Origin of the sequence: Nonomuraea sp. NPDC050404 (assembly GCF_040655495.1) — a bacterium.
GTDB lineage: Bacteria > Actinomycetota > Actinomycetes > Streptosporangiales > Streptosporangiaceae > Nonomuraea.
Map to the genome: position 1 here is coordinate 284,490 of NZ_JBFAKB010000001.1, position 57,089 is coordinate 341,578.

General features: G+C 70.9%; 48 protein-coding genes and 1 pseudogene (2 of these 49 cut by a window edge). 26 read left to right on the forward strand and 23 right to left on the reverse strand.

Annotated features, from left to right (window positions below):
• The 3 genes in view from AB0I81_RS01325 to AB0I81_RS01335 are tightly spaced (at most 31 nt apart) and all read left to right on the forward strand, a layout consistent with a single transcriptional unit that may run on beyond the window.
• On the forward strand, window positions 1–404 hold the 3' portion of the coding sequence (locus AB0I81_RS01325) for an L-threonylcarbamoyladenylate synthase (protein WP_360647924.1). 217 nt of this gene lie to the left of the window's left edge; the window shows 404 of its 621 coding nt (coding positions 218–621); its start codon lies off the left edge, out of view; its stop codon occupies window positions 402–404.
• Between the two features lie 21 nt (window positions 405–425).
• Entirely contained in the window at window positions 426–1,442 is a 1,017-nt protein-coding gene (locus AB0I81_RS01330) for a proline racemase family protein (RefSeq protein WP_360647927.1), read from the forward strand.
• Window positions 1,443–1,473: 31 nt separating this feature from the next.
• Window positions 1,474–3,120 (forward strand): gamma-glutamyltransferase family protein, encoded by a 1,647-nt coding sequence (locus tag AB0I81_RS01335; RefSeq protein WP_360647930.1) that lies wholly within the window; start codon window positions 1,474–1,476, stop codon window positions 3,118–3,120.
• Between the two features lie 6 nt (window positions 3,121–3,126).
• On the opposite strand, the gene AB0I81_RS01340 is transcribed toward AB0I81_RS01335, so the two are convergent.
• Window positions 3,127–4,449: a DUF5685 family protein gene (locus AB0I81_RS01340; protein ID WP_360647933.1), complete on the reverse strand. Its 1,323-nt coding sequence runs from the start codon at window positions 4,447–4,449 to the stop codon at window positions 3,127–3,129.
• Between the two features lie 94 nt (window positions 4,450–4,543).
• Between AB0I81_RS01340 and AB0I81_RS01345 the strand changes: the two genes are divergently transcribed.
• A complete protein-coding gene (locus AB0I81_RS01345; RefSeq protein WP_360647936.1) occupies window positions 4,544–4,840 on the forward strand; it encodes a hypothetical protein in 297 nt (98 codons plus the stop codon).
• Here AB0I81_RS01345 and AB0I81_RS01350 read toward each other — a convergent pair whose 3' ends face one another.
• Entirely contained in the window at window positions 4,841–5,101 is a 261-nt protein-coding gene (locus AB0I81_RS01350) for a hypothetical protein (protein ID WP_360647939.1), read from the reverse strand.
• A gap of 351 nt (window positions 5,102–5,452) precedes the next feature.
• Here AB0I81_RS01350 and AB0I81_RS01355 point away from each other — a divergent pair, with 351 nt between their 5' ends.
• Entirely contained in the window at window positions 5,453–6,670 is a 1,218-nt protein-coding gene (locus AB0I81_RS01355) for a Cmx/CmrA family chloramphenicol efflux MFS transporter (protein ID WP_360647942.1), read from the forward strand.
• 209 nt (window positions 6,671–6,879) lie between these two features.
• Here AB0I81_RS01355 and AB0I81_RS01360 read toward each other — a convergent pair whose 3' ends face one another.
• Window positions 6,880–7,929, reverse strand: a complete 1,050-nt coding sequence (locus tag AB0I81_RS01360) for a TerC family protein (RefSeq protein WP_360647945.1) — start codon at window positions 7,927–7,929, stop codon at window positions 6,880–6,882.
• Between the two features lie 461 nt (window positions 7,930–8,390).
• On the opposite strand from AB0I81_RS01360, the gene AB0I81_RS01365 reads away from it, so the two are divergent.
• The 3 genes from AB0I81_RS01365 (at window position 8,391) to AB0I81_RS01375 (ending at window position 11,103) form a co-directional block, all read left to right on the forward strand.
• Complete coding sequence (locus AB0I81_RS01365) at window positions 8,391–8,972, forward strand: hypothetical protein (RefSeq protein WP_360647949.1); 582 nt, start codon at window positions 8,391–8,393, stop codon at window positions 8,970–8,972.
• Between the two features lie 208 nt (window positions 8,973–9,180).
• Entirely contained in the window at window positions 9,181–9,612 is a 432-nt protein-coding gene (locus tag AB0I81_RS01370) for a DUF5980 family protein (protein WP_360647952.1), read from the forward strand.
• 201 nt (window positions 9,613–9,813) lie between these two features.
• Complete coding sequence (locus tag AB0I81_RS01375; RefSeq protein ID WP_360647955.1) at window positions 9,814–11,103, forward strand: MFS transporter; 1,290 nt, start codon at window positions 9,814–9,816, stop codon at window positions 11,101–11,103.
• Here the strand turns inward: AB0I81_RS01375 and AB0I81_RS01380 are convergent.
• Window positions 11,079–12,458, reverse strand: a complete 1,380-nt coding sequence (locus AB0I81_RS01380; RefSeq protein WP_360647958.1) for a prolyl oligopeptidase family serine peptidase — start codon at window positions 12,456–12,458, stop codon at window positions 11,079–11,081. The two genes, AB0I81_RS01375 and AB0I81_RS01380, sit on opposite strands and share 25 nt — an antisense overlap.
• A gap of 121 nt (window positions 12,459–12,579) precedes the next feature.
• On the opposite strand from AB0I81_RS01380, the gene AB0I81_RS01385 reads away from it, so the two are divergent.
• Complete coding sequence (locus tag AB0I81_RS01385) at window positions 12,580–13,143, forward strand: helix-turn-helix domain-containing protein (RefSeq protein WP_360647961.1); 564 nt, start codon at window positions 12,580–12,582, stop codon at window positions 13,141–13,143.
• Window positions 13,144–13,157: 14 nt separating this feature from the next.
• On the opposite strand, the gene AB0I81_RS01390 is transcribed toward AB0I81_RS01385, so the two are convergent.
• Window positions 13,158–13,361, reverse strand: coding sequence for a hypothetical protein (locus AB0I81_RS01390; RefSeq protein ID WP_360647964.1), 204 nt, complete (start codon window positions 13,359–13,361; stop codon window positions 13,158–13,160).
• Between AB0I81_RS01390 and AB0I81_RS01395 the strand changes: the two genes are divergently transcribed.
• The 4 genes from AB0I81_RS01395 (at window position 13,360) to AB0I81_RS01410 (ending at window position 16,789) form a co-directional block, all read left to right on the forward strand.
• A complete protein-coding gene (locus AB0I81_RS01395) occupies window positions 13,360–14,553 on the forward strand; it encodes a sensor histidine kinase (RefSeq protein ID WP_360647967.1) in 1,194 nt (397 codons plus the stop codon). The two genes, AB0I81_RS01390 and AB0I81_RS01395, sit on opposite strands and share 2 nt — an antisense overlap.
• A 25-nt stretch (window positions 14,554–14,578) precedes the next feature.
• Window positions 14,579–15,253, forward strand: a complete 675-nt coding sequence (locus AB0I81_RS01400) for a response regulator transcription factor (protein WP_360647970.1) — start codon at window positions 14,579–14,581, stop codon at window positions 15,251–15,253.
• Between the two features lie 171 nt (window positions 15,254–15,424).
• Entirely contained in the window at window positions 15,425–16,237 is an 813-nt protein-coding gene (locus AB0I81_RS01405) for an SAM-dependent methyltransferase (protein WP_360647973.1), read from the forward strand.
• Window positions 16,238–16,342: 105 nt separating this feature from the next.
• Window positions 16,343–16,789, forward strand: a complete 447-nt coding sequence (locus AB0I81_RS01410) for a DUF2690 domain-containing protein (RefSeq protein WP_360647976.1) — start codon at window positions 16,343–16,345, stop codon at window positions 16,787–16,789.
• Between the two features lie 4 nt (window positions 16,790–16,793).
• Here the strand turns inward: AB0I81_RS01410 and AB0I81_RS01415 are convergent, their stop codons facing one another.
• The 4 genes from AB0I81_RS01415 to AB0I81_RS01430 form a co-directional block, all read right to left on the reverse strand.
• Window positions 16,794–17,759, reverse strand: a complete 966-nt coding sequence (locus AB0I81_RS01415) for a helix-turn-helix transcriptional regulator (protein ID WP_360647979.1) — start codon at window positions 17,757–17,759, stop codon at window positions 16,794–16,796.
• Between the two features lie 168 nt (window positions 17,760–17,927).
• On the reverse strand, window positions 17,928–19,568 hold the full coding sequence (locus tag AB0I81_RS01420) for an extracellular solute-binding protein (protein WP_360647982.1): 1,641 nt from the start codon (window positions 19,566–19,568) through the stop codon (window positions 17,928–17,930).
• 20 nt (window positions 19,569–19,588) lie between these two features.
• Complete coding sequence (locus tag AB0I81_RS01425; protein WP_360647985.1) at window positions 19,589–20,476, reverse strand: carbohydrate ABC transporter permease; 888 nt, start codon at window positions 20,474–20,476, stop codon at window positions 19,589–19,591.
• Complete coding sequence (locus AB0I81_RS01430; RefSeq protein ID WP_360650150.1) at window positions 20,473–21,444, reverse strand: ABC transporter permease subunit; 972 nt, start codon at window positions 21,442–21,444, stop codon at window positions 20,473–20,475. The genes AB0I81_RS01425 and AB0I81_RS01430 overlap by 4 nt, the downstream gene beginning before the upstream one ends.
• A gap of 231 nt (window positions 21,445–21,675) precedes the next feature.
• Here AB0I81_RS01430 and AB0I81_RS01435 point away from each other — a divergent pair, with 231 nt between their 5' ends.
• A complete protein-coding gene (locus AB0I81_RS01435; RefSeq protein ID WP_360647988.1) occupies window positions 21,676–22,680 on the forward strand; it encodes a hydroxyacid dehydrogenase in 1,005 nt (334 codons plus the stop codon).
• Window positions 22,681–22,693: 13 nt separating this feature from the next.
• On the opposite strand, the gene AB0I81_RS01440 is transcribed toward AB0I81_RS01435, so the two are convergent.
• Window positions 22,694–23,110, reverse strand: a complete 417-nt coding sequence (locus AB0I81_RS01440; protein WP_360647991.1) for an HIT family protein — start codon at window positions 23,108–23,110, stop codon at window positions 22,694–22,696.
• A gap of 98 nt (window positions 23,111–23,208) precedes the next feature.
• On the opposite strand from AB0I81_RS01440, the gene AB0I81_RS01445 reads away from it, so the two are divergent.
• A complete protein-coding gene (locus AB0I81_RS01445) occupies window positions 23,209–30,012 on the forward strand; it encodes a DUF2341 domain-containing protein (RefSeq protein ID WP_360647994.1) in 6,804 nt (2,267 codons plus the stop codon).
• Between the two features lie 49 nt (window positions 30,013–30,061).
• Here the strand turns inward: AB0I81_RS01445 and AB0I81_RS01450 are convergent, their stop codons facing one another.
• On the reverse strand, window positions 30,062–30,889 hold the full coding sequence (locus AB0I81_RS01450; protein ID WP_360647997.1) for a helix-turn-helix transcriptional regulator: 828 nt from the start codon (window positions 30,887–30,889) through the stop codon (window positions 30,062–30,064).
• Window positions 30,890–31,011: 122 nt separating this feature from the next.
• On the opposite strand from AB0I81_RS01450, the gene AB0I81_RS01455 reads away from it, so the two are divergent.
• Window positions 31,012–32,079: an aldo/keto reductase gene (locus AB0I81_RS01455; RefSeq protein WP_360648000.1), complete on the forward strand. Its 1,068-nt coding sequence runs from the start codon at window positions 31,012–31,014 to the stop codon at window positions 32,077–32,079.
• Here AB0I81_RS01455 and AB0I81_RS01460 read toward each other — a convergent pair.
• Window positions 32,066–33,931, reverse strand: coding sequence for a hypothetical protein (locus tag AB0I81_RS01460; protein ID WP_360648003.1), 1,866 nt, complete (start codon window positions 33,929–33,931; stop codon window positions 32,066–32,068). The two genes, AB0I81_RS01455 and AB0I81_RS01460, sit on opposite strands and share 14 nt — an antisense overlap.
• Before the next feature lie 155 nt (window positions 33,932–34,086).
• Window positions 34,087–34,710 carry a GTP cyclohydrolase I FolE gene (gene folE, locus AB0I81_RS01465; protein ID WP_360650153.1) on the reverse strand — a complete coding sequence of 208 codons (624 nt, stop codon included), beginning with the start codon at window positions 34,708–34,710 and terminating at the stop codon, window positions 34,087–34,089.
• 125 nt (window positions 34,711–34,835) lie between these two features.
• On the opposite strand from folE, the gene AB0I81_RS01470 reads away from it, so the two are divergent.
• Entirely contained in the window at window positions 34,836–35,621 is a 786-nt protein-coding gene (locus tag AB0I81_RS01470) for a transcriptional regulator (protein WP_360648007.1), read from the forward strand.
• Between the two features lie 49 nt (window positions 35,622–35,670).
• Window positions 35,671–36,906, forward strand: coding sequence for an FAD-dependent oxidoreductase (locus AB0I81_RS01475; RefSeq protein ID WP_360648010.1), 1,236 nt, complete (start codon window positions 35,671–35,673; stop codon window positions 36,904–36,906).
• Between the two features lie 19 nt (window positions 36,907–36,925).
• On the opposite strand, the gene AB0I81_RS01480 is transcribed toward AB0I81_RS01475, so the two are convergent.
• Complete coding sequence (locus AB0I81_RS01480; protein ID WP_360648013.1) at window positions 36,926–38,344, reverse strand: FAD-dependent oxidoreductase; 1,419 nt, start codon at window positions 38,342–38,344, stop codon at window positions 36,926–36,928.
• A gap of 56 nt (window positions 38,345–38,400) precedes the next feature.
• Window positions 38,401–38,865 carry an SAM-dependent methyltransferase gene (locus AB0I81_RS01485; RefSeq protein WP_360648016.1) on the reverse strand — a complete coding sequence of 155 codons (465 nt, stop codon included), beginning with the start codon at window positions 38,863–38,865 and terminating at the stop codon, window positions 38,401–38,403.
• A 127-nt stretch (window positions 38,866–38,992) separates the two neighbouring features.
• On the opposite strand from AB0I81_RS01485, the gene AB0I81_RS01490 reads away from it, so the two are divergent.
• The gene (locus tag AB0I81_RS01490; protein ID WP_360648019.1) at window positions 38,993–41,878 is read left to right on the forward strand and encodes an AAA family ATPase; all 2,886 of its coding nucleotides are present in this window, start codon (window positions 38,993–38,995) and stop codon (window positions 41,876–41,878) included.
• Between the two features lie 33 nt (window positions 41,879–41,911).
• Here AB0I81_RS01490 and AB0I81_RS01495 read toward each other — a convergent pair whose 3' ends face one another.
• The 7 genes from AB0I81_RS01495 to AB0I81_RS01525 form a co-directional block, all read right to left on the reverse strand.
• On the reverse strand, window positions 41,912–44,134 hold the full coding sequence (locus AB0I81_RS01495) for a heavy metal translocating P-type ATPase (RefSeq protein WP_360648022.1): 2,223 nt from the start codon (window positions 44,132–44,134) through the stop codon (window positions 41,912–41,914).
• A 21-nt stretch (window positions 44,135–44,155) separates the two neighbouring features.
• A complete protein-coding gene (locus AB0I81_RS01500) occupies window positions 44,156–45,109 on the reverse strand; it encodes a hypothetical protein (protein ID WP_360648025.1) in 954 nt (317 codons plus the stop codon).
• Window positions 45,106–45,309, reverse strand: coding sequence for a cation transporter (locus AB0I81_RS01505; protein WP_360648028.1), 204 nt, complete (start codon window positions 45,307–45,309; stop codon window positions 45,106–45,108). The genes AB0I81_RS01500 and AB0I81_RS01505 overlap by 4 nt, the downstream gene beginning before the upstream one ends.
• Window positions 45,310–45,334: 25 nt before the next feature.
• Complete coding sequence (locus AB0I81_RS01510) at window positions 45,335–45,616, reverse strand: metal-sensitive transcriptional regulator (RefSeq protein ID WP_360648031.1); 282 nt, start codon at window positions 45,614–45,616, stop codon at window positions 45,335–45,337.
• Between the two features lie 180 nt (window positions 45,617–45,796).
• Window positions 45,797–47,350 (reverse strand): M4 family metallopeptidase, encoded by a 1,554-nt coding sequence (locus tag AB0I81_RS01515; protein WP_360648034.1) that lies wholly within the window; start codon window positions 47,348–47,350, stop codon window positions 45,797–45,799.
• 170 nt (window positions 47,351–47,520) lie between these two features.
• Window positions 47,521–48,696: an NAD-dependent formate dehydrogenase gene (locus tag AB0I81_RS01520; RefSeq protein WP_360648037.1), complete on the reverse strand. Its 1,176-nt coding sequence runs from the start codon at window positions 48,694–48,696 to the stop codon at window positions 47,521–47,523.
• Window positions 48,697–49,040: 344 nt separating this feature from the next.
• Window positions 49,041–49,457: a DUF4189 domain-containing protein gene (locus AB0I81_RS01525; protein WP_360648040.1), complete on the reverse strand. Its 417-nt coding sequence runs from the start codon at window positions 49,455–49,457 to the stop codon at window positions 49,041–49,043.
• 524 nt (window positions 49,458–49,981) lie between these two features.
• Between AB0I81_RS01525 and AB0I81_RS01530 the strand changes: the two are divergent.
• Window positions 49,982–50,146: pseudogene (locus AB0I81_RS01530) on the forward strand (DM13 domain-containing protein); the annotation flags it as partial.
• A gap of 6 nt (window positions 50,147–50,152) precedes the next feature.
• Here the strand turns inward: AB0I81_RS01530 and AB0I81_RS01535 are convergent.
• Window positions 50,153–51,112: an oxidoreductase gene (locus AB0I81_RS01535; protein ID WP_360648043.1), complete on the reverse strand. Its 960-nt coding sequence runs from the start codon at window positions 51,110–51,112 to the stop codon at window positions 50,153–50,155.
• A gap of 103 nt (window positions 51,113–51,215) precedes the next feature.
• On the opposite strand from AB0I81_RS01535, the gene AB0I81_RS01540 reads away from it, so the two are divergent.
• From AB0I81_RS01540 to AB0I81_RS01565, 6 genes are all read left to right on the forward strand, one after another.
• Window positions 51,216–51,824, forward strand: a complete 609-nt coding sequence (locus AB0I81_RS01540; protein ID WP_360648046.1) for a TetR/AcrR family transcriptional regulator — start codon at window positions 51,216–51,218, stop codon at window positions 51,822–51,824.
• Between the two features lie 98 nt (window positions 51,825–51,922).
• Window positions 51,923–52,306, forward strand: a complete 384-nt coding sequence (locus AB0I81_RS01545) for an HTH domain-containing protein (protein WP_360648048.1) — start codon at window positions 51,923–51,925, stop codon at window positions 52,304–52,306.
• Window positions 52,291–53,283, forward strand: a complete 993-nt coding sequence (locus tag AB0I81_RS01550; RefSeq protein WP_360648051.1) for an ATP-binding cassette domain-containing protein — start codon at window positions 52,291–52,293, stop codon at window positions 53,281–53,283. Before AB0I81_RS01545 ends, AB0I81_RS01550 begins: the two co-directional genes overlap by 16 nt.
• Entirely contained in the window at window positions 53,280–54,071 is a 792-nt protein-coding gene (locus AB0I81_RS01555) for an ABC transporter permease (RefSeq protein WP_360648054.1), read from the forward strand. The genes AB0I81_RS01550 and AB0I81_RS01555 overlap by 4 nt, the downstream gene beginning before the upstream one ends.
• A gap of 102 nt (window positions 54,072–54,173) precedes the next feature.
• Entirely contained in the window at window positions 54,174–55,931 is a 1,758-nt protein-coding gene (locus AB0I81_RS01560; RefSeq protein ID WP_360648057.1) for an ABC transporter ATP-binding protein, read from the forward strand.
• Between the two features lie 94 nt (window positions 55,932–56,025).
• Window positions 56,026–57,089: the 5' portion of an ABC transporter ATP-binding protein gene (locus AB0I81_RS01565; RefSeq protein WP_360648060.1), read on the forward strand. Its footprint extends 679 nt past the window's final position; the window shows 1,064 of its 1,743 coding nt (coding positions 1–1,064); its start codon is at window positions 56,026–56,028; its stop codon lies beyond the right edge, outside the window.

The following is a 57,089-nucleotide window of genomic DNA, read 5'->3' on the forward strand; positions in this document are numbered from 1 at the left end:
CCCAGTTCGGCCAGCTCGTCCATCTGAGCAATGCGCTGTTCCGGCAGGTCAAGGCGGCGACTCCGGGCGGTTACACGTTCATCCTGCCCGCGACCAAGGAGGTGCCGCGACGGTTGCTGCACCCCAGGAAGAAGACGGTCGGCGTGCGGATCCCCGATCACGTCGTGACCCAGGCGCTGCTGGCCGAGCTCGGCGAGCCGCTCCTGTCCACGACCCTGCTGCTGCCCGGTGAGAGCGAACCCCCGACGCAGGGCTGGGAGATCAAGGAGCGGCTCGACCACGTGGTGGACGCCGTCATCGACTCGGGCGAGTGCGGCGCCACGCCGACGACCGTGGTGGACTTCTCGCAGGACGAGCCCGAGATCCTCCGCCGGGGGACGGGCGACCCCTCCCTCTTCGAGTAGGCGTGCGGGATCGGAACCACCATGAGCACTCCTGAGATCGCCACCGTCGATTACCACGCGGGTGGCGAGCCGTTCCGCATCGTCACCGACGTACCCGAGATCGGTGGCGACACCGTCGCCGACAAGCGCGTCACCGCGATCAGCGACCCGCGGGCGGACGGGTTGCGCCGGTTGTTGTGCTGGGAGCCGCGCGGGCACGCCGACATGTACGGCGGCTTCGTCGTCGCCCCCGACGACGAGGACGCCCACTTCGGCGTGCTGTTCTGGCACAAGGACGGCTTCTCCACGGCCTGCGGGCACGGCACGGTGGCCCTGGGGACGTGGGCCGTGCAGACCGGCCTGGTCCCCGCCGATCCCTCCGGGGTCACGGACGTCGTGATCGACGTGCCTTCCGGCCGGGTGACCGCCCGGGTCTCGACCTCCGGGGAACGGGTCACCGCCGTCGAGTTCGTCAGCGTCGCCAGCTACCTGCTGCACGACGAGGTCGCTGTGCCGACCTCGCGCGGGCAGGCCCGCTGTGTGATCGGCTTCGGCGGGGCGATCTATGCCCAGGTGCCCGCCTCGGCGTTCGGCCTCGCCGTGGACGTGCCCTCACTGCCCGCCCTCATCGAGCTCAGCCGCGAGATCAAGGGCTGGCTCAACCCGCGCCCGTACGCCGCGCACCCGCTGGACCCCCGGCTCAGCGGCATCTACGGCGTCATCTTCTTCGACGACCTCGGCCCGGATGAGCAGGGCAACCCGCACCAGCGCAACGTCACCGTCTTCGCCGACGGCCAGGTGGACCGTTCCCCCTGCGGTTCCGGCACCGCCGCGCGGGTCGCGGCGCTGCACGCGACCGGCGGGCTCGGGCCGGGCCGGGTGCTGCGGCACACGTCGATCTCCGGGGCGCGGTGGACGGCCCGGGTCGCGGCGACCGTACGGGCCGCCGGCCGCGACGCGGTGATGCCGGTGGTGACCGGACGTGCCTTCCGTACGGGAGAGCACCGGTTCGTGGTCGATCCCGATGACGACATGACGCCTGGATTCGTGCTGCGTTGACAGCGAAACCGACGGACAAGGATGTACAAGCATGAAGAAGCCCGAGCGTCGCCTTCCCGAACACACCGGCATGGTGGTGGCGCCGCAGCCCGAAGCGGTCGAGGCGGGAGCCGAAGTGTTGCGCCGCGGGGGGAACGCGGTGGATGCCGCCATCTGCACCGCGCTGGTGCAGGGCGTCGTCGATCCGCTCATGTGCGGCATCGGCGGTTTCGGCATCATGCAGGTGCACGATCCCGTGACGGGGAGCCCCGTGGTCTTCGAGGGGATGGGCACCTGTCCCTCGGCGGCGCACGAGGCGATGTGGCGGGACAAGATCCTGGGTGAGACCACTGACGGGTTCGGATTCATCGTGGAGGATTTCGCCAACGAGGCCGGTGCGCTGTCGGTGCAGACTCCGGGGACGCTGCGCATTCTCATCGACAGCCATCGGAGATTCGGCACGCTCCCCTGGGCCGAACTCTTCGCACCCGCCATTGAGATCGCGCGGTCGGGGTGGCTCGTACGGCCGCACACGTACACGGTCTTCATTCAGGACGAGCGCAAGTACGGGCGGATGAACTATGGCGACAAGCTCGGCCTGACGCCGGACGGCAGGCGCATATATCTGCACGACGACGGCTCGTACAAGAGAATCGGCGAGTGGATCCGCAATCCGGATCTGGCGAACACGCTGGAGAGCCTCGCAGACGATGGCGGTGAGGGTTTCTACACCGGCGCGCTGGCCGCCCGGATCGCCGATGACATTCAGCGGAACGGGGGCATTCTGAGCCCGGATGATCTGCGGGACTTCGCGGGCCGGAGCACCACGCCGCTGCGGGCGGAATACCGGGGAATCTGCGTTTCCGCGCCCGCCGCGCCCGGTGGGGGCACGCTCGTCGCGCAGATCCTGTCCATTCTCGAGCATTTCGACATCGCGGAGCTTCAGCACAACTCCGCCGCGCACATCGCCGTTCTGGCGGAGGCCATGAAGGTGGCCCTGCGCGACAAGGAGAACCTGGTCGGCGACCCCGACTTCACCGCGGACGTGAGCGGCGAACTGCTCAGCCCCGACTACGCCCGGCGGACCGCTGCCGCGATCCAGTCGGGTCAGCGGGTGGCCATCGATCGCATCGGCGCCCATGAGTCCCCGCACACCACCCATGTCTCGACCGTGGATCCGCAGGGCGTGATGGTGTCGTTCACCCACACGCTGGGAAATCCTTCCGGCTTCATTCCGGCGGGAACGGGATTCATGATGAACGGCGGAATGAGCACCTTCGACCCGCGGCCCGGAAAGCCGAACTCGATCGCGCCGGGAAAGCGGCGGTACTCCTCGATGAGCCCCACGCTGCTGATGTCACAGGGACAGCCGTTCGCCACTCTGGGCGCGCCGGGAGCCTCGTGGATCGGTCCCGCGGTCGCACAGGTGATCTCGAACATCATCGACTGGGGAATGGAGGCGCAGGAAGCGGTCAGCGCCCCCCGGATCGTGGCCACGAGCAACGCCATCGACGTGTCGAACCGGGTTCCGCGCAGCGTCCAGCGGGAGCTCGAAAAGGACGGCTACGAGGTGCGGCGCTCCCCCTTGAGTTACGCCTTCGCCGGTGTGCACGCCATCACCGGTTTCGACGGTGAACTGCGGGGCGGCGCGGATCCGCAGCGGGACGGAATGGCCCAAGGCGTGACCCCCGGCCGGTAGGCGCGCTCAGCAGTTGCAACCGCAGTCGCAGCCCTCGCAGCAGCAACCGTCCTCGCATGAGCAGCAGTTGCAGCAGTTGCCGCAGTTGCCGCAGTTGCCGCAGCCCTCGTAGCCGGAGCAGTCGAAGCGCTGGCAGCAGGAGCTCTCGTGGTCCTCGTCCCAGGCGGGCCGGTACAGGCCGCACGTGCAGCAGGACAGCGCGGCGCACGCCATCGACAGCAGCCCGCCTGGGTCCCGCTTCGGCGGCCGTTGTCCCGGCGGCGGCGGCGCGCTGGGACCGCCGGGCGGATGACCGGGCGCGTGGCCAGGAGGATGGCCGGGCGGGTAGCCGGGCGAGTGGCCGGTGTCGTGGTGCGTTCCGGCAGAGGCTCGGGAGGCTGTGCTCAGGGAGGCGGTGGCGAAGGCTCGGGAGATGGCGTTGCCGGTCTCGCGTACCAGCAGGGCGCGGGTCAGGGCGGGGCGGGCCAGGTCCAGTTCGCCCACGGCGGCGCGCAGGTCGGCGTGGGCGGCGTCGCAGTGGCGGCGCGCCTCCTCCAGGCCGGTGCCGGTGGCCGCCAGCGGGTTGTACGCCCCGGACGCCCGGTCATCGGCCAGGTCCTCCACCGCGTCGATCAGGTGCGCCAGCCTCCCGAACCCACGACCGGCCACCTCCAGCGCCTCCCGGTTGTGCGGCCTGCCCGCGAGCACCGCCGTGTGCCCGAACGCGGCGGCCACGGCGTCCTCGGCAGGCCCCGTCAGCTCCCGTAGCGTCGGGCCGCTCATCAGGGGCGCGGGATCGCGTTCCAGAAGGGCCTGGCCGACGCGTTCCGGGGTGGCCTGGCCGCCGCCGCGTTCCAGGCCCGCCTGGCGGCTGGCGCGTTCCAGGACTGCCTGGCGGCCGGCCGCCGCCGTCAGCGGGGCCGGGTCGAATGCCAGCGTGCCGGCCATCGCCGTGCCCGCCGAGGACCAGCGGCCCGCCAGGCGGGTGGCGCCGGCGGCCACCGGGCGGCGGGCGTACACGCCGTCCCCGTCCGCCACGTGGTCGTTGATCTTGCCGGCCGCCAGGAGCAGCGACACCGACGCCGCCAGCCGCACCCCCTCGGACTCCACCACGTCGGCGCCCTTGAAGCCGCGCAGCGCGCACGGACCGGCCCTCCGGCGCGACGTGCGCGCGGTCGTCTGGGCCTCGGTGAGCACGGACACGAGCAGGCCGTCATAGTTGGTCACGAGACGGGACAGGTGCCCGTGCTCGTCGCGGAGCGCCAGGCAGAGCCCGCACAGGTGGCCCATCCAGTCCGCGTAGAGCCCTTTGCACAGGACGTGCTGACACGGGCGGACAATGCCGAACATACGTCCCCTTATGTGCTTATAGGAGAGCTAACCGTAGCACCAGGCTGGCCACCGCCTTGGCGATATGGGTCACACATACTGATACAAATGCGGCATGAACGAATCCGTCGGCTATCCCCCGCAGCCGAACGTGCACCCGGCCGGGCGCGCCCACAGCCGGACCTACCGCGTGTGGGCCCGCGTGCTCCTGTGGACGCCGATCGTGCTCACGGTGGCCGGGGTCGCCCTCGGCCTGGGGTTGTTCGCGGCCGCCGACGCCGACCCGACGTACAGTTCGTCCGCACTGGGCTATCTCGGCCTCTTCGCGTGGGGCGCCCTGGCGGTCCTGTCACCGCTCCTGCTCGGGTCGTTCATCGCCGGACTGGTCATGTGGAACCGCTCGCGCCGCTGATCACCCCATCGGCACCGACGACGATTGGCACGTCAAGCGGGTCACGGTCACCATCACCACCAACCACAGCAAGGTCGTCTGCTCCGCGCTGTCCGGCGACCCCGACAGCTGGCTCAGCAGGAGCAGCGGCCTCGTCCTGCACCTTGAGCGGTGAACGTCTGGGATGTCGTGGTCGTCGGCGCCGGCCCGGCGGGGAGCCTCGGCGGCCCGCGTGGCGGCGGAGGCGGGCTGCCAGGTGCCGTGTCTGGAACGTTCCAGCATTCCCCGCCACAAGACCTGCGGAGGCGCGCAGGCGATGTTGCCGGCGGTCGGGGCGCGTAATGGAATGGACGGGTGCCGGCGGGCTCGCTAGGGTGTGGGGCTATGTCCAGCCCTGAGGCGTCAAGACGCTAGCCACCGGTCGCCCGGTGGCTACTCGTGGTGTCGCGCGGCAGCGTTCTCGCTGAGGCCGCGCCTTCTGGGCACCCCTGCCGCCGGTCCGCCGTCGTACGGACACATTCTTCCCGGTCAACCCGGATTCCCCTGCACACGGTGAGCTTCCGTGCGGCCTCGCCATGCGAGCCGTGAACGGTGCGCCGTGTTCTTCGCGCGCTCTTACGGAGTCAACTGCTCATGCCCTTTGCCATTTACATCCTCGGACTGGCGGTGTTCGCCCAGGGAACGTCCGAGTTCATGCTGTCCGGGCTGCTCCCGGACATCGCCCAGGAACTCGGCGTGTCGGTCTCGGCCGCCGGCGCGCTGACGTCGGCCTTCGCCGTGGGAATGATCGTCGGAGCCCCGCTGATGGCGATCGCCGGCATGCGCCGGCGACGCCGCCCTGCACTGCTCGTCTTCCTGGTGGCGTTCGTGCTCGTGCACGTCGTCGGCGCGCTCACCCCCAGCTTCTCCGTGCTCCTGGCGACCCGGGTGCTCGGGGCGCTGGCCACCGCCGGGTTCCTCGCCGTGGGAATCGCCACGGCGACCGCCATGGTCGCGCCGGACGCCAAGGGTCGGGCCACCTCGATCCTGCTGGGCGGCATCACGCTCGCGTGCGTCGCCGGGGTGCCCGCCGGCGCCGTGCTCGGGCAGGCGCTCGGCTGGCGCGCGGCGTTCTGGGCAGTCGCCCTGATCTCGCTGCCGGCCGTCTTCGCCGTCCTGTACCTCGTCCCCGAGCCAGCGCGGCCGGAGGGTGACGGGACCCTGCCCAGCGCCCGGCGTGAGTTGCGGGCGCTGCGCCGGCCGCGCCTGCTGGTGGCGCTGCTGCTGGGCGCGCTGGTGAACGGCGCCACGTTCTGCGCCTTCACCTACCTGGCGCCGCTGGCCGTCGGCGTCAGCGGGTTCGCCGAGGGCTGGGTGCCGGTGCTGCTGGCGCTGTTCGGCCTCGGATCGTTCGCCGGTGTGACGATCAGCGGCCGGCTGTCCGACTCGCGGCCGATGTGGGTGCTGGTCCCGGGCGGGATCGCCCTGCTCGCCGGGTGGGCGCTCTTCGCGGTGACGGCCCAGAGCCCGGCGGCCGCGCTGGTGCTCGCCTTCGTCCAGGGGACGCTCTCGTTCGCCGTCGGCTCGACGCTGATCACCCGGGTGCTGTACGCGGCGGCGCAGGCGCCCTCGCTGGGCGGCTCCTACGCGACCGTGGCGTTCAACGTGGGGGCGGCCGTCGGCCCCGCCATCGGCGGGCTCACGATCGCCGCCGGGTTCGGCTACCGCTCGCCGCTGTGGGTCAGCGCCTCGCTGGTGGCGGCGGCATTCGTCGCGGCCGGCCTCGCTCAGGTCGTGCGCCGCCTGCGGCGCACTGCGCCTCTCGCGCCCGCTCGGTCCGAAACGGCCGTGAACACCACCGAACGGCCGTGAACACCACCGAACGGCTGTGAACACCACCGCCCGCTCGCTCCGAATGGCCGTGAACACCGCCGAAGGGGCGTGAGCACCGCCTGAGGGCCGTAGCACCGCCGCCCGGCCTGGACCGAAGATCGGTCCGGGCCGGGCGCGCGGCCCGCCGCGCAGGGCGGGTCAGGGGCGGGCCCAGCGTCGTTGGTGAGCCCGCCCCTCGATCAGTTGCGTCAGTTGCGCGCCTGGTCGGCGGGCTCGGACAGGGGTTCGGGCGCGGGCGGCACGGCGGCCGCCCGCCGTTCGTCGCGCCTGGACTTGAGCAGGCTCGCCACCGTCGTGACGGCGAGCACGGAGACGATGATGGCCAGCGAGACCCAGTTGTTGATCTCGGGGACCCAGGTGACGTGCTCGCCGCCGTTGATGAACGGCAACTCGTTCTCGTGCAGGGCGTGCAGCACGAGTTTCACGCCGATGAAGCCGAGGATGACCGCCAGGCCGTAGGAGAGGTAGACGAGTTTGTCCACCAGCCCGCCGAGCAGGAAGTACAGCTGTCTCAGACCCATCAGCGCGAACGCGTTGGCCGCGAAGACCAGATAGGCGTCCTGGGTGATGCCGAAGATCGCGGGGATGGAGTCGACCGCGAAGACCAGGTCCGCGCCGCCGATGGCGATGATGACGATGAACATCGGCGTCAGCATGCGACGGCCGTCCTGCTTGATGGTCAGCCGTGCGTCGTGGTAGCCGTCGGTGACCGGGAACAGCTTGCGGACCAGCCGTACGACGCCGCCGTTGGGGTCGTACTCGTCGTCGTCGTTGTTGTTGAAGGCGAACTTCCACGCGGTGTAGATGAGGATGCCGCCGAAGATCCAGAAGATCCAGCTGAACCGTTGTACGGCCTGCGCGCCCACGCCGATGAAGATCCCGCGCATGACCAGCGCCATCATGATCCCGATGAGCAGCACGCGGTGCTGGTGAATCGCGGGAACGGCGAAGTTCGCCATGATGAGCATGAAGATGAACAGGTTGTCCACGCTCAGCGTGTACTCGGTGATGTATCCCGTGATGTAGGAGGCCGCCTCGTCGGGGCCGCCGAAGATCCACACTCCCGCGCCGAAAGCGACGGCGCAGCCGATGTAGACGGCGATCCATCGCGCCGACTCGGCGACCGTGACCTTGTGAGGCCGCCTGTTGACGACGATCAGATCGACGAGGATGAGTCCGAGCAGGGCGGCGATGGTGACCGCCCACAGCCAGGCGGGCACAGACAAGGGTGGGGGCATGATGCTCCTCCGACTTGGCGTAGAGACGTCTGTCGGAGGTCTTCTCCGCCCGCACTCACGCGGACCGACCGCGCCGGGCCCCGGGGGCGGGTCCGTGATGACGACGCGGCCGCGAAGGAGTACTCCCCTCCACTTCGCCTGCGATCATACATACCTAACGCAGTTACCCAATATCCCCATGCGAGTTCCTTGCCCGGAACATGCGGTCAAAGCGGGCTTTGACCGCTCAAAACTGACTTTACGGGGACATTGCCGGACAGCCGCCGTATCTGCCCAGCTCATGCCCGGCCGAGGGCCCATCAGCGGCCGGTGAGCCGGGGCGCGTCCCGGCACATGGCACTTCGGAGCGGGTTCCTTGGCCAAGTGATGGGTGATCGGCCGCCCGTTGCGCAATCCTGAGAAAGAGGCAGCTCACCGGACCGGCTGCCTTCGGATGCATGAACGAGTGCGATGGCGGATCCGTGGAACAGCTGGAATACCGAAAGCTCATCAAGGTGCTGGAGCAGGTGGCCTCGGCCCGGCAGGGGGCGCTCTACCCGGTCCTGGCCGAGTCGCTGGCCGTCCATCTCGGATGGATCGGCGCCTTCGTGGCCGAGAACCCCGCATATCTGACACCGGGGAACGAGGGCGAGGAGCGCTACCTCACCACGTTCCGGCCGGACTTCGTGGAGGAGTACGCCGAGCGCTGGCGCTCGCGCGATCCGTTCGCCTCGCGCGACGGGGTCGCCCGCCTGACCCGCCACGGTGTGGCGACCCTCGGGCAACTCTGCCGGCGGGCGACCGGCCCCGAGCGGGACTTCGCCGACATATTCCTGCGCCGCAACGGCATCCACGACATGTTGAAGATCGTCGTCAGGTCACAGAGCACGGGCGATGTCAGCACGGTGGGGGTGCCGTTCTACGGCACGCGGCGCGTGATCCAACCGGGTGATCAGCTGATGGCGTCCACGCTGGGTCCGTTGCTGGGCCCGTACATGAATCATGAGAATTCGATTAACAAAAGCACCCGGACATACGGCCATAAAGCCGACACATCCCGCTGAAATCCAGCGAAGCCGTGACTGCGGGCAACATGCCGAGATCGTTCTGTTATATCACCTGCGGACAATTCGACCGGTTTTGCCGAAACTGCGCCGTTTGTGCTCTCGAAAGTGAAAGTTTCATCAGAGCGCCGAAACTTTACATAGATCGTTTAATCCTCAATGATTGCCGTGTAAGCAAACGTCCGCGTACAAGCATCATGGAGGGCGCGTGAAAACGATCAACCGTGCCGCCAGGCTGGCACTCGGCACGACAGCCGCTCTGGCGCTCGCACTGTCCGGCACCACAACGGCCTCGGCGGCGACCTGGGAACTGCTCCACTCCCACCAGCAGATCTGCAGCTCGACGGCCGGGCACCCCGGCTCGTACTTCATCGCCGCGGTCGTCGGAAAGTGGACGACAACCGTGCAGATCGCGCTGCGGAACCTGCCCCCCGGCGCGACCAGCATGGGTGGCACGCCGATTCCGCCCGGCTCCAACTACACCAATCCCGACACCGGCGCGACAACGATAAACGGCTTCGTGCACATACAGCTGGCACCACTTCCGACGGGGGTCTACCACGCGCAACTGACGGCTTCGGACGGCACGGAGACCCAGTCCAATCCCATCACTATCAACGTGAACACAGGCAACTGCTAAAGGCAGCGCCTGCATGAATCAGCCGCTTTCGCAGAGCTCGGTGCCCCTGATCCGGGGGGCACCGGGCAGGTCGTCGAAAAGACAGCACCGCGGCGAACAATCGGTCATACGTCTTCGTGATCTCAATGTCGCCGCCGACGGCGGTCACCCGCTCCGGAAATCGCTTGATGGATCGCGCACGCGCTGGCAGTGTCGCCCCTTGTGCCCGAAACAGATGCGCCGGAACCGGCGATGCCGGGGTCCGGCACCAGCCGCGCGTCCGGGCAGCCGCTCCGCTCCCCCGCCTTCCGGTGGTTCTTCGCCGGCTGGTCGATCTCGATGGCCGGCAGTTCCATGGCGCCCGTCGCGCTGGCCTTCGGCGTACTGGAGCTGACCGACAGCGCCGTCTGGTTGTCCGCGGTCATCACCGCCGCGATGGTCTCCATGGTCGCGACGATGATCCTCGGCGGGGGCATCGCCGATCGTTACCGCCGCGACACCGTGTTGCGCCTGGCCGGTCTGGGCGCCGCCATCAGCCAGGCCGGCGTGGCGATCCTCCTGCTCACCCACCAGCACCCCGCGCTGCTGCTGCCGCTCGCCGTCCTGAACGGCATCTTCCAGGCGCTGACCAAGCCGGCGATGCGCGGCATCGTCCCGCAGCTGGCGAGCGGGCGCGGCATCCAGCACGCCAACTCCCTGCTGGCCTCCGCCAGGAACATCACCCTGATGGCCGGCCCGACCGTGGCCGGCCTGCTGACCGTCTCCGCCGGCGGCGGCTGGGCGATCGCCGCCGACGCCGTGTCCTTCCTCCTGGCGGCCCTCTGCTTCGCCCGGGTCTCGCTCCCCGATCCGCCGCCCCGCGCCAAGGGTGGCCCGACGATGCTCGGCGAGTTGCGGCAGGGCTGGGGCTACTTCAGCTCCCACCCATGGATCTGGTCGGTGACGCTGGCCTTCGCCGTCTTCAACGCCGTCCACATGGGCGTCTGGCAGATCCTCGGTCCGGTGATCGCCCGTGACACGATCGGCGCCGAGGGCTGGGGCCTGGTGCTGAGCGCTCGCGGCGTCGGGGCCCTGCTGGCCACCGTGGTGATGGTGAAGCTGACGTTGCGGCGGCCGATGGTGCCCGCCCTGTCCTCGATGACCGTGGCCGCCGTCCCGCTGATCCTGCTCGGCACCGGCGCGAACGCCGTCTGGCTGGCCGCGGCCGCGTTCGCCGCCGGGGCCGCCGCCGAGTGCTTCACCGTCGTGTGGTCGACGGTCTGGAACATCCACGTCCCCGAACGGCTGAGCTCCCGGGTCGGCGCCTACGACGAGTTCGGCTCGTTCGCGTCGATCCCCGTCGGCCAGCTGTCCGCCCCGGCCCTCGCCGCGGCGTTCGGCACCGCGGCGGTGACGATCACCGGCGGCGCCCTGCTGGCGACCGCCATGCTGCTGCCGCTGCTCCTGCCGTCGTTGCGGCGGATCGAGGTGTACGCGGGCGGCCGGCATCAGACAAGGAGCAGTCCCCAGTAGAGCGCCCACGGCACGAACACCGCGCCACCCGCGACCACGAGCCCGAGCCGTACCTTCTCGCCGCGGGCCACGACCCGCCGCCACCGGCCCGCCGTGACGGCCAGGACGACGGTGGCCACGACGGTGGCGATCGCGACGAGCTGGAGCGCCAGCCAGACGACCGGGCGGCCCGCCAGCAGGGGACCGGGCGTGGCCAGCTTCGCGCCCGTCATGACCACGTAGAACAGGTACGCGAATCCGCCCAGCAACACCGTGAGACCACCGGCGCTGACCAGCCGGGCGGCCTTCACCGGCGCCACCTCGGCCCTGGTGCGCCTGACCCGCCGGACCAGGGCCACCACGGGATACCCGCCGAACGCCACCAGGAACAACACCAGCGCCACGAGCTGCGCCACGGCCGACTCCCACCACTCGGTGGGCGGCACTCCCACGGAGTCGTCGGCCTGCACCGGCGCGGGCCCCGAGACCTGGGCCGTGGGGGCGCGCCCGGAGAGCGCCTGGCCCACCCATTCGCCGACCAGTTCCCCGTAGCCGGGAGCGAGCTCGGGCAGCCGGGTGACCCCGCCGTCCGGCGTCCGGTGGGCGGCGTGGTCGGCGTCGGCGAAGTAGCGGAAGGTGTAGCGGCGGTTCCCGCCCGCCTCCAGGGCCTCGGCGAAGATCGGCGGCGTCTCCCTGGGCGGGGTGAGCAGGTCGTGGTCGCCCCAGATGCCGAGCACGGGCTGCTTCACCCGGGCCAGGACCGGCGCCGGGTCGAAGTAGGGCTCGGCGAGCATCCCGCCGTCCGCGATCACCCGGTACAGGGTGGGCTCGGCGCGGTCCACCAGCGACCCGCGCACGCCTGCCTTGCGCAGCCCGGCCGCCACCGCCCACGTCTGCTGCCGCAGCGGGTGCAGGGCGTTGGCGCCGACGACGATGACGAAGGAGATGCCGGTGGTCCGGGAGGCGGCGATCGGCGCCACCCACCCTCCCTCGCTGAGGCCCCAGATGCCGACCTTGCCGGGATCGACCCCTGGCTGGCGCCGGAGCGTCTCGACGGCTCCCAGCGCGTCGTCGGCGAGCTGGGCGTACGATCGGTTGAACAGGGAATATCCCTCCGACCGCTTGTCGTAGATCAGCACGGACATACCCTGCCTGGCGAAGGCCACGGCCTCGGGGAGCAACTTCTCGCGCGGCGTTCCGGTGCCCGCGCCGTGCACCAGAACGACGCCCGCCCGCCCGGCCTTGGCTCCGGCGGGGCTGATCACGCTGCCATGCATCTCCAGGTTCCCGTTGCCACGGAAGCTCACCTCCGTGGCGGTCAGGTCGCCCGGCAGGGCGGGCGGGGCGGTTGGGGTGGCTGCGGCCGGTCCCGCCACCAGGATTAATACGGCCGTGATGGCCGTCAGGATTCTCACCATATTGCCGAGATTAGTCTGCAGAGATCTCTCGGCAAAGGTTTGTCTGCAGATATCGTTCTGGAGGACTAGCCTGATCGTCATGAAGGATGAGAGGCCGCTGGTGCTCGACGACCCCGACCGGCTCAAGGCACTGGCCCACCCGATGCGCCGCCGTATGCTGACCCACCTCAACGTGCACGGCCCCGCGACCTCCACCACCCTCGGCGAACTGCTCGGCGCCAAAACCGGCACGACCAGCTACCACCTGCGCCAGCTGGAGAAGTACGGCTTCATCGAGGAGATCCCCGAGCGATCCTCGGGCCGCGAACGCTGGTGGCGCCGCGCCGAGATCCCCCGGGACATCCGGCTGCCCACCCCCGACCAGGTGGCTCCCGAGGACCGGGCGGTGCTGGAGGAGTTCCACCGGGTCGGGTACGAGGAGGACCGCGTGTTGTTCGAGCGCTTCCCCGCCGCCTACCGGGCCGACCCCGGCTGGGCGAAGGGCTCGCGCGGGCTGGCCCGGATGACCAAGGAGGACCTCGGCTCCTTCTACGACGAGTACATCGCCCTGCTCCTGCGCTACAGCCGCCGGGCCGAGGAGGCCCCGCCCGACGCCCGTCCCGTCTACGTCCGCCTTTTCACCCTGCCGGCGGACGAGGGCTGAGCCCCGGGGGCCGGTCAGCTGGTGGGTACGGGGATCGGCAGCTGGGCGCCCTCGTCGCGGGGCATCGTGCCCAGGGCGTCGGGCCGGTGCCGCGCGAGCAGGTCCAGGCCATGGTCACTACGGGCGGGTCGAGGGGCGGGGTAGGCAAAAGTCCACCAGGAAGACTCCGGGGGCCCGCAGTGCCAGATGATCACGCGGTGCGTAGCGTCTTCGGACATGTACCACTCTGCGGCATTGACCGCGCTGCGCGACTCCCCCGTCCGGTTCTGGTTCACGCGCTGGCCCTGGATGTCCCTGGCGTACCTCGCGATCGGCGGCCTGCTCTGGGTTCCCACGTTGCTGGCCTTCGCGCTCATCGGCACCATCCCCTACTGGGCGCACGCGCTCGCCATCGCCGAGCGCCGCCTGGTGCGGCTGGCCGGATACCGGCCGATCCCCGGCCGCCGCCGGGGGCTGCCCGGTCTGCAGGAGCCGATGTTGTGGCGGGAGATCGCGTTCGCGCTGGCGCACATGTTGATCGGTCTCTTCTCCTTCGTCCTCCTGGTCGTGGCCTCCGCCCTGGTCGTGGCGGGGTTCATGGCGGTGTTCCTGATGGCGGGCGTGGATGCGCCGCTGGGGCGCAACCACGCGGACCCGGCGTTGCTGGTCCTGTCGGGAGCGGTGATCCTGATTGCCGCGCCCTACGTGGGGACGCTGCTGGCGTACGTGAAGGGGGCGCTGGCCACGGTGCTGCTCTCGCCCCGGGTGGAGGAGTTGCAGACGCAGGTGACCTCGCTGGCCAGGGCGAAGATCGCCGAGCTGGACCGGTTCGAGGGTGAGCGGCAGCGGATCGAGCGCGACCTGCACGACGGCACCCAGCAGCACCTGGCCACCTCCGCGATGCGCCTGGGCATGCTCGAACTGGAGGTGCGCGAGTCGTTCCCGCCCGGTCCCGCGCAGGACTCGGCGCTGGAGTCGCTGGAGGCGGTCAGGCGGGAGAACGAGCTGGCGCTGGACACGCTGCGCGACGTCGTGCATGGGCTGCGGCCACGCACGCTGATCGACGACGGCCTCGGCGCCGCCCTGCGTGAGCTGGCCCGGCGCGTGCCCATCCTGGCCACGGTCGACGTCGAGGGCGCCGGGCGGCTGCCCCTGCCGGTGGAGTCGTCGTTGTACTACATCGCCAGCGAGGCGGTCACCAACGCGATCAAGCACGCGACGCCGGACCACCTGCACATCGAGCTGGCGCAGACGGCCACCAGGATCATGCTGACGGTGTCCGACGACGGCCTCGGCGGCGCGAACTCGGCGCGCGGCACCGGGATGGTCGGCATGTACGAGCGGGCCGCCCTGCTGTCGGGCGAGCTGATCGTCGACAGCCCGCCGGGTGGGCCCACCAGGATCGTCGCCGACATCCCGCGCCCGCGTTGATCGCCATATGTCGCACAATGGCACCATGCGTGTAGTGATCGCCGAGGACGCCGCCCTGATGCGGGAAGGGCTGGCCGCCCTGCTGCAACGCTTCGGCCACCAGGTCGTACACGCGGCAGAGGACGCCGACGAACTGCTGGAGGCCGTCGCCGAGCACCGCCCCGACGTCGTGATCACCGATGTGCGGATGCCGCCGCGCAACCTCGACGACGGCCTGCGGGCCGCACTCGCGATCCGCGCCGGCCACCCGGACATCGGCATCCTGGTGCTGTCGCAGTACCTCGGTGACGCCTACGCGGCCAAGCTGATCGCCGAACCCGCGAACGGGCCGCGCGGCGGCGGCGCCGGCTACCTGCTCAAGGACCGCGTCGGCCGGGTCACCGACTTCATGCACTCCCTCGACGTCATCGCCGGCGGCGGCATCGTCATCGACCCCAAGGTCGTCGGGCATCTCATGTCCTCCGGCCGCCCGCACGCGCTCGACACCCTCAGCGAACGCGAACGCGAGGTCCTGGGCCGGATGGCGGCCGGCGAGAGCAACGCCCACATCGCCGCCGGACTGCACGTCACCGAGGGCGCGGTCGTCAAGCACATCGGCAACATCTTCGCCAAGCTCGGCCTCCAGGCCCAGGACGGCAACCGGCGCGTCCTGGCGGTGCTCACCTACCTCCAGGCGGCCCGGCCGGAAATTTCCCGATGATGATGAAGTGTCCCCAACCGGCCGCTTCGCATGATCTTTCGCGATATCCTTGCCCGAAATGCAGCCACGCATTGGTCAGGTGACGTTGGTGCCTTGAATTGCACGCGCCGCGACCTGCCGCCCACTCGCGCCCACCGGCGAAACCCTTGTGCGTCATTTGATGAAGGACTGATGATGGCCGACGAATCCGCCGTTCCGGACAAGATCCGTCCGCAGATTCCGCACACGGCGCGGGTCTGGAACTACTGGCTGGGCGGTAAGGACAATTTCGCCGCCGACCGGGAGGTCGGAGACCGGGTGAAGGAGATTTTCCCGGTCGTCATCGAATTGGCGCGGGCCGACCGGCTGTTCCTGGGACGGGCCGTGCGATATCTGGCCGCCGAGGCCGGGATCCGGCAGTTCCTCGACATCGGCACCGGGTTGCCGACCCAGGACAACACCCATGAGGTGGCGCAGCAGGTGGCGCCCGAGTCGCGGATCGTGTACGTCGACAACGATCCCCTGGTCCTGGTGCACGCCCGCGCCCTGCTGACCAGTGCCCCGGAGGGCGCCACCGCCTACATCGAGGCCGACCTGCGCGACCCGGAGTCCATCCTGCGCGAGGCGGCCAAGACGCTGGACTTCTCCCGGCCCGTGGCGATCATGTTGCTCGGCATCATGCACTTCATCGGTGACGACGACGAGTTGCAGCACATCATCGACCGGTTGATGGCCGCCGTGCCGGCGGGCAGCCACGTCGCGGTGGCCAACACCACCACCGCGATCAACGGCGAGACCACCGCCGAGGCGGTACGCGTGTGGAACCTCGACGCCCAGCCGAAGCTGAAGCTGCGCAGCCCCGAGCGGATCGCCGCATTCTTCGACGGCTACGAGGTGGTGGAGCCGGGCTGGGTCTCGTGCTCGCGGTGGCGTGCCGAGCCCGAGTACGACGGCTCCCTGCCCATCGAGGTCGACCAGTGGTGCGGGATCGTCCGCAAGCTGTAGCGGCGGATGTTCGATTGTCCACGGTTGTTCACACGGCCTTCCTGACGGGCTGCGTACAGGGAAATCCTCGAGGTGACATCCCCCGCACCTCCAGGAGGAAGCAGCATGTACCGAGCCCTCGCCGCCGTCACGATGGCCGCCGGCCTTCTGCTGACCGCGACCACGGCGTACGCGCAGACCGACCCCGGGCCGTCCCGCGGGCCCGGGCAGGACATCGGCTCGGCCGCCAAGGGTACGAAACGAGCATGCACCGGCAAGCGGTGCAACGGACTGGACCCGGTCGTACAGGGGTGCGCCGGAGACGCCCGCACCACCTACTGGCTCTCCACCAGGAGCGGACTGCTGGAGCGCCGCTACAGCCGCTCGTGCGACGCCTCGTGGGCGCGGATCACCGGCAGTTCGCCGGGAACCGGGTTCTACGTGCAGACCTGCCGCAGCAACTACGTCAGCACCTTCCAGGTGCCGCGCGGATACGACAACGCCTACACCGACATGGTGCCCGGAGCCTGGAATGTCCGGGTGGGCAACGTCGATGACCACGGCCCCTGCTGACGTCCTAGGCGCAGCGGGTGCGGGCGATGGGGCCGTCGCCCTGCGGGGTGCGTACGAACGCCTCGGCGTACACGCAGCCTGAAGTGGTCGTGAGCATGTTGCCGTAACTGCTCGAATCCTGCCCGCCGAAGGAGCTGGGCGCGAACACCTGGTCGGCGGCGCGGTAGACGGCGACGTGCACGGCCCGGTCGGGGCCGTGCGGACCCAGGACCTGCGCCCAGCTCGCCCGGCAGGCCGGCTGGTGACGGAGGCGCAGCCGGCCGAAGTCGGTGCCCTGCGGCAGCCGGACGGGCACGTCGTCCAGAGTGATCACAGTCGCGGCGACCGCGGGGGAACCGCACTCGGCGCGGATCGGATCCATGCCGTCGCCGGGGCGGTCCGGGTCCGGGGGCAGCACCTCCGCCAGTTCCCGCCACTCCCCCGTCCTGGCCGGCAGGGGAGAGCCGGAGGAGGCGGGCGGCTCGTCGGGGATCAGCACCGGGATCAGGACGCCGACGAGCCCGGCGATGACCAGCCCCGCGCCGATGATCACGTACAGCCGCAGGCGGCTCGCGGGCGCAGGTGCGGGTGCGGGTGCGGGTGCGGCCGGCGGATCTTGTACGCGGGCGGCGTCGCTACCGGCAGCGGAGGCGGCGGGGACGGAGGAAGCGGCGTCGGCGGAGGCATCGGAGGCGGTACCGGGATCGGAAGCGGTACCGGGATCGGAGGCGGCCGTGGCGGCGGAGGCGGCGAGCCAGTCCGGTCGCCAGGGGGCGGGGTCCTCGCCGCACGCCTGGACGAACGCCTCGGTCACCTCCCAGGAGGGCAGCTGATCGCCCGACTCGGCCTTGGACAGGGTGCTTGGCGCGTATCCCGCCTTGTCGGCCAGTCGCCGGATCGTGAAGCCCCGCCCGGCCCGCAGCTCACGTAACCGCAACGCGAACCGCTCGGCTTCGGTCGAGCCACCAAGGGGCTTCTGCCGTCGGCCCATGCCGTCCCTCCCCTGCCGGTGTCTCCGATCTTCCTCGAACGGCGGGCACATGCAAACCCCCGCCGGCCATCGGATGGGCAGGGACGGCGCCACCTCCGCGACGGCCGGGCCGAGGTCGCACAGGCGTGGCGGATCATGAGCTGGCGAGAGGAAGCCGCTCCCGGGTGGTCACTGGTTGGCCGCGTGCTCCTTGGCGAGTTCGTCGGCGACCTGGTCGCCGCCCGCCTGCCTCCACTGGGCCACGATGTCCTTCCACGCCGACAGCGGCTTGCGGCCGAAGGTGATCGCCGCGATGCCGTCCCCGACGATCTGGCCCATCTGGGCGCCCTTGCTCACCGCGGTCGCCGAGCGCAGGCCGTCGGCGGGGCTGGCGACGCTGTTGGGCAGGATCGCCTTCTCCCAGTCGTGCACGGCCTTGGCCACGTCGGGGTAGCCGGGCAGGTGGATGACCGTGGGGGCCTGGCCGAGGTAGCGGGTCGGCAGGGTGGAGTTGTTCTCCTGGGCGTACAGGTCGGTGGTCTTGATGCCGTCGGCGTCCTTGGTGAAGTGCTCGCCCTCGACGCCGTAGTTGGCCAGCTCGTACTCCTTGGTGCCGAACGGGGCGCTGAGGTAGTCGCTGATGCGCAGCAGCAGCCTGATCCGGTCGGCGGGGGCCTTCTTGAAGGTGACGTAGCCGAAGATGCCGGCGCTCTGCCAGGGCGTGGCCCGCGGCCCGTACGGCCGGCCGAGGTCGAGCTCGAACCTGCCGTTGATCTTGGTAAGGGTGGTCAGGTTGGTCGACCCGAAGCCGTCGTGGATCGAGGCGACCGTGCCGTTGTGGAAGTAGCTCTGCATGTCGCTGGAGCTGACCGAGAGGCTGTCGGGATAGTACGCCTTGGCCTCCACCAGCTTGCGCATCATCTCCAGGCCCTGCTCGAACTGCGGCGTGGCGATGGTGGAGGTGAACTGGCCGCCCGCGGCCGACCAGGTGTTGGGCGCCCCGTACGAGCCGGCGTGGAAGGCCGCGGCGCTCAGCCCGCCGAACAACGTCTTGAACCAGCCCACTCCCCACTTGCGCCCGCCGGTCAGCTCCTTCATCGCCGCCAGGTACTGCTCCGCCGTCCAGTCTTTCGGGATGCCGGCCTCCTGAAGGGCGGTGCGGTTGACGAACAGGCTGTTGCCCGGCTTGGGGCGCTCCAGCGGGATGCCGTAGATCTTGCCGCCGATCCGGCCCATGCCCTTCCAGGCGTGGGTGGGGAGGTTGGCCAGGTTCGGGTACTGCTTGATCGCGTCGCCGCCGACGAACTCCGACAGGTCGGCGCAGCGCGCCTGGACGAACTCGGCCGCGTGCGGCAGCGCGAGGTTCGTGAACATGATGATGTCCGGCAGGTCGCTGCCCGAGGCCATGAGCGTGGTCATCTTCTGGCCGTACTCGGGGTCGGGCACCACGGTCACCTGGAGGTCGACGTTCAGCGCCTTGTTGATGGCCTGCCAGTACCGGTTCTCCCCCACGGGCTTCGGCGGCGCGGCGAAGGACACCACCAGGGCCTTGACCACGGAACCGTCTCCAACGGCGTTGTTCACCGACTGCACGAGCGTCTCGGGATACTTCAGGTAAAGCGGTTGCACCCCTGACGCGTCGCCGGGCACGTCCGGTTTGGGGCCGTCGAAGGGCACGTACGCCGGCCACGGGGTCAGGCTCCTGCCCGCGTTGGAGACGCCGCCCCCTCCCGACGAGCTCCCGCCGCCCCCGCAGGCGGTGAGCAGCGACGCGGCGGCCACGCCGAGAGCGCCCTTGACGAGGGCACGGCGATCGATGGTGTGGTCCATGACGAGACTTCCTTCGGGGGTCAGGCCTTGAGCGCGCCGGTGAGCACACCCTTGGCGAAGTAGCGCTGCAGGAACGGGTAGACGACCACGATCGGCAGGGTGGCCAGGATGACCACGGCCATCTGCACCGACTGCGGCGAGGCGGCGGCCGCCTCGCCGCCGGCCTCGGAGATGGACGCGCCGCCGGTGACGTACTGGCGCAGCACGGTGCCGATCGGCCACATCGTCTGGTCGTTGAGGTAGATGATCGCCTCGAAGAAGCGGTTCCAGTACGAGACCGCGTAGAACAGGCCGATCACCGCGATGACCGCCTTCGACAGCGGCAGCACGACCTTGCGCAGGATGGCCAGTTCGCCGGCCCCGTCCATGCGGGCGGCGTCGATCAGCTCCTGCGGGATCGACTGGAAGAAGCCCCGCATCACGACCAGGTTGAACACGTTGACCAGGAACGGCAGGATCAGCGCCGCGTAGTTGTCGACCAGGCCCGCGCTCTGCACGACCAGGAACAGCGGCACCATGCCGGGCGGGAACAGGAAGGTGAACAACACCAGCAGCAACATCGGCTTGCCGCCGTACACCTTGGGCCGGCTCAGCGTGTACGCCAGCGCGATCGTGCAGGTCAGGCTGAGCGCCGTGCCGATCAGCGTGATCGCGCCGCTGACCAGCAGGGCACGCGTGATGATGCCGCCGGCCAGGATGTCGCCGTAGGCGTCGAAGGAGAAGTCCGACGGCCAGATCACCCAGCCGCCGTTGTCGATGACCTCCTGCGGGCCGGCCAGGCTGGTGGCCAGCACCGTCCACAGCGGGAACAACACCAGCAGCACGACGACGGTCAGTGCAACCGCTTTCAGCGCGCGGACGGCGGGGCTGGGCCGGCCCATCCAGGCCGGCGCTTGGGTGACGCTCATGCCTTGTAAACCCCCTGCTCGCCGAGCCGGTGCGCGACCTTGTTGGCGGTGTAGATGAGCACGATGCCGATCACGCCCTTGAACAGGCCGACCGCGGCGGCGTACCCGAAGTCGCCGCCGGCGAAGGCGGTGAAGTAGACGAACGTCTCCAGCACCTCACCGGCCTCGGGGCCGACGGACTGGCGTTGCAGGAAGAACTGCTCGAAGCCGATCGACAGGAACTCGCCCAGGCGCAGCACCAGCAGCAGCACGATCACCGGCCTGATCGCGGGCAGGGTCACGTGCCAGAGCCGGCGGCCCCAGTTCGCGCCGTCGATGGCGGCGGCCTCGTACTGCTGCTCGTCCACCTGCGACAGCGCGGCCAGGAAGATGATCGTCGCCCAGCCGCACTCCTTCCAGACGAGTTGCGCCACCACCAGCGGCCCGTACGCGTCGGGGTTGCCGACGATCGAGACGCCGCCCACGCCCAGGTCCGACAGCCAGCCGTTGACCACGCCCGCCCCGCCGAGCATCTGCTGGAACAGCGCCAGCACGATCACCCAGGACAGGAAGTGCGGCAGGTAGACCACGCTCTGCACGAACTTCCTGACCGTGTCGCCCACGATGCTGTGCAGCAGCAGGGCCAGGGCCAGCGGCGCGGGGAAGAAGAAGACGAGTTGCAGCACCGCGATGAACAGCGTGTTGCCGACCGCGTTCCAGAACTCCGGGTCGGCGAACATGCGCTCGAAGTGCGCCAGGCCCACCCACTCGCTGCCGCCGATCCCGAGGAACGGGACGTAGTTCATGAACGCCAGCACGTTGCCGAACAGCGCGCCGTAGTGGAAGACGAGGAAGTACACCAGGCCCGGCACCGCGATGGCCAGCAGCACCCGGTCGGCCCTGATGCGCCGCAGGACGCCCGCGCGAACCGGTGGTCTCGCCACCGGAGGCGGACTGGTGGCTCCGGCGCCGCCACGAACGCGCGTCATGCTCACGATCAACACCCTTCTCGCGGCGCGGAGCCGAAACGAAGTTTTCACGAAGATAAAACGGTTACATAACCTCGTCAAGAGTCATTTATGACAGGCGGCGGCCGTTATAGCTGATGCACTGCGCCTTTGAGGTGGCCAACCATTGCGAGCCCGGAGGCCACCCCCTAGGGTGAGCACCGAATCTAGGAAGCGGTTACATCCGCAGTGGACTGATAGGAGCACCCCTCCGTGTCACGGCGACCCGTCGCGGTCTTCGCCCTCGCCCCCTGGGCGTTCGGCGGCGTCTTCCCCGCCGATCTCCTCACCCGGCTGCGGCAACTGGTCGACATCGACACGACCACCACCTTCACCTCGCTGGACGGCCCGGCCGCCGCCGCGGCCCTGGCCGAGGCGGACATCCTGCTCACCGGCTGGGGCTGCCCGCGGCTCGACGACACCGTGCTGGCCGCCGCGCCCAGGCTGCGCGCCGTCATCCACGCCGCCGGCACCGTCAAGCGCACCGTGCACACCGCGGTGTTCGACAGCGGGATCGTCGTCTCCTCCGCGGCGCAGGCCAACGCGGTGCCCGTCGCCGACTACACCATGGCCATGCTCGTCCTGGGCGCGAAACATGTATTCACCCGGGCCCGCCACCACGCCGCCGGCGCGGCCCGCGAATGGCCGGCGATCCGGGACACCGGGCTGCACCACTGCACGGTCGGCGTCGTCGGCGCCTCCCGCATCGGCCGTCTCGTCCTCGATCGGCTGCGTCAGTTCGACGTCGAGGTCCTGCTGCACGACCCGTACGTCACCACCGCCGAAGCGGCCGCACTCGGCGCGGAACCGGTGGGCATGGACGACCTGTGCCGCCGCAGCCACCTCCTCACCGTGCACGCCCCCGCCCTGCCCGAGACCCGGCACCTGCTCGACGACCGCCGGCTCGCCCTGCTGCCGGACGGCGCGGTCGTCATCAACACCGCGCGGGGCTCGCTGATCGACACCGGGGCGCTGGCCGCCGCGTGCGCCACCGGCCGGATCTCCGCCGTCCTCGACGTCACCGACCCCGAGCCGCTGCCGCCGGGCCACCCGCTCTTCGCCCTGCCGAACGTCCTGATCACCCCGCACCTGGCCGGCGCTCAGGGCCGCGAGTTGCGCCGCCTCGGAGAGTTCGCCGTCGCGGAGGTGGGCCGGTTGCTCAACGGCCAGCCGCTGCTCGGCCGCGTCGAGCGGCGGCAACTCCCCTTCATCGCCTGAGGGCCCGGCGGGTTCAGTCTCCGGCGGCCCTGATGCGATCGGCCAGCGGCGTCAGCGACGACAGCGGCAGCTCCCGATGCGTCCACGCCTGCCTGAGCTCCCCGGTGTCGTAGCGGGGAAGCAGGTGGAGGTGGAAGTGGAACACGCTCTGCCAGGCGGTGGCGCCGGTGGCGTGCCAGATGTTCATCCCCTCCGGTTCCAGCGCGCGCCGCAGCAGGGCGGCGGTGTGCACGGCGCCCCGCATCAGCAGGCCCGCGCGGTCCGGGCCGATGTCGGTCAGGTCGCGGCAGTGCTCGCGGGGGACGACCAGGGTGTGACCGCGGGTCGCCTGCGAGATGTCGAGGAAGGCGACCACGTGCTCGTCGTCGTAGACGATCTCCGCGGGGATCTCGCCGGCGATGATGCCGCAGAACGTACATGTACCGGTCATGGCCATCTTTCCTCACTTGATCGACCCGGGCTGCGATGTTCATCCCGGCTTCACCGGCTGACCGGAACGCATTCAACCATGATCGATGAACTCACCGCATGCCTTCTCATGTGCTGTCACGCACCCGCGCCCTCGCGCGCATCACCGCCGCGCTCGGCGCCATCCTCATTCTCGGAACGGGTCTGCCCGCCGCCCGGGCGGCCGTCCCGTTGCCCGGGATCGACGGCGACGGCACACCTCGCGACCCGTACCAGATCGACTCGCCCGACGACCTGCGCGCCATCGCCGGTGCCATCAACGGGGACCCGAACGCCTACGGCGGCGCGGCCTACCGGATGACCGCCGACGTCGACTTCGGCGGAGGCACGTTCGGCGGCATCAACACCTTCACGGGCACGTTCGAGGGCGCCGGTCACAAGATCAGCGGCCTTCAGTTAGTCAGGGAGCCGTCGGCGGGCGGCGAGGCCGACCGGCTGGGGCTGGTCCGCCGCCTGAACGGTGGCACGGTCCGTAACCTCACCCTCGACGGTGTGCGGGCCGACGCCGGGACGAGCACCGGCGGCTGGATCGGCGCCGTCGCGGTCGTGGCCACCGACGCCACCCTGACCGGCAACGCCGTGACCGGCGCGAAGCTCACGGCCAACAGCGCCGAGAAGGTCGGCGGCATCGTCGCCGAACTGCACAACGGCACCATTGAGGACAGCCTCGTGACCGGCTCCCTGGACGCGGCCGAGATGCCCGGCGGCATCGCCGCCTACGTCAACCAGGACTCCCGGATCAGGAACAACCTGGTGGCGGCCGACCTGACGATGGCCGTCCCCGGCGGGGACGGCGGCACGCGCGGCAACGACGCGGGGCTCATCGCCGGCTACCCGGGCTCGCCCAACGGGTCCACCTTCACCGGGAACGTCGCGCTGTCCGGCTCGATCGCCTACACGGGCAAGGTCGACGGGTTCGTCGGCCGCATCATCGGATACACCGGCTACGACGGCTGGACGGCCGAGAACAACCTGGCCAACGCCGCGATCACGATCGGCGGCAACCCGGTCGCCGGGCCCGGCACCAAGAACCAGCACGGCACGGACGCCACGGCCGAGCAGCTCGCGCAGCGGGCCACGTACGAGAGTCTGGGCTGGGACTTCACCAACGCCTGGCGCTGGGACGACGCGCTGGGCCACCCGATGCCGCAGTACACCCCGACGCTGTTCGGCGGCGGCACCGCGGAGCAGCCGTACGAGATCGCCTCCGCCGAAGACCTGGAGATGCTCGCCGCGCAGCTCAACGCGGGCAACGCGCGCTACACCGGCGACAAGCACTTCGTCCTGGCCGCCGACCTCGACTTCGCCGGGCGTGAGCCGTTCGGCGGCATCAACCGCTTCGAGGGCGTGCTGGACGGCGCGGGACACAAGATCAGCGGCCTGGTCTACGCGCCGCAGCCGAGCGCCGGCGGCGAGGCCGACCGGCTCGGCCTGGTACGGCAGCTCGACGGCGGCACCATCCGCGGCCTCACCCTGGCGGGCGTCACGGCCGACGGCGGCACGCGCGCCGGGTTCGTGGCCGGCCTCGCCGTCGTCGCCACGAACGCGACCCTGACGGGCAACGCGGTGCTCGACGCCGACCTCAAGGCCCCCGCCGCCGAGAAGGTCGCGGGCCTGGTCGCCGAGCTGCGCGGCGGCTCCGTCACCGACAACTGGGTACGCGGCACGATCAGCGCGCACAAGATGCCCGCCGGCCTGGTGTCGTACTCGAACAACGGCGTGACGGTGCGCCACAACCTCGTGGACACGGACCTCACCGCGGCGGCCACCGGCGGCGACGGCGGCACCCGCGGCATCGACGCCGCGAACGTCGTGGCCTACCCGGGCAACCCGAGCTCGGGCAGCTCGTTCACCGGCAACGTCGCGCTGCCCGGCACGATCGCCTACACGGGCAAGATCGACGGTTTCGCGGGCCGCGTCGTCGGCTACACCGGGTACGACGGCTGGACCGCGCAGGACAACCTCGCCAGCGGCGAGATCACCATCGGCGGGCAGCCGGTCACCGGCCCCGGCACCAAGAACCAGCACGGCACCGACGCGACCGCCGACCAGCTCGCGCGGCAGGCCACCTACGCCGCACTCGGCTGGGACTTCGCCGGGAAGTGGAGCTGGGACGGCACGCTCGGACATCCCGTGCCGAAGTACGTCTCCTCGGCCGAGGCGCCGAACCGGATCACCACCACCTTCCACGGCGACCCCGGCACCCAGCGCGCCTTCACCTGGTACTCCACGCTGGAGGCGGGCGACGCCGTCGCCGTGCTGAGCACCGACCGCGAGTTCCCCGAAGGTTCGGCCACGGTGACCGTCAAGGCGCAGCGCGAGGAGAGCGAGGACGGCGAGACCTTCTACCGCGCCATCGCCCGCGACCTGCGGCCCGGCACCACGTACTACTACCGCGTGGGCAACGCGACCGAGCAGGTGTGGAGCGTCACCGGCAGGTTCGTCACGGCGGCCGGCGGCGATGAGGACTTCACGTTCATCGACCTGACCGACACGCAGTCGCAGAACCTGGCCGAGGCGGAGCTCTCGGCGCAGACCATCGCCAAGGCGCTCAAGCACGTGCCGGACGCGGAGTTCGTCATGCACAACGGCGACGTCGTCGAGGCCGGTGACCGGGAGCAGGACTGGACGGACCTGCTCGACGCCGCCCGCCCGAGCCTGCTGAACACCACGCTCGCGCCCGCGTCGGGCAACCACGACGCGGCGGCGAACGCGTTCGCCGACCACTTCACCCTGGAGGGCCCGCAGGACCAGGACCGCTCCAGCGGCGTGTACTACTCCTACACCTACAACCGCGCGCACTTCATGGTGCTCAACACCAACGAGGGCGGCGCCGAGGGAGTCTCCAGGAAGCAGATCGACTGGCTGCGGGCCGACGCCGGGGCCGCGCGCGCCGCCGGCGCCAAGTGGCTCGTCCTGTCCATGCACAAGGGCACCTACACCACGGCGAACCACCTGGACGACGAGGACGTCATGGCGATGCGCCGCACCCTCGTCCCGGTGATCGACGAGCTGGACATCGACCTGGTGCTGCAGGGCCACGACCACGTCATGAGCCGGTCCAAGGTGCTGGCCGCCGACCCCGGCGGGGTCGAGGGCGCCCGCCCCGTCGAGACCACCAAGATCACCGAGATCAGGAACGGCAAGCGCGTCGAGTACGCGGTGGACCCCAAGGGCACCATCTACTTCCTGCCGAACACCGCCGGCGCGAAGCACTACACGCAGGCCACCAGCGCGCAGGGCGTGGACCTGGAGCCGTACCTGCGGCTGTTCGACCGCACCGGCGAGCAGCCTGGCGAGAACTTCACGGCGGTCAACGTCACGGCCGACCGCCTCACGGTGAACGTCTACGACATCCGCGAGCGCGGCGTGCCCCGCCTGTTCGACGGCTTCGGCATCGACCGTGCGATCTCCCCCGTCGCCGCCGTGGTCGGGAAGCTGCCCGCCGCCGACGACGTCACGCTGAAGGACGCCGAGGCGGTGGCCGCGGCCCGCGCCGCCGTCAACGGCCTCACCGAGGCGCAGCGCGGCGCACTGACCGGGCTGCCGCGCCTGGAGGCCGCCGAGCGGCGGCTGCGCGAGCTGGGCGGCCTGGTCTCCACCGACGGCAAGACCGTGGCCTGGGCAGACCCCGGCGCGACCGCCCGCCAGGTGGTCACCGTCCGCAACGACACGGCGTCGGACTTCACGGGCACGCCGGTGCAGCTCCGCATCCCGTCGGCGCCCGACGTCGCGCGGGACAAGCTGGCCTTCTTCGCCGCCGACGGCGCTCCCCTGCCGTTCGAGGTGGAGACCTGGCAGCCGGGCGGCACCTCGACGGTGTGGGTCCGGGTGCCGCGCCTGCCCGCCAAGTCGGCGCAGCAGGTGTGGGCCTACTTCGGCGGCGGGGCGCCCGGCAACGACCCCACGGCCGTGTGGGGCGAGGCGTACTCGCTGGTCGAGCACTTCGGCGGCGACGCCGCGAGCGGCGAGCGCCGCACCGACTCGACGGGCCGGCAGACCGGCCTCGTGGTGGGTGCGAACCTGACCACCGGCGCCTCGGAGCGGGGCACCGGCCAGGCGCGGTTCGAGGGTTCGCGCCTGCAGTACCCCGGCGACGTCGGCGGCGGTCACGACCGCATCGCGATCAGCGGCGTGTACTCGCTCACCGAGGAGGACCTGGCCGCGCTCGGCTCGGCCTCCCCCGTGATCGCGAAGGAGAGCGCGACCGGTGACGGGCAGCTCACCTTCTGGCAGGGGGTACGGCCGGACGACCGGCAGGTCGGCACCCGCCTGGCGGGCAACAGCTGGGAGTTCGGCAACGTCGACCTGAGCCACCGGTTCGGCTTCCCCGCCGACGGCAAGCCACACCTGGTCACCCAGACCTACGACGGCATGACGTACTCGGTGTTCGTGGACGGCCGCGAGGTGCACAGCCAGATGGTCGAGTACCGCAGCACGTTCTCCGACCCGGCCGTGCAGACGACGATCGGCGGCTACTACAGCAACGACGGCACCATCAGGTCGCCGTTCCGCGGCCTGGTGGACGAGGTGCAGATCGCGGGCGTGGCGTTCACGCCCGACTTCGAGTCCTTCCGGTACGCGAACCTGTTCGGCGACGCCGTGAGCTTCGGCGCGCGGGCCGAGCGGGCCGACGAGCGGCTGACGCTGGTGGTCGGCACCCCGCGCGCGGGCAGTTCGCTGGAGGCGGGACTGGCCGAGGTGACCGGCACGGTCAGCCGCCGCACGGTGCTCACCGCGCACGTGGCCGGCGAGCAGGTGTTCGGCGGGCAGGTCGACGCCGGGCCGTTCACGATCCGGGTGCCCGTGAACAAGACCGGCAAGCAGACGCTCACCGTGGGCGCGGACGGCGGGTCCTCGCCGATCGAGGTGCCGGTCGAGGTCAAGGACACCGTCGCGCCCGCCGCGCCGAAGGTGAGCGACGACGCCGCGTCCGCCTCCGGGCGCGTCACACTCAGCGCGACGCCGCAGACCGAGGACCGCGAGCCGGTCGAGGCCAGGTTCTACGCGGGCCCGACCATCCCGATCGACGGCTCCAACGTCGTGGTACGCGGCGGGACCACCCCTGACCGGGTGCCCGACGCGCTGAAGCCCGGCAGCGGAACCGTCAGCGACAAGCTGCTGCCGACGACCGTGGGCAAGAACGAGAACCCGTATCAGATCTACGAGATCTCGCTGACCGCCGAGCAGGCCGGGCAGCAGGAGTTCCACCTGACCTGGACGGGCACGGGCGACGACCGCACCGTCTCCGCCCACGTGTACGACCACGCGGCCGGCCGCTGGATCCTCAAGGACGCCGGGTCGGACAAGTCCGGCGCGGCGGTCGAGCTGGACGTGACCGCCCGCGCCGATGAGAACGTGGTGGCAGGCGGGAAGCTGCACCTGCTGGTCTGGCGCGGCCTGACCGCGCTGCCGGGGCAGGAGGGCGACAAGATCGAGTCGATGCCCACCGCCGACCGCTACGACTGGGCCTTCGACCACGTGCCGGACTCCCAGCTCTACGCGCAGGCGACGCCCGACCTCATGACGCACCAGTTCGAGTACATCGCCGGCGTCGCGAAGGAGCGCAAGACCAAGCTGGTGGTGCAGTCGGGCGACTGGGTCAACCGCGAGTACCTGTCGCAGGAGTACCAGTGGGTCAACGCCGAGCCGTCGGCGCGGGCGCTGGAGGACGCGGGCCTGCCGTACATGATCTCGTGGGGCAACCATGACTACTCCGACGCGCGCAACGGCCGGATCATGTTGCCGAAGTACTTCCCGATGGAGCGGTTCGAGAAGAGTCTCAAGGGCAGCCCCTGGAAGTTCGGGGGCAGCGACAACATCGACAACTACTACTACACGGCCGAGATCGACGGGGCGAAGCTGCTGCTGCTCACCGTCGGCTTCTTCTCCGCCGACAACGCCGGCGACGCCGGGCTGGCCTGGGCCAAGAAGGTCATCGAGGCTCACCGGGACCACTCGGTGATCATCGCGAACCACAACTCGGTGAACCAGGGCGTCAACGGCTGGTCGAACGACAACGTCACCAGGGCGCTGGTCGATCCGTACCCGAACGTCAAGCTGGTGCTCGGCGGCCACATCGCCGGCACGGGCGTCGCCTCGCGGGCGACGGCGGGCGGCAACCGGGCCTACGGCGTACTGACCGACTACCAGTCGCGCGTCTACGGCGGGCAGGAGTACCTCAAGCACATCAGCGTCGACGCCGAGAACGACCTGATGTACTTCAACACCTGGTCTCCCCTGCTGGGCAAGGCGACGTCCGACGGGAACTGGCACCACAAGGTGCCCGAGGGCGCGATCCCCGGTTTCCACGGCGCGGACTCGGAGAACTTCGCGCTGGAGATCGACCTCGGCGGCAGCACGACGCGGACCCTCGCGGCCGAGTCGCTCACCGTCGCGGCCGGGGCTCGGCAGCAGGTCGGGGACGTGCGGCCGGCGGTCGGCGCCGAGCAGGTCTCGGTGGTGCTGGACGGCCTCAAGGGCGGCTCCTACGAGTGGTACGCCGAGCTGCGCGACGGGGCGGGGCACGTGACCCGCAGTGCCGTCAGCACCTTCACCGTGGACGAGACGCCGTCGTTGCCCGCGTGGGACGCCGGCACCGTGTACACGGCGGGCCAGGAGGTGACCCACCGGGACGCCGTCTGGCGGGCGTCGTGGTGGACCCGGAACCAGGAGCCGGGCGACCCGAACGGGCCGTGGCAGGAGATCGCCACGACCGGCGACGGCACCGCGGTCTGGACGCCGACCCGCATCTTCGTGGCCGGTGACGTGGTGGAACACCGCGGTCAGCGGTACCGGGCCGCTTGGTGGACCCGCAACCAGGAGCCCGGCAACCCGCACGGGCCCTGGCGGCCACTGAGCTGATACCGGGCTGACCCCGGCGGGCGTGATCATCGCGACTACGGCGCGGTGATCACGCCCGCAACCGGTTCAGGGCCGACCGGCTCTCGTCGTCCGCGGCGCGGTAGATGACCAGTTGCTGGTCCGGGTCCTGCAGCGGCATGAGCGTCTCGAACCGCACCGCGATCTCGCCGGCGTCCGGGTGCCGGATCACCTTGTGCCCGCGGCCGTTGACCTTGACGTCCCGCTCGGCCCACAACCGCGCGAACTCCTCGTCGTGCGCGGTGAACTCGGCGATGCGGCCGGCCAGCTCCCGGTCCTCCGGGTACGCGGCCCACGCGGCGCGCAGGTGGGCGATGCCCTCCCGGATGACGCGCTCGCGGTCGACGTAGAACTCCCGCATCTTCGGATACATCAGGCACAACCACATCGCGTTGCGCTGCGACGGCGGCAGGGTGTCGAAGTCCATCAGCAGCCGCGCCATCTCGCCGTTCCAGGCCAGGATGTCGTAGCGGTGGTTCATCAGCAGGGCCGGCAGCGGCGACAGGTCGGCGACCAGCCCGGCCAGCGACGGCTCCGCGACGGTGGCGGGCTTGCCGGTGTCGCGCGGGCGCCGCCGGGCCAGGTTGAACAGGTAGGCACGCTCGTCGGGGGCCAGGCGCAGCGCGCCGGCCAGCGCCTCCGCCACGTCCGCCGAGGGCCGCAGCCCGCGGCCCTGCTCCAGCCGCACGATGTAGTCGATGCTGACCCCGGCCAGTTCGGCGACCTCTTCGCGGCGCAGCCCCGGGGTGCGCCTGGCCCGCCGGCGCGCCGGGAGGCCGAGGTCGTGCGGGTCCAGGCGTTCGCGCCGGCTCCGCAGGAACGCGGCCAGCTCCTGTGAGGTGTCCACGGCGCGGGTCATCGCGTTCGATCGTACCTTCAGGGTAGGACTGGCTTTCCCAGGCATTTCCTTCCCTTATCCACGGCTCGCGGCCGTCGCAGACTCGTTGTCCGGAAGCGGATCACGAGCACAGGGAGACACGAATGTCCCTCACTCTCGACACCTATCGGCTGCTGGGCCGTTCCGGGCTGCGGGTCTCGCCGCTGGCACTGGGCGCGGCGACCTTCGGCACCGAGTGGGGCTGGGGCGCCGAGCAGGACGACGCGCGCAAGTTGTTCGACCTGTACGTCGAACGCGGCGGCAACTTCATCGACACCGCCAGCACCTACACCGACGGCAGCTCCGAGCGCATGCTGGGCAAGTTCACCCGCGGCAACCGCGAGAGCCTGGTGCTGGCGACGAAGTACACGACGCTGCGCCGGCCCGGCGACCCGAACTCCGGCGGGCCGCACCGCAAGAGCATGTTCGCCTCGGTGGAGGCCAGCCTGCGGCGGCTGAACACCGACTACCTCGACCTGCTCTACCTGCACGTGTGGGACACCACGACGCCGGTCGAGGAGATCCTGCGCGGCATGGACGACCTGGTCCGGCAGGGCAAGGTCCTGTACGTGGCGATCTGCAACGTGCCGGCCTGGCAGGTGGCGCGCATGCAGGCGATCGCCGACCTGCGCGGCTGGTCGCCGCTGATCGCGCTGCAGATCGAGTACAACCTCCTCGAACGCGGCGGTGAACGGGACCTGATCCCCATGGCGCGCGAGATGGGCCTGGGCGTGGTGCCGTTCTCCCCGCTGGCCGGCGGGGTGCTCACCGGCAAGTACGGCCGCGACGACCTGACCGCGGCGGGCGGCGCGCCCGGCGACGGCACCCGCAGGAGCGTCACCATCGCCGGCGGCACGCTCACCGAGCGCAACTTCGCCATCGTGGAGGTCGTGAAGGAGGTCGCCGCGGAGCTGGGCCGCACGCCCGCCCAGGTCGGGCTGGCCTGGACGTTGCGGAACCCGGGGGTGACGGCGTCGATCATCGGCGCCCGCACCCCCGCGCAACTGGAGGACAACCTGGGCGCCCTCGAGATCGGCTTCACCGACTCCCAGGTGGCCCGCCTCGACGCGGTCAGCACGATCGAGCCCGGCTACCCGCACGGCATGCTCGCCGGCGACGCGATGCGCGCGGTGACCCGCGGCGACATGAAGATCGAACTCACTCCGCGATGATCTTGAGGTCGAACGTGCCCTGGTGCGGGATGCGCAGCGCGTGGAAGCGGCGGGCGCCGTCGCGGAAGTAGCGCACGCTGCCCGCCGCGACGGTCGCCTCCAGTGGGGCGCCCCAGCGGAAACGGATAGTGGTACGGCCCCGCCGCAGGTCGAAGCCGTCGGCGGTGGCGGTGGTGGAGCCGCCGAACGTGGCCCGCGTGCCGTCGGTGAAGGTCAGGACGTCCCCGGGCTGGACGATGAGCGGGATCTGCTCGGTGGCGGGGGCGTTCGCCCTGACGGTGCGCCGGATCGTACCGGGGGTGACCAGGACGTCCGTGGTGACGTCCGCGTTGCCGTAGCGGATGCCGAAGGCGGCGGGGGCCGGGCCGCCGGTCCACTCCCTGCCGCCGGGGGCGCCGCGGAAGTAGGTGGCGGGCAGGGAGCCGTCGGAGTCGGGCCGCTGGCCGGGGAAGACGGTGGACCAGCAGGCGTGGTTGTTGTTGTTGAGGCCGCAGATGACCGTGCCGGCCTCGGGGTGCCACAGGAAGGTCAGGCCGGTGCGGGCGCGGGAGACCCGTTCGCCGAAGTGGCCGCCCAGGTAGAGGCCGGGCTTGCGGACGTACAGGAAGTCCTGGCCGCGGTCACGGCGCAGTTCGACGAAGTCGCGCGAGCGCAGGTAGGGCAGGTCGGCGATGGCGGCGGCGCGCTGCCGCCTGCTGGGGAACCGCTCGCCGTTGAGGCCGTGGGTGAGGATGCGCGGCGAGGTGTCCTGCTTGGCGAGCGGCGGCACCTCGTCGGTGGACGCGGCCCAGGCGGCGCGGGCCTCGGCCAGGTCCTCGCGGGCGGTCATGAACGCCGACAGCAGCGGGACCTGGCGGGTGAACGTCCAGTTCAGCGCGGTCCTGTCGGGGTCGGGCCTGACCTCGTCGTACCAGCGGGCGCTGGTCCGGGTGGAGGGGGCGACGTTGACCAGGTACCCGGAGCCGTCGGGCTCGCGCAGCAGGTTGTAGGACAGGAAGCCGGTGAAGGCACGGGCCATGTCCACCAGGTGCGGGTCCGGGCGGTGGTGGTAGGCGTCGGCCAGTTCGGGGAGCATGACCTCGAAGTTGTAGTTCATGTCGTGGCCGCCTTCCTCGTGGAAGAAACCGGCCGCGCTCACGCCGGTCGCTGCGATCCGGGCGAACGCCTCACGCAGCCCCTTGGCGAGGGCGGGGTCGTGCTCGTGCCTGAGCATGAACGCGCTCCCGGCCAGGCCGGAGGCGGTCTGGTTGGCGTAGTCGAGCGGTTCCTGCCAGACGGTGGTGTTGCCGGGGTCGAGGAACCACGTCATGGCCGTACGCAGCGCGCCGGCCACCTGGGCCTGCCTCTCCGGCAGCACCCTGGCCGTGCGCAGCAGCCGCAGGGTCTTGGCCAGGTAGCCGAGCCCGAACCCGGTGGGCGCCAGGCCGTGCTCGTCGCGGCGGTACTCGGGGAAGGAACCGTCGGAGTGCTGGAGCGAGAGGTAGTGGCCGAGCGCCGCGTCGAGCGCGGCCAGCAGGTTCCGGTCCCCGGCGTACGGGTTCCACGGGCGGGCGTTGGCGTAGAACCAGGCCAGCGTGAAGACGTGCTCCTGCACGCGGGCATTGAACGCCACCGCCGGATTGCGCCACCAGCCACCGGCGAAGAAGCCGCTGTCGTCCATGTCGTTGACCATGGGCGCGAGGGTGGCCAGGTACGGCGCGAAGCGCTGCTCGTGGGGGGCGAACGAGGCGCGGTCCAGTGGCGGCAGCGGCGTCAGGTCCGGGACGTCGGCGAACGCGGTGCCGGAGGCGAGCACTGTGGCGGACGCCGGGAGCAGGGCTGCGGCTCGGAGCAGGATGCGGCGGGAGAGCATGGTCAAGCCTTCCGAGGGGGTGTGTTCCGGAGGCGCGCGCCCGCGCCCGCCAGTCTGGTAATGCGCATTAGTTCGGTCATTGTGAAACCGGACAGAACGGGCCGTCAAGAGTTCCCCCAGTAGTAATCCGTATTAGCAGCCCTCCGTGGGAGCGGTCAGCGGGACGCTCCCGCCAGGGTGAGGAATTCGCCGCGGGACCGGGCGTCGGTCCGCAGCAGGCCGAGGAGGGTCGAGGTCGTGGTGGTGGTGCCGATGGCCTGCGCGCCGCGCAACGTCATGCAGGTGTGTTCGGCCTCGATCACGACGCCGACGCCCTGAGGGTCGAGCTGGGTCTGCAGCCAGTCGGCGACCTGCTTGGTGAGGCGCTCCTGCACCTGGGGACGGCAGGCGAAGTGTTCGAGGGTACGGGCGAGCTTCGACAACCCCAGGATGCGGCTTCCCGGGAGGTAGCCGATGTGGGCCTTACCGACGAACGGCAGGAGGTGGTGCTCGCAGACCGAGCGCAGGGGGATGTCGCGGGCCAGGACCAGTTCGTCGTACCCCTCGTCGTTCGGGAAGGTGGTCAGTTCGAACGGGCGGGGCGTGAACAGTTCGGCGTAGGCGCGGGCCATCCGGCCAGGGGTGCCGCGCATGCTCTCGGAGTCGGTGCCGATGCCGAGGGCGTGCAGGAAGTTCCGGGCGGCGACTTCCGCGGCGGCCAGGTCCGTCTCCTCCGGGTCATGGACCACGTGGAGCGGGGCGTGGGCCGGCCTCGGCGCCTCGGGATCGTCAGGGGCCATGTGCAGGGGCGCGCTGGGGTTCTGGGTCATTTCGCCAACCAATGTTGTCGCAATTAGAGTATTTCCTGGGAAAAATCCATCGGCTCGACATTACACCAGCCATCTTTGGCGATATTCTGAGGGGCATGGCCTCTGATCTGGATCAGCCCTCAGCCGCCGCGGGGGTCGAAGCGATCTCGGTTCTCGGGGACGATGTACGCCGCAGGATGTACGGCTTCGTACGGCGGGCCCGGCACCCGGTGACCCGCGAGGCGGTGGCCGGCGACGCCGGGATCTCGGCCAAGCTGGCCGCCTTCCACCTGGACAAACTCGTCGCGGCCGGCTTGCTGCGGGCCCGCTACGACAACCCGCCGGGCGTGCGCAGGGTCGGCCGCAAGCCGAAGGTCTACGAGCCGGCCGGCCGGGACATCCGGATCAGCATCCCCGAGCGCCACCACGACGTGCTCGCCGAGATCCTCATCGACGCCGTGCACACCGCGGAGCAGGGTGAGGATCCACGGGCGGCGGCGCGGCGCGCGGCCCACCGGCGGGGTGAGGCGCTGGGCGCGGAGGTCCGGGCCCGCACCCGTCCCGGCCGCCTGGGGCCAGAGCGCTCCCTGACGCTCAGCGAGGCCATGCTGGAGCAGCACGGCTTCGAGCCGCACCGCCGGGCCCCCGACGAGCTGCGGCTGCTCAACTGCCCCTTCCATCCGCTGGCCGCCCGGTCGCCCGAGCTGGTGTGCGGGATCAACCACGCCTTCCTCGACGGGTTCCTCGCGGGCCTGCGGACGGCCGGGGTCGGCGCGTTTCTGGCGCCGCGCCCTGGGCACTGCTGCGTGGAGTTGCGGGCGGTGCCCGGCGGACGCGCTGCCGCCGTACAGGCCGATGAGGACGGGATCTGCCGCGGGGACGATCCTGACGAGACGCCGTAAAACCCCGCCACAACACAAGAGCAGTCGAACGCGACAGAGGAGAGAGAGCATGGCAGCGAGCACGCCATTCGTGATCGTCGGCGCCGGCCTGGCCGGCGCGAAGGCCGCCGAGGCCCTGCGGGAGGAGGGCTTCGACGGGCCCGTCGTGCTCCTGGGGGAAGAGTCCGAGCGCCCGTACGAGCGGCCGCCGCTGTCCAAGGGCTACCTGCTGGGCCAGGACGAACGGGACAAGGTCTATGTGCACCCGTCCCAGTGGTACGCCGAGCACGACGTCGATCTGCGCCTCGGCGTCGCGGTCACCGGCCTCGACCCGGCGGGCCACGAGGTGCTGCTCGGCGACGGCGGCCGGCAGGGTTACGCGAAACTGCTGCTGGCCACCGGCTCCTCGCCGCGCCCGCTCCCGGTGCCGGGGGCCGGCCTCGACGGGGTCCACTACCTGCGCAGGATCGCCGACAGCGACGGCATCAAGGACGCCATGAAGTCCGCCTCCCGCGTCGCGGTGATCGGGGCCGGTTGGATCGGCCTGGAGACCGCGGCAGCCGCCCGCTCGGCCGGCGCCGAGGTGACGGTGCTGGAGTCGGCGCAACTGCCGCTGTTGCAGGTGCTGGGCGGGGAGGTCGCCCAGATCTTCGCCGACCTGCACACCGAGAACGGCGTCGATGTGCGATGCGGCGTCCAGGTCGCCGAGATCACCGGCGCCGATGGCCGCGTGAGCGGCGTGCTGCTGGCCGACGGCAGCCTCATCGAGGCCGACGCGGTCATCGTCGGCGTCGGCATCACCCCCAACACCGGGCTCGCCGAGGCCGCCGGCCTCGACGTCGACAACGGCGTCCGCGTGGACGCGGGGCTGCGCTCCTCCGACGCCGACATCTACGCCGCCGGTGACGTGGCCAACGCCTTCCATCCGCGGCTCGGCACGCACCTTCGCGTCGAGCACTGGGCCAACGCCCTGCACCAGCCGGCCACCGCGGCCAAGGCGATGCTGGGCCAGGACGCCGCCTACGACCGCATGCCGTACTTCTTTACCGATCAGTACGACCTGGGCATGGAGTACACCGGCCACGTCGAACCCGGCGGCTACGACCAGGTCGTCTTCCGGGGGCGTACCGACACCCGCGAGTTCATCGCCTTCTGGCTCGCCGGCGGCCGGGTGCTGGCGGGCATGAACGTCAACGTCTGGGACGTCACCGACACCATCGACGCCCTGGTGACCTCCGGCCGCCGGATCGATCCCGCCAGGCTCGCCGACGTGGACGTACCGTTGACCGACCTGGCGGACGGCTGATTCCTGCCCGAAAGGGATCTCAGGGCCGGGTGGTCGTCGGCGAGCCCGCCGGACCCAGCAGGGTGTCGAGCGCCCGGTGCAGGGTGGTGGTGTCGGTGCCCGCCCAGCCCACGTACCCGTCGGGGCGGACGAGCATCGCGGGTCCGCCGGGCGCGGCGGGCGTCACCACCTTGATCCGGTCATCCCGGCCGGCGTCGCCGATGAGGACGAAGCGCCGCCCACGGAGCGCCTCGTACAGGCGGCCACCGCCGGCGAGCGGGACGTCGGCGGCGCGGGAGCCGGTGAGCTCGTGCGCGCCGTGGGGCGCCGGGTAGTGGTAGCCGATGCCGCTGAGCTGCCCCGCGACCTTCTCGCGGATCTTGGGGATGGCCAGCGCCCGGCGGGCGGCGAAGCCGCGCAGGACCTGCCCGGCGGCCGACTCGATCATGGCGGCCCGGATGATGGCGCCGCTGCTGCGCAACACCGAGCGGCCGACCGGGTGCCGCTCGGCGTGGTAGGTGTCGAGCAGGGCGTCGGGAGCGCCGCGCAGTACGGCGGCGAGTTTCCAGCCGAGGTTGGCGGCGTCCTGGAGCCCGGTGTTCATGCCCTGGCCACCGGCGGGCGAGTGCACGTGGGCGGCGTCCCCGGCCAGGAAGACCCGGCCGATCCGGTAGTGCGGCGCCTGCCGCTCGTCGCTGTGGAAGCGCGACAACCAGCGGGCGTCGTGCATGCCGAAGTCGGTGCCCAGGGCGCGCCTGGCGACGCCCCGGACCTCCTCCAGGTCGAGGGGCACGTCGTCGGGCACGGAATGACGGCGGTCCCAGGCGAAGATCCGGTAGTAGCCGTCGCCGAAGGGCGCGATGAAGGCGAAGGCGTCGCCGACCCCGTTGACGGTCAGCAGTTCGGCGGGCGCCTCGGCGACCTTCACGTCGGCGAGCATGATGGACTTCAGCACCGACTTGCCGGGAAAGGGCTGGCCGAGCGAGTTGCGCACCGCGCTGTGGTAGCCGTCGGCGCCCACGGCGTAGGCGGCGCGGTGCACGCCGTGCGCGGTCGTGACCGTGACCCCGCCGGCGTCCTGGCCGACTTCCAGCGCCTCGGCGTCGTACACGATCTCGGCGCCCGCCTTGAGCGCCCGTTCCAGCAGCAGGCGCTCCACGTTGTACTGCGGGGTGATCAGCAGGTACGGGAAACGGCTGGGCAGGGCGCCCAGGTCGATCTCCACCCGCTCGAACAGCCGCACGCGGCGCAGCGCGGCGCCCATGGTCACGAGCCGGTCGGCCAGGCCGCGCGCGTCGAGTTGCTCCAGTGTGCGGGCGTGCACGCCGAACGCCCGGGAGAGGTTGGAGATCGTGCCGTCCCGGCGCTCCAGCACGGTCACCGCGATCCCGGCCTCGGCCAGGTCACCCGCGAGCAGCAACCCGGTCGGCCCCGCCCCCACGACGATCACTTCGGACATGTCCTGTGCTCCTTGGTAGTAGGCACGGTTCAGTTGTAGGCATGCATGAGCTCGGTTCAGTAATAGGCACGCATGAGCTCGGTCGCCCACGCCGGTTGCACCGTCTCGCCCTGCGGGCCGAATTCCGACATGTACGGCTTGACGTCCAGAACGGGGCTGCCGTCTATGGCGTCCAGGCCGCGTACGTGCAGATCGAGCCCGTCCACGGCGAGCAGCCGGCAGCGGGAGACGCCCAGCCGGTTGGGGCGGTTCTTGCCCCGCTGGGCGAAGATGCCGACCTCCGGCCAGTCCGGGTTCCCCCTGGGACGGCGGGCGGAGGTGTGCACCGAGGCCGCATCCACGAGGTGGAACCGGAACACCACCTCCACATGAGAGAACGCGTCCAGCCCGGCGACGCTGCCGGGCTCGTATCGGGTGGCGTCGAGGCGGATCACCGCCTGCTCGGTGTTCCAGTCGTCGTCGAACGCCTCGGTCCGCCCGCCGATGACCGTTCCCACAGGTTCGATGATGATCGGCTCCATGATGATCCTCCCGGGTGTGCTGTGCCGCGGTTCCCGACAGTACGGCGCGGCGGTCCCGGCCGGATCAGTCACGGTGACCTGAGCCCCGTGGGGGCCCGGCCGGCGGGTTAGGTAGGGTCGGCGCATCATGATCGGGCGAAATGCGGAGATCGCCGAGCTCAGCCGGTTGATCGCCGAGTCACGGGCCGGGCAGGGCAACGCCGTCGCGGTGTACGGCGAAGCCGGGATCGGCAAGTCGGCGCTGCTGGCGGAGGTGGCGAACGGGGGATCCTCTCTCGTGCTGCGCGCCGCCGGTGTCGAGGCCGAGTCCGAGCTGCCCTACGCCGCCCTGCACCTGCTGCTGCGCCCGGCACGCCACCTGATCGCCGGCCTGCCTCCGGGGCAACGAGCGGCCTTGCACGGCGCGTTCGGCGAAGGACGTGGCAACGCTCGCGATCACGCGGGAGAGCACAGCGCACCCGGCGAAAGGCATGGCGACGCTCACGGTCACGCGGGAGAGCACGGCGCGCCCGATCGTTTCCTTGTCGGGCTCGCGGTGCTGACCCTGCTCGCCGATCTCGCCGAGGAACGTCCGCTGCTGTGCCTGATCGACGACGTGCACTGGCTGGACCGCGCCTCCCTGGACGCGCTGACGTTCGCCGCCCGCCGCCTGGCCGCCGAACCGATCACCATGATCTTCGCCGGCCGCGACGGCGGTGAGCCGGTGATCAGCGGCATCCCGGAGATGCGGCTGTCCGGCCTGACCAGGCCCGACTGCGAGCGGTTGCTCGCCGGGCGCGCGGCCGGGCTCACCCCCGAGGCTCGCGACCGGGTGATCGAGGAGGCCGAGGGCAACCCGCTGGCGCTGCTGCACTTCGCCGAGATCCTGACCCCCGAGCAGCGGGCCGGCCACCTGGCCCCGCTCCCCCTGCGGCCGCCGGGGCCGTCCATGGCCGGGCGGCTCGAACAGTCGTTGCGCGCCACGATCCGGCGGCTGCCCGAACGTACCCGGTCGCTGCTGCTGGTCGCCGCCGCCGACGGCTCTGGCAGCCTGCACCTGGTGTTGCGGGCGGCGCAGGCGTTCGGCGCGGGGCCCGAGGACCTGGAGCCCGCCGAGCGGGCCGCTCTCATTGACGTCTCCGGCGACCGGGTACGTTTCCGCCATCCGCTCGTCAAGGCCGCGGCCTACCACGAGGCGCCGCTCACCCGGCGCACGGCGGCCCACCGGGCGCTGGCCGGCGCGCTCGACGGCCATGAGCACGCCGACCGCCTGGCCTGGCACCTGTCGGCGGCCACGCTCGAACCCGATGAGGAGATCTCGGCCGTCCTGGCGGCGGCCGGCGAACGCGCGGGTGAGCGCGGCAGCAACGCCTCGGCCGCCACCGCTTACGAGCGGGCCGCGCAACTCACCGTGGACAGGGAGCGGCGTGCCCGCTGGCTGGCCGCCGCCGCTGAGTCGGCGCTCGGCGCCGGGCAACTCCCCCGCGCCGGAGCCACCGCCGAGCGGGGCCGCCGTCTGACCGCGGATCCGCTGCTGCTGGCCCGGCTGGCCAGCGTGCGCGCCTCGGTCGAGGCCGAGCGGGACGATCCGGCGCCGGCCGCGTACATCCTGATCGCCGCAGCCGCGGACATCGTACGGACCGCGCCCGCGTACGCCGCTTCCCTGCTCGCCGCCGCCGCGTCCAAGGCCTGGTTCGCCGGCGACCGGGACGCGCTCGGGCGGACCGCCGAACTCCTGGAGTCCCTGGCACCGCAGACGGAGGCACGCCTGGCCGGCATCGTCTCCGCCGTACGCGGCATGGAACGCGTGGCCGCCGGCGACCCCGCCACAGGACTCCCCCTCCTCCGCGCCACCCTTCACCACACACAAACCCCCCTCGACCAAGCCACCCCCTCGGTGCCTGACTCGGGCGGGGGCACTCTTCCGGCGTCGGCCGGGGGTGAGATTGAGCGGGTCGCCGGCACGTACGCCGTGTTCGGAGCTCTCATGACCGGGGACGACGAGGCGGCGTGCGAGCTGGCCGCCGCCCGGGTGGCCGCCTGCCGTCGCCACGGGCTCGTCGGAGCGCTGCCACACGCCCTGCAACTCCTCACCCAGGCGCAGATCCTGTCCGGCCGCCACGCCGAGGCCGCCGCGTCCGGGGCGGAGGCCTGGCAGATCGCACGCGACACCGGGCAGGAGGGACGGCTGCGCCACCTGCACGGCATCCTCGCCCGCCTGGCCGCCATCCGCGGCGAGGACGACGAATGCCGGCGTCTAGCGGCCCAGGCCGAGGGCTCCTCCAGGGAACGCAACGGATCCGGCTGGGGAGGGTGCGCGCTGACGCTGCTCGACCTCGTACGGGCCCGTTACGACGCCGCGGCCGAGCGGATGGCGGCGATCCTGGACGGCCCGCTCGGCCACACGGTGATCGTCACCTTCGCCCTCGCCGACCACGTGGAGGCCTGCGCCCGCCTCAACCAGGTCGCCAGGGCGACCGCCGCGCTCGCCCGGTTCGACGCCTGGGCCGAGGCCGGCGGCCGGCCCTGGGCTGCGGCGGTCGCCCACCGCTGCCGGGCGCTGCTCGCGCCGCGCGAGGAGGCCGAGGCGCACTACGAGGCGGCCCTCGCCGTGAATCCCCAGGCCGGGCGTCCCTTCGAGCAGGCCAGGACCCGCCTGCTGTACGGCGAATGGCTCCGGCGCGCCCGGCGGCGAGCCGACGCGGGCATCCAGTTACGCGCCGCGCTGGAGAGTTTCGTCGAGCTGGGAGCCGAGCCCTGGGCCGGACGTGCCCGCAGCGAACTCGCCGCGGCCGGTGTCCACGCCGCCGAGCCCAGGCCACCCGCGGCAGGCGCCGCCCTCAGCACGCTGACCCCGCAGGAACTCCAGGTGGTCCGGCTGGCCGCGACCGGAGCCACGAACCGGCAGATCGGCGCCCAGCTCTTCCTCAGCCCGCGCACCGTGGGCTTCCACCTGTACAAGGCCTATCCCAAGCTGGGCATCTCCTCGCGGGACGAGCTTGCGGGACTAGACCTGGGCCCCTACCACTCCTGATCGTCATCGAGTGGAGGAGCCATCCGGGCGGTTCTACTTGAAGCGGCGCAGTCGCAGGCTGTTGCTCACTACGAAGACGCTGGAGAACGCCATCGCCGCGCCCGCGATCATCGGGTTGAGCAGGCCCATCGCGGCCAGCGGCAGCGCGGCCACGTTGTAGGCGAAGGCCCAGAACAGGTTCCCCTTGATCGTCTTCAGCGTGCGGCGGGACAACCGGATCGCGTCGGCCGCCACCCGCAGGTCACCCCGGGTCAGAGTCAGATCGCTGGCCTGGATCGCCGCGTCGGTGCCGGTGCCCATGGCCAGCCCCAGATCAGCCTGGGCCAGCGCGGCGGCGTCGTTGACCCCGTCGCCCACCATCGCCACCACCTTGCCCTCGGACTGCAGCCGCTTGACCACCTCCACCTTCCCGGCCGGCAACACCTCCGCGATCACCTCATCGATACCCACCTCGGCCGCCACCGTCCCGGCCACGGCCTCGTTGTCACCGGTCAGCAGCACCGGCGTGAGACCGAGGGAGCGAAGCCGGGCGATGGCCTCCCTGCTGGTCGGCTTGACCACGTCGGCCACCACCAGCACCGCGCGAGCCTGCCCGTCCCAGCCCACCGCCACCGCGGTACGACCCCTGGCCTGCTCCTCCGCCAGCTCCCGCGCAAGATCGGCGGGCAGCTGCTGCGACCACTCCGCCAGCAGCCGCGGACGACCGACCAGCACCGCGTGCCCGTCCACGACGCCCTGCACACCGAGCCCCTCGACGTTCGCGAAGTCCTCCACCACGGCCTCGCTCCCGACCGCCTCGCTTCTGGCTGCCTCGGCGATGGCCCGGGCGATCGGATGCTCCGAGGCGTGCTCCAGCGCGCCCGCCAGCCGCAACACCTCCGCACGGCGCTCCCCCTCGGCCAGGTGCACCGCCATGAGCGTCATCCTGCCCTCGGTCACCGTGCCGGTCTTATCCAGCACCACCGTGTCGATCCCGCGAGTCGACTCCAGCACCTCGGGACCCTTGATCAGAATGCCGAGCTGCGCCCCCCGCCCCGTCCCGACCAGCAACGCGGTCGGCGTGGCCAGACCCAGCGCACACGGGCACGCGATGATCAGCACCGCCACCGCCGCCGTGAACGCCGCCCCCGCCCCCTCACCCGTCCCCAGCCAATAGCCCAGCGTGCCCACCGCCAACGCGATCACAATCGGCACGAAAACCCCGGAGATACGATCGGCCAGCCGCTGCACCCGCGCCTTACCGGTCTGCGCCTCCTCCACCAGCCGGGCCATCTGGGCCAGCTGCGTGTCCGCGCCGACCCGGGTGGCCCGCACCACCAGCCGGCCGCCCGCGTTCACCGTCGCCCCGGTCACCGCATCACCCGGCCGCACCTCCACCGGCACCGACTCACCCGTCAACATCGAGGCATCCACCGCCGAGGAACCCTCCTCGACCACCCCATCGGTGGCCACCTTCTCCCCCGGCCGCACGACGAACCGGTCGCCGCTCTTGAGCCGCTCGACCGGGACGCGCCGGCCATCGGCCAGCTCCACCTCCTTGGCGCCCAGCTCCAGCAACGCCCGCAACGCCGCCCCGGCCCGCCGCTTGGAACGCGCCTCGAAATAGCGGCCGGCCAGGATGAACGCGGTCACCGCGGCCGCCGTCTCCAGGTAGATGTTGCCGGAGCCGTCACTGCGCTCGATGGTGAACGCGAACGGATGCGTCATGCCCGGCGTACCGGCCGTACCGAAGAACAACGCCCACAGCGACCAGCCCAGCGCGGCCAGCGTGCCCACCGAGATCAGCGTGTCCATGGTCGCCGCGCCGTGCCGCAGATTGGTCCAGGCGGCCTTGTGGAACGGCCAGCCGGCGTAGGCCACCACCGGGGCGGCCAGCGTGAGCGACAACCACTGCCAATTCGCAAACTGCAACGCCGGGATCATCGCCATCGCCATCACCGGCACCGACAACACCACCGAAGCGATCAACCGCTGCCGCAACGACCGCAACTCATCCCGCTCCTCCTCCTGCGGTTGGATCGCAGCTGCGGGTAGCTCGGCCGTGTACCCGGCCTTCTCCACCTCGGCGATCAGCTGTTGCGGGTCCACGCCTTCGGGGAAGGAGACCTTGGCCTTCTCCGTCGCGTAATTGACCGTGGCCGTCACGCCGTCCAGCTTGTTCAGCTTGCGCTCGATGCGGTTCGCACAAGAGGCGCAGGTCATGCCGCCGATCGAGAGTTCGACCGCGTTCGGCCGGTCATCGGTGACCTGGGACATCACCATTCTCCTTTCTCCCGGTCAGTGGCTGTGATCGTCGCCGTGCCCGCTGGGCGTGGCCGTCGGGGTCTGCGGCCGCTCCCCCGCACGCAGGGTGAAGTCCGCGGTGCGGACCTCGCCGTCGTGCTGGAAGTCGAGGAAGAGCCGGTAGTCGCCGGTGCTGGGCACCTCCGCGTAGAAGGTGATCCCGGGCCCTGGCAGGGTCCTGCCGTCGCCGGGCTCACCATCCGGGTGCACGTGCAGATAGGCCAGGTCCTGGGCGCGCAGGGCCACCAAATGACCGTAGGCGCCGAGATAGGGCTGCAGGTCCGTGACGGGCCGGCCGTCCTTGCTCACCTTGAGCATGAGCTTGCTCGACTGCCCGGGAGTCAACTCGCCGTCGAGGGTGACCTCGTAGCCGTCCACCTTCGCCGTACGGCTGACCGCGGGCAGGGCCCCGGGCTCGTAGTCGCCCGTTACCGCGAGGTCGGTCCCCAGCGTGAGGGCGCTGCCGCCGGTCGGCGCGAAGTCGGCGAAGACCCGGTACGGCCCGGCCGCCGGCAGCGTCAGCTTGACCGACCAGACTCCGTCGGGCGCCATCTCGGGATGCACGTGCCGGAAGGTCCCCAGGTCACGGGAGGCGACGATGAGGTGCAGCTTCTTGTCATGCTCGACCTGGTAGCCGGTGACCGGCCTGCCGTTGGGCCCGGTCACGGTGAAGCGGAAGTCGGCGGGCTCATCGGGCTTGATCGTCGTGGTGAGCGGGTTGAAGGTGTAGCCGCTCTCGGACACTTGGAGCCCCCCGGGGGTATCGTCGTCCGCCTGTTCGGTGGCGTGCCCGCCGTGTCCCGCGCTCGCGGTGGGCGCCGCCATGGCGGCGTGGGCCTCGGCCGGGGGCGTCCCGACCGGCCCGACGGCCCTGCCCACGCCCAGGGCGCCGCCGAAGACGACGGCCAGGCCCAGGGCGTACGAGCCGAGCTTGACCGCGGCGTTCACCGGTTCGCCACTTCGTAACCGGCCTCCTCGACCGCGGCGATGATCTTCGCCGCGTCGGCGGGGCCGTCCACGGTCAGCAGGCCGGTCGCCAGGTCCACCTCGACATGGGCGACCCCGGACACCTCGCCGACCTCTTCCTTCACCGAACTGACGCAGTGGCCGCAGGTCATGCCCTTGACGGTGTAGGTGGCGGTGCTCATATCGATCTCTCCTTCAATCCGTGAATCAGGAACGAACAAGTCGTGCGATGGCGTCGGAGGCCTCCTTGACCTTGGCCTCCGCCTCCGGCCCGCCCTTCTGCGTGGCCTCGGCCACACAGTGGGCCAGATGTTGTTCGAGCAGCGACAGGGAGAACGACTTCAGCGCGCTGGTCGCCGCCGACACCTGCGTCAGGATGTCGATGCAGTACTTGTCGTCCTCGACCATCCGCTGCAGGCCGCGGATCTGCCCTTCGATACGGCGCAGGCGCGCCGCGTGGTCCTGCTTGTTACCGCTGTATCCGGCCATGTCCACCCCTCTCCAGGTCAGCCGCTCAGAACAACACCATACCCCCCTATGGTATTCCTGGCAACGGCCGACCGGAGCGCGAGAAATCCGAGATGCCACGGACGCGCATGAGAAAGGCTTGACGCATACCCTCCGGGGGGTATGCGTCAAGCCTCGGTGACTACAGGGCCCGCGTCGTGCTCAGGGGCAGGCCGGCTCGCCGCTCTGCGCGGGTACGTTCACCCCGCTCCAGGCCGCCTTGACGACGTTGAACTCCACGCAGCCGGTGGGGAACAGCGTCTTGGCCGCGCGCAGCGTGGCCACGCGCGCCTTGGCGTGCGTCCATGGCGCCGTCTTGCTGTTCAGGCCGGTCATGAAGATCTGGCCCGCCTTGCGGACGCCGATGCCGGTGATGGCCGCGCCGCCGTCGCACCGGCTGCTGGCCGGCTTGCCGCTCGGGTTCGTGCCCTCGGCGAGCAGGTAGAACCAGTGGTTCTGCGGCCCTGCCGCCGCGTGCACCTGGGTGCTCGGGATGGAGGAGCTGTAGCAGTTCGGGTGGCCGAGCGCCGACGGGTTGTACATGTTCCTGATCGCGCCACGGCCGGACAGGTTGACCTCCTCGCCGACCAGGTAGTCGGGCGGGTCAAGGCTGGCGGGCAGGTTGGCATACGCCTCGGTCAGCGCGCCAAAGATGTCGCCGGTCGACTCGTTCAGGCCGCCGGGCTCGTTGCCGCTGCCGCCGCTGCCGCCGGAGAACTGGAAGATGCCGTGGCCGAACTCGTGCCCGACGACGTCCATCGAAACGGCCTGCTGGGTGCCGGCGGAGTTACGGCCGAAAGAGGCGTACGAACCGTTCCAGAAGGCGTTGGCCTGGTTCAGCCCGACCCTCGCGGGGTAGCCGCGGCCCGCGCCGTTGACGCCGTTGCGGCCGAGCCAGTCGCGCAACATGTTCCACTGGCGCTGGGCCGCGAAGAGCGCGTCGACGCAGGCCGTCTCCAGGTTCGTGCCGCTGCCGTTGCCCCAGTTGTCGGTCGACTTGGTGTACGCCGCGCCGTTCTGGCCGCCGCACTGGATGCCGGTGCGCGTGGGGTCGCGCATCACGTACGACGGGGAGGTGTCGATGGTGACCGGGTTGCCGTTGTAGTAGCTGTTGCCGGTGCCGTTGACCACCTGGTCCCACTGGTCGATGACCTGGCCGTCGTGCGCGTCCACGTACACGTGCACGATGCTGGACTGGTCGTCGGCGGCGGCGACGACCTCCCACGCCAGGCGTGGCGTGGGAGTGGTGGCGTGCACCACGAGAGCCGGCGTGCCGATCGAGTCGGCCTTGGGCGCCGCGCCGCGGGCCGTGTCCGCGGCCGCCTGCGCGGTGATCCGCGGCTTGGTGTCCAGCGCGATCCTCGCCTGCTGGCCGGTGTCGATCGTACTGGTGGCCCTGCCGGACTTGTCGGTCGTCACGACCACCTCGCCGCCGAAGACGGGCAGACCGGCGTGGGTACGCGCGTACGTGAGGTGCTGGATGCCGTTGACGCCGGCGATGGCCGACGACAGGGAGAAGACGTCCTGGTCGGCGGCCTGGAGCTGCGTCCGGCTGGAGGCGATCACGCTCTGCGCGGTCTGCCTCGCGGTGCTGCGTTCCGAGGGTGAGGGCGGGTCGGCTGCCCGGGCGTTCGCGCTTGTGGCGCCCGAGAGTGCGGTGATGGTCAGGGCTAACGCGAGCATGGCGGCAGTGCCCAGCCTGAGCTTGGGGTTCACGCTCGTGCCTCCTCAGGGGGTGGAGTGGACGAGCCCCGGCCGGCTGGGGTGCCCTCAGCCTGGCATCGAATGACCCAAGTGATACCTCCCAAGTTGACCATAACGTCGTGGTATGGATCGCCGGCTGTCTCGGACGGCGCTGCCGAGCCGGTCTCGATGGCGGGCCCGCGCTACCTCTTCCTGGTGCTGTAGGAGTGGGCGCCGGCCCCGGCCAGGGCGCCGCCCTCGACGATGAGGTACTCCTCGCGGATCGGCGTCCCCTCCAGCCACGCCTCCAGGATCTCGCGGGTTCCTGCCGCGTAGCGGGCCTGGGCGGACAGGGAGGAGCCGGAGATGTGCGGGGTCATGCCGTGGTGCGGCATCGTGCGCCAGGGGTGGTCGGCCGGGGCGGGCTGGGGATACCAGACGTCGCCGGCGTACCCGGCCAGTTGCCCGCTCTCCAGCGCGCGCACGATCGCGTCGCGGTCGGCGATGCGGGCGCGGGCGGTGTTGATCAGGTACGCGCCCCGCTTCATGGTGGCCAGCAGGGCATCGTCGAACAGGCCCTCGGTCTCGGGGTGCAACGGCGCGTTGACGGTCACCACGTCGCAGTGCGGCACCATGGCGGCGGTGTCGGGGTGGAAGGTGAGGCCGAGCTCCTCCTCGACCTCGCGCGGCAGCCGGTGCCGGTCGGTGTAGTGCAGGTGCACGTCGAACGGCTTGAGCCGGCGCAGCACGGCGGTGCCGATGCGGCCGGCGGCGACGGTGCCGACGTGCATGCCCTCCAGGTCGTAGGAGCGGGCCACGCGGTCGGCGATGTTCCAGCCGCCGTCCAGCACCGTCCGGTGGGCGGGCAGGTAGTCGCGGACCAGGGACAGGATCATCATCACGACGTGCTCGGCGACGCTGATGCTGTTGCAGTAGGTGACCTCGGCGACGGTGATGCCACGGCCGATGGCGGCATCGAGGTCGACGTGGTCGGAGCCGATGCCGGCGGTGACGGCCAGCTTCAGCTTGGGGGCGCGGGCGATGCGCTCGGCGGTCAGGTACGCGGGCCAGAACGGCTGCGAGATCACCACGTCGGCGTCGGCCAGCTCACGGTCGAACGCCGACCCGTCGGCGGTGCCGTCGCCGTCCTTGTCTGAGGTGACCACCAGCGTGTGGCCGCGTTCCTCCAGGAAACGGCGCAGCCCCAGCTCGCCGGAGACGCTGCCGAGCAGGTGCCCGGGGGTGAAGTCGAGCGCTTTGGGGCTGGGCAGCGTCTGGCCGCCCGGGTAGCCGGTCAGGTCGGGCAGGCCGTCGCGGGCGTAGGAGGCGGGGTATCCGTCGATCGGGTCGTCGTACAGCACACACAGCACCTTGGCCATGACCTCTGCTCCTCGTCATCGGGGATGATCACACTCTCCACCGAGGCGTTCCCGCAGGTCAAAGCGTTTGTATCTATCGCTTGATAGGTGCGGTCTATGTGGGGTGCTCAGGGCCGGGACACGTGCGACGGCGCCCGTTCACAGGCCGAAGGCGCCGCCCTCGACGGGGATCAGCGCACCGTGGGTGGCGAAGACCGCCAGGTAGACGCCGATGTTGGGAAGGTGACCGCGGCAAACGCCCATCCCCGCCCTGCCCGGCCGTCTCAGGACCGGGCAGGGCGGGGTTCGTCATTCAGAGGCCGTCGCGCTCGACGGCCGGAGCGATCGTGGTGACGGCTTCCGTTCTACCGGTAGCGCTTGGTGCACTGGTAGACGATCCAGCGACCGCCGCCCGCGTTGGCCACGGCGTTCCTCTTGGCCTTGGCGGGGGTGCTGCCCCTGCCGCCCCAGTAGATGTTCCTCCTGGAGTTGTAGGCGACGGCGCCGCACCCGTTGACGAAGGTGGTCAGGACCTTGCAGCTCGATCGGCCGCATTCCTTCAGTGCCCGTCGCTTGGCGGCGGACAACGTACTGTAGTCCCAGGACCTGCCGGTACGACCGTTACGCGCCACTGCGATGGCACCGTAGTAGGCGCGTGCCGAGCTCTCTCCAGCAGTGACCGTGGTGGTCGCACTGGCCGCGGCGGGGACCGCCGCGGCCAGCACGCCGCTCGCCAGAAAGGCGCAAGCGGCGATGGCAGTGACCTTCTTGCCTAGCTGCATGATGTCTTCCCTTTCGTGCCGTCCGAGCGGACGGCAGCGTGTTTTGGTGAGGAGAGTCTGCACTGTGCCGCTTGCAGATCACTGAAACGGATAGGTACGCAAGGGACCGGCGTGACGGCCATCAGCGCAATCGACAGGGGTTGGGCCGCTTCACGCTTCTTGGACCGTCTTGGGTGGTTTTGCAGGCGCACAGAGGAGGGCCTCATCCACCACCCACGACGTGACCTCGGCCCGCGAGCGCAGGAAGGCGGCCCAGGCGTCGAAGGACGCATACCAGCCCTGAAACGAGTTATCCAGCAGAGTCCTACAAGTTCGCGGCATATGCCGACGACCCGCCGCCCCATGATCCCACACATCCGGAACGCAACCGGCCGCGCACACTGTCCCGGACGCCCGATCTCGTCGAGCGCCCACTCCATGTCGACGTCCGCGACGGAGTGCTGCCATGAGTTCCGGCGCAACCCTGCGCGCTCCGTTGACGAGCCGTCGCCCCTGTTGCGCGCGTCACCGTCACCCGGAACTGGTTCGCCTTCGACGACGGACGTCACCTTGAGCTGGGCCGTCTCAAGGGCAACCAGGGCAGCGCCAACTACGCCATCCCCGCCGAAGCCGACCTGAGCGCCCTGCGGAGCGTGACGATCTGGTGCAAGCGGTTCAGCGTCTCATTCGGGGCCGCGGCACTGCGGTGATCAGGCTCATGCCTCCCGACCGAGCGACGCGGAACGCGTCAGGGCGTAGGTGACGCCGGTCAGGCGTTCGGACAGTCGCCACAGGGACGTGGCCGTGGCGGCGTCGCGGATGGCCCGCTCGCGGGTACGGCGAACCGGTTCGCCGCGCAGTTGCAGCGGGCCGTCGGGGACGATGTAGCTGCCGCCCGGCAGGTCCGGCAGCGTCGCCGCGTACAGGGAGGTCTTGGCCCCCTCCGGGGTCGGGCGGAAGGCCACGCGCACCAGCAGGCGGGTGGCGGCCGCGTACAGCCGTCCCCTGCCGCTGTTGGCGCCGCCGGTGAGCACGTTGGTGCGGGTGAGCCCGGGCGCGACGGCCATGCTGCGCAGCCTCAGCCCGGCGGCGTCGGCCCGGCGCTGCAACTCGACGGCGAAGTAGAGGTTGGCCCGCTTGGCCTGCACGTACGCGAACGCCGTGCGGTAGTGGCGTTCGGCGTTGAGGTTGCGCAGGTCGAAGTGGGCGAAACGCTGCCCCTCGCTGCTGACGGTGACCACCCGCGGGTCGGGCGCGGCGAGCAGGTGCGGCAGCAGCAGGCCGGTCAGGGCGAAGGTGCCCAGGTGGTTGATGCCGAACTGCGACTCGAAGCCGTCGGCGGTACGCGCGTAGGGCACCATCGCCACCCCGGCGTTGTTGACCAGCAGGTCGAGCCGGCCATGGTCCCAGCCGGCGGCGAACCTCCTGATGGAGGCCAGATCACCCAGGTCCACCAGGCGTAGTTCGAGCCGCGCGCCGGGCGCCTCCTGCCGCATGCGGGCCAGGGCGGCCCGGCCGCGTCCGGGGTCGCGGCAGGCCAGTACGACGTGTGCGCCGCAGCGGGCCAGCTCACGGGCGGTGACGTAGCCGATGCCGCTGTTGGCGCCGGTCACCACCGCCACGCGGCCGCTCTGGCCGGGGATGGCGTGCAGGTTCCAGGCGGGAGATTGTCGCATGATGTGCCACCTCGGGGGTGCAGCGGAGAATGTATCGCAACAGGAAGTTGCGATATGTTTGATCCTGCCATCCGTACCGAAAATATCGCAACTCGGAGTTGCAATGAGATCTGATCAGGCCCCGGCCGGACGACCGGTCGGCCGCGGCGCCAAAGTGCGCGCCGCCGTCCACGCCGCCGCGCTGGCCGAACTCGTGGACGTGGGCTACGCGGCGCTGACCATCGAGAACGTCGCCCAGCGCGCCGGCGTCCACAAGACGACGGTCTACCGGCGGTGGAAGGACCGCGAGAGCCTGCTCACCGACGCCCTGGCCGAGCACATGGCGCTGGACGTCCCCGTTCCCGACACCGGAGCGATCGAGGGCGATCTGCGGGCGCTGGCGCACTCCCTCGTGCGCGCCTACACCAGCCCCACCGGGCAGGCCCTGCTCGCCGCCATGTTCACCGGAGCCGCCCATCTCCCCGAGATCGCCGCGGCCCGGCGGCACGTCTTCGACGACCGGCTCGTCCGGGCCGCGCCCGTCGTGACGCGCGCGGTCGAACGCGGCGAACTCCCTGCGGGCACCGACGCCGCCGAGTTGTTGAAGACGCTGGCCGCGCCGATCTACCTGCGCCTGCTCATGACCGGCGATCCGGTCGACGGGACGACCGCCGACCGGGCGGCGCTCGTCACGCTGGCCGCCGCCCGCGCCGGCGCCCTAAAAGCGCCTTGAAAGCGGCGCCCTGAGAACGGCGCCGCTGGCGGGAATCCCCGGACCTTTTTCGAATGACCGACACAGGATTGTCAGGCATCCCTCTTTATCCTGACCACATGGTGATGAGCCCTCATCCCTTCATCCCGCGGGTCGAACGCCAGCACCGGCTCATCGAGGAGCTGCGTGCCCGCGACCACAGACCGCTGACCGCGGACAGGCTGGCCGAGCGGCTGGGCGTCAGCGTCCGTACGGTCGAGCGCGACGTGGCCGACCTGCTGAACGCCGGGGTCCCGGTCGCCACCCAGCGGGGTCCCGGCGGAGGCTACGTCATCAACACCAGGAACAGGCTGCCGCCGGTGGCACTCGACCCGTCGGAGGCGTCCGCGCTGGTCGCGGCGCTGGTGGCGATCGGGCCCCGGGCCTCGGCGTCCGCCCAGTCGGCAATGGCCAAGCTCATCGAAGCACTCACGGGAGACCAGCCCACATGGCCGCCATCCTGATCGAGAACCTCCGCAAGTCCTACGGCAGGACCGTGGCCCTCGACGGCATCGACCTGAGCGTCCCCGAGGGCTCCATCACCGGCCTGCTCGGCCCCAACGGCGCCGGGAAGACCACCGTGGTACGCATCCTCGCCACCCTCCTGCGCGCCGGCTCCGGCCGGGCCGAGGTGCTGGGCGTGGACGTCGCCGCCCACCCGCGGCGCGTGCGCCGCCTCATCGGCCTGACCGGCCAGTACGCCGCCGTCGACGAACTCCTGACCGGGATGGAGAACCTCGTCCTCATCGGCCGGCTGTTCAGGATGCGCGCGGCCGAGGCCCGGCGCAGGGCGCCGGAACTGCTGGAGGCGTTCGAGCTGACCGAGGCCGCCGGCCGCCTGGTGCGTACGTACTCCGGCGGCATGCGGCGCCGCCTCGACCTGGCCGCCAGCCTCATGACCCAGCCGCGCGTGATCTTCCTCGACGAGCCCACCACCGGCCTCGACCCGCGCTCGCGGCGCGCCCTGTGGGAGGTGATCGAGCGGCTGCCCCGGGACGGCACGACGGTCCTGCTCACCACGCAGTACCTGGAGGAGGCCGACCGCCTGGCCGGCGCTATCACCATCGTCGACCGCGGCCGCGACATCGCCCATGGCACCCCCGACGAGATCAAGGAGCTGGCCGGCGGCGCCCGCGCCCAGGTGGTGCTGGCCGACCGCGCCGACGCCGAGCGGGCGGCCCGCATCCTGCGCCGCCACGGCGACGGCCCTCCCGGCATCCACGACGACAGCGTCATCGTCCCCGTGGCCGGGGGTTACGCCGTGATCCCCGGCATTCTGCGCGATCTGGACGCCGCCGGAGTGCGGGTGAGCGACCTGTCACTGCGCAGGCCGAGCCTCGACGACGCGTTCCTCGCGCTCACCGGCCACACCACCTCAACGGGCGAAGAGCAGGGCCACGCCCGTCTCGGTGACGCGCAGGAAGCGAGGGCGGAGCGATGACGAGCGCCGAGGCGACCGGCCCCCGCTGGTGGCTGCGCGACGCGTGGCTGCTGGCCGGGCGCAACGTGCGGCGCATCCTGCGCGCCCCGCAACTCCTCCTCATGTACGCCCTCATCCAGCCGGTCATGTTCATCCTGCTGTTCGCGTACGTCTTCGGCGGCGCGATCCAGACCCCCGGCGGGAACTACAAGCAGTTCCTGCTGCCCGCCATCTTCGTCATGATCGTGCTGTTCACCTCGACCGGGGCCGTGGCCGTCGGCATCGCCGAGGACATGGAGCGCGGCGTGATGGACCGGTTCAGGTCGTTGCCGATGACCCGCTCCTCCGTCCTGCTCGGCCGCCTGATCTCCGAGGTGCTGCGCAACCTCGTCAGCATCGTGGTCATGGTGGCCTGCGGGTTGGTCGTCGGCTTCCGCTTCCACGCCGGCCCCGGCCAGATCCTGCTCGGCTTCGGGCTGCTCCTGCTGCTCGGTTTCGGCTTCTCCTGGGTGGCCGCCTACGTCGGCCTGCTGGCGGGCAGCGTCGAGGGCGCTCAGGGTCTGGGAATGATCTGGGTGTTCCCGTTCGTCTTCGTCAGCTCGGCGTTCGTACCGACCGAGTCCATGCCGGGCTGGCTGCGCGCCTACGCCGACCACAGCCCGGTGACCGTGATGATCGACACGTTGCGGGCCTGGTTCAACGGCCAGGATGCGGGCGGGCTCGCGCCGCGAGCGCTGGCCTGGGCGGTGGGGCTCACGCTCGTCTTCATGACGCTCTCGGTGGCCCGCTTCCGCCGCACCTCCAAGTAGACCGTTTCGGCCGGGCTTGTGGTGAGCTACGCTACCGCGCGACAATGATTATCATTTGCTGAGCTTGGCAGGTTTCATGCTGCTTCCGGCGAAGGGTGGCGTATGTTCGCTTCTACCGTCCCATCGGCGCCTTCGGTGCTGGCTCCCGCCCGCGTCACGCTGATCGGCTGTGGCGTGCTGAGCGCTCTCAGCGCGCTCGCCGGGATGGCCCCGCTGGTCGCCGTCGTCGAGATCAGCCGGCGGCTGCTCGGCGGGGACACCGACGTGTGGCCGATCATCGCCGTCGCGCTCGCCGCCCTGGCGGTCAAACAGCTCGGCACCTTCGGGGCGGGGGTGCTGACGCATCTGGCCGACATCCGGGTGTCGTTCAGGATCCGGCGGGAACTGCTGGGCAAGCTGCGCCGGGTCCCGCTGGGCTGGTTCACCGACCGCAACTCCGGCATCGTGAAGAAGACGGTCGAGGACGACGTCGCCGCGTTGCACCAGCTCATCGCCCACTCCGTGGTGGACATCACGGCCGCCGCCGTCCCCGTGCTGGTCGCCGTCGGCTACCTGTTCGCCGTGGATTGGCGGATGGCGCTGGTCAGCCTGCTGCCGCTGGTCGTCGGACTGGTGACCTACCAGCGCGCGATGGCCGGCGCGGGGACGAAGTATCCGGAGTTCATGGCGTGGCTGGCCAGGCTGAGCGGGGCCGCGGTCGAGTTCGTCAACGGCATCGGCGTGGTGAAGGCGTTCGGCACCCCGGGGGTGGCCAGCCGACGTTTTCAGGAGGTGTCCCGAAATTTCGCCCGGTTCTTTCTCGACTGGGCGAAGGCGACCACCAGGGCGTCGGTCATCTCGGAGATCCTGCTGTCGCCGCCGAGCGTACTCGTCGTCACGGCGGGCGCCGGCGGCGTGCTCACCGCCACCGGACAGCTGCCGCCGATCAGCTTCATCGCCTTCCTGGTCTTCGGCACGGTCACCACGGCGGGCCTGATGACGGTCATGATGTCGATCCATCCGCTGGTCACGGCGCTCGGCGTGGCACGCGGCATCCGCGAGGCGCTCTCCGCCCCCGAGTTGCCCGTCCCGGCGGACCCCGCCGTGCCCGACGCCGGCGCTCCCGGACCGGTGGTACGCATGCGCGGGGTGCGCTTCGCCTACGGCGACACCGTCGCGCTCGACGACGTCGATCTGGACCTCGCGCGGGGCACGCTGACCGCGCTGGTCGGCCCGTCCGGATCCGGCAAGTCCACGCTGGCCAAGCTGCTGCCCCGGTTCGACGACCCGCAGCAGGGCTCGGTCCTGCTGTACGGCACCGACCTGCGCGACCTCGACCCCGCCGAGCTGTACCGGCACGTCGCGTTCGTCTTCCAGGACTCGGCGCTGCTGCGCATGAGCATCCGCGACAACATCCGCCTGTCCCGCCCGGACGCCTCCGACGAGGACGTACGCGCGGCGGCGGCCAAGGCGCAGATCCTCGACCGCCTCGACCTGCTGCCGCGCGGCCTGGACTCGGTGGCGGGCGAGGACGCCGAGTTGTCGGGGGGTGAGCGGCAGCGGGTGTGCATCGCCCGCGCGATCCTCGCCGACCGGCCGATCCTCGTCCTGGACGAGGCGACCGCGAGCGCGGACCCGGAGAACGAGGCCCGCATCCAGGACGCGCTGAGCGAGGTCGCGCGCGGCCGTACCGTGCTGGTCATCGCGCACCGGCTGAGCACGATCCGCGGCGCCGACCGGATCGTCGTGCTCGACGAGGGCCGCGTCGCCGAGCAGGGCCGTCACGAGGAACTGCTCGCCCGGAGCGGCCTGTACGCCCGCCTGTGGGAACACGACCGGCGCGCCCGCGAGCACGCCGCGCAGAGGCTGGAGGCCCGCTGATGATCGCCATGAGCCCCTCCCTGCCCGAGAGACCGGAGGCCCCGCCGATGATCACCATGACCCGCTCCCTGTCCGAGAGGCCGGGGATCCGCCGATGATCGCCATGATCCGCTACCTGTCCGAGCTGCTCGACGAGCGCGGGCGGCGGCATCTGCGTGTCATGCTCGCGGCCCAGGCCGGGCAGGGCGTGCTGCAGGGGCTGGGCTTCCTGTTCGTGGCCCCGCTGGTGGCCACCCTCACCACCGCGCCGCTCGATTGGGGCCGCTTCTGGTCGTGGGCGGGCGCGATCACCGTCGCGGTCGCCGCGCACCACGCGCTGCTGGCGTGGAGTTCATCCCTGGGGTACGTCGTCGGCACGGACGTGCTGACCGGCTTCCACGGACGCCTCGGCGATCACCTGGCCACGCTGCCGATCGGCTGGTTCCGCGGTGACCGTACCGGGCCGATCGGGCGCATGCTCGGCAAGGGCACCATGGACGTCGCCAACATCCCCGCCCACCTGCTGCGCCACGTCGTCGTCGGTGTCACCGCGCCCGCCACCATGATCGCCGGCAGCTTCCTGCTCGACTGGCGGATCGGCCTGGCCTTCGCCGCCGGGGCGGTGTTGTGCGTGCCGGCCCTGCGGCTGCTCATGGTGATCGTGCGGCGCAACGACGACGACTACGAGCACGACATCGGCGTCAGCGCCTCCCGCATCGTCGAGTACGCCCGTCATCAGCCGACCCTGCGCGCCTACGGCGTGCTCGACCGGCCGGAGCTCGGCACCCTGGAGGAGTCCCTGGTCCGCCAGCAGGGCTCCCAGTCGCGGCTCACCGTACGGGGAGCCTGGGGAATGATCGTGTTCTTCGGCGCCCTGCAACTCGTCGTCACCGCCGTCATCGCGCTCACGGTCGTCTTCACTTTGCAGGGCACCATGACCATCGCCGTCATGATCGGCCTGATGATCGTCACCCTGCGTATGCTCGACCCGATCTCGCAACTCGGCGAACTGGCCGGCACCGTGCAGGTCAACGCCGACGCGATCGGCCGCGTCCGCGCCCTGCTGGCGGTGCCGCCGCTGCCGGAACCGGCCGAGCCCGCCGAACCCGCCGGAACCGGCATCGAGCTGCGCGGCGTGCGCTTCGGCTATGACGGCGGGCCGCTCGTACTCGACGGGAT

Coding starts and splice junctions, on each gene's coding strand:
- AB0I81_RS01330 (WP_360647927.1), top strand. CDS start 426: ATGAGCACTCCTGAGATCGCCACCGTCGATTACCACGCGGGTGGCGAG.
- AB0I81_RS01335 (WP_360647930.1), top strand. CDS start 1,474: ATGAAGAAGCCCGAGCGTCGCCTTCCCGAACACACCGGCATGGTGGTG.
- AB0I81_RS01340 (WP_360647933.1), bottom strand. CDS start 4,449: ATGTTCGGCATTGTCCGCCCGTGTCAGCACGTCCTGTGCAAAGGGCTC.
- AB0I81_RS01345 (WP_360647936.1), top strand. CDS start 4,544: ATGAACGAATCCGTCGGCTATCCCCCGCAGCCGAACGTGCACCCGGCC.
- AB0I81_RS01350 (WP_360647939.1), bottom strand. CDS start 5,101: ATGCTGGAACGTTCCAGACACGGCACCTGGCAGCCCGCCTCCGCCGCC.
- AB0I81_RS01355 (WP_360647942.1), top strand. CDS start 5,453: ATGCCCTTTGCCATTTACATCCTCGGACTGGCGGTGTTCGCCCAGGGA.
- AB0I81_RS01360 (WP_360647945.1), bottom strand. CDS start 7,929: ATGCCCCCACCCTTGTCTGTGCCCGCCTGGCTGTGGGCGGTCACCATC.
- AB0I81_RS01385 (WP_360647961.1), top strand. CDS start 12,580: ATGAAGGATGAGAGGCCGCTGGTGCTCGACGACCCCGACCGGCTCAAG.
- AB0I81_RS01395 (WP_360647967.1), top strand. CDS start 13,360: ATGTACCACTCTGCGGCATTGACCGCGCTGCGCGACTCCCCCGTCCGG.
- AB0I81_RS01390 (WP_360647964.1), bottom strand. CDS start 13,361: ATGTCCGAAGACGCTACGCACCGCGTGATCATCTGGCACTGCGGGCCC.
- AB0I81_RS01400 (WP_360647970.1), top strand. CDS start 14,579: ATGCGTGTAGTGATCGCCGAGGACGCCGCCCTGATGCGGGAAGGGCTG.
- AB0I81_RS01405 (WP_360647973.1), top strand. CDS start 15,425: ATGATGGCCGACGAATCCGCCGTTCCGGACAAGATCCGTCCGCAGATT.
- AB0I81_RS01410 (WP_360647976.1), top strand. CDS start 16,343: ATGTACCGAGCCCTCGCCGCCGTCACGATGGCCGCCGGCCTTCTGCTG.
- AB0I81_RS01415 (WP_360647979.1), bottom strand. CDS start 17,759: ATGGGCCGACGGCAGAAGCCCCTTGGTGGCTCGACCGAAGCCGAGCGG.
- AB0I81_RS01420 (WP_360647982.1), bottom strand. CDS start 19,568: ATGGACCACACCATCGATCGCCGTGCCCTCGTCAAGGGCGCTCTCGGC.
- AB0I81_RS01425 (WP_360647985.1), bottom strand. CDS start 20,476: ATGAGCGTCACCCAAGCGCCGGCCTGGATGGGCCGGCCCAGCCCCGCC.
- AB0I81_RS01430 (WP_360650150.1), bottom strand. CDS start 21,444: ATGACGCGCGTTCGTGGCGGCGCCGGAGCCACCAGTCCGCCTCCGGTG.
- AB0I81_RS01440 (WP_360647991.1), bottom strand. CDS start 23,110: ATGACCGGTACATGTACGTTCTGCGGCATCATCGCCGGCGAGATCCCC.
- AB0I81_RS01445 (WP_360647994.1), top strand. CDS start 23,209: ATGCCTTCTCATGTGCTGTCACGCACCCGCGCCCTCGCGCGCATCACC.
- AB0I81_RS01450 (WP_360647997.1), bottom strand. CDS start 30,889: ATGACCCGCGCCGTGGACACCTCACAGGAGCTGGCCGCGTTCCTGCGG.
- AB0I81_RS01455 (WP_360648000.1), top strand. CDS start 31,012: ATGTCCCTCACTCTCGACACCTATCGGCTGCTGGGCCGTTCCGGGCTG.
- AB0I81_RS01460 (WP_360648003.1), bottom strand. CDS start 33,931: ATGCTCTCCCGCCGCATCCTGCTCCGAGCCGCAGCCCTGCTCCCGGCG.
- folE (WP_360650153.1), bottom strand. CDS start 34,710: ATGGCCCCTGACGATCCCGAGGCGCCGAGGCCGGCCCACGCCCCGCTC.
- AB0I81_RS01470 (WP_360648007.1), top strand. CDS start 34,836: ATGGCCTCTGATCTGGATCAGCCCTCAGCCGCCGCGGGGGTCGAAGCG.
- AB0I81_RS01475 (WP_360648010.1), top strand. CDS start 35,671: ATGGCAGCGAGCACGCCATTCGTGATCGTCGGCGCCGGCCTGGCCGGC.
- AB0I81_RS01480 (WP_360648013.1), bottom strand. CDS start 38,344: ATGTCCGAAGTGATCGTCGTGGGGGCGGGGCCGACCGGGTTGCTGCTC.
- AB0I81_RS01485 (WP_360648016.1), bottom strand. CDS start 38,865: ATGGAGCCGATCATCATCGAACCTGTGGGAACGGTCATCGGCGGGCGG.
- AB0I81_RS01490 (WP_360648019.1), top strand. CDS start 38,993: ATGATCGGGCGAAATGCGGAGATCGCCGAGCTCAGCCGGTTGATCGCC.
- AB0I81_RS01495 (WP_360648022.1), bottom strand. CDS start 44,134: ATGTCCCAGGTCACCGATGACCGGCCGAACGCGGTCGAACTCTCGATC.
- AB0I81_RS01505 (WP_360648028.1), bottom strand. CDS start 45,309: ATGAGCACCGCCACCTACACCGTCAAGGGCATGACCTGCGGCCACTGC.
- AB0I81_RS01510 (WP_360648031.1), bottom strand. CDS start 45,616: ATGGCCGGATACAGCGGTAACAAGCAGGACCACGCGGCGCGCCTGCGC.
- AB0I81_RS01520 (WP_360648037.1), bottom strand. CDS start 48,696: ATGGCCAAGGTGCTGTGTGTGCTGTACGACGACCCGATCGACGGATAC.
- AB0I81_RS01525 (WP_360648040.1), bottom strand. CDS start 49,457: ATGCAGCTAGGCAAGAAGGTCACTGCCATCGCCGCTTGCGCCTTTCTG.
- AB0I81_RS01535 (WP_360648043.1), bottom strand. CDS start 51,112: ATGCGACAATCTCCCGCCTGGAACCTGCACGCCATCCCCGGCCAGAGC.
- AB0I81_RS01540 (WP_360648046.1), top strand. CDS start 51,216: ATGAGATCTGATCAGGCCCCGGCCGGACGACCGGTCGGCCGCGGCGCC.
- AB0I81_RS01545 (WP_360648048.1), top strand. CDS start 51,923: ATGGTGATGAGCCCTCATCCCTTCATCCCGCGGGTCGAACGCCAGCAC.
- AB0I81_RS01550 (WP_360648051.1), top strand. CDS start 52,291: ATGGCCGCCATCCTGATCGAGAACCTCCGCAAGTCCTACGGCAGGACC.
- AB0I81_RS01555 (WP_360648054.1), top strand. CDS start 53,280: ATGACGAGCGCCGAGGCGACCGGCCCCCGCTGGTGGCTGCGCGACGCG.
- AB0I81_RS01560 (WP_360648057.1), top strand. CDS start 54,174: ATGTTCGCTTCTACCGTCCCATCGGCGCCTTCGGTGCTGGCTCCCGCC.